Below are 41397 nucleotides of genomic sequence, written 5' to 3'. Positions count from 1 at the left end.
TTTCTTGATCTGAGCCAAATTTGATGCATGAATTATGGTAGCTACTGGTTCTGATGCTGAGGCATATTTTTCAAAATTTTTATCAGGCAACTCAATTAAATTTCTTTCAGGAGCATAAACTTCTTCCGCATATCCGCCCGGCGTATTTTCACCTATCATTGAGTAACTATCGCACAGATTTTCCTTACCTTGCTTGCAAAACTCGCAATTTCCACAAAAAATACCACTATATACTGCTACTGGCTTATCATTATAGAAACCGAAAATTTCGTGGCCTAAAATTGCTGGTAGCTTGAAATTCTTAAAACCGCCCTTCCAAATTACCACATCTCTACCACAAACACCAACTACTTTGACATTGACTTTTACAAAGCCAGGCATGGGATTTGATCTAACATCTTCAATCTTAAAAGGAGATTTAAACTGGTAAAGGACTGCTGCCTTCATGAAAATACGTTTGTTGGCAAAGTATAAATATTTTATTAAATTGTCATAAAAATCATTTAGAATCTGATGAATATGGTATGGTTACAAAGGAACTAGATTAGCACGACAAGTACTATATAAGGTTAATATCCGGGTAATACCCCTATGTAATTCGTGGAAATTTTATTAGTAATTTTTTGCAAAACACGCTAAAGAAGATTCATGGAAAGATACTTTAGCGAGATGACTAAGGGGACAAGATGTTATCCTTAGGGGTTTAGGCTTTAGAGCATTTATAGCCATTCCTTAAAGACCTTGGGCCTCATCACGCTCTGAGTCAGTACTCGTCATTAAGATCGTCTCATTGCCGGGATAACCACATCCTTCTGAAAATCTTGTAAAGGCCACAGCATGTGGGGGGACCCTCACACTTTAGTTCCTATGTCTTTTGTCCCTTCTTAAGTCTACTGATCACGCATGGGACAAATTAATATTGTTTTTTAAACACAAGTCCTTTGAGAGGGAAAAATCATGAAATGTGTAAAAATGCCCCGATCAAACCCAAACTGTTGGCAACGGCATTAACAAACTAGGTTAGGATCCGTCTAAGTTCAAGTCGATGCTAAAAGTGGAGTTTAAAAATTTTATTATAAAGTCTCGCATTAATAAAAATTTTTAATTTATTTAGACAAAGATCCTTTCGAAAGCTTTAAAATTTTTCTGTTAAATAATTTGTTGACTCACCTTGCCTTCAGGGCTTCATATACCGGAAAGCATTCTAAAGGATTACAAAGATTTGTTTGGTGAAAAAATTGTTAATGGTAAAAGGGTGATCGTGGAGGGACTAATTGAGGATCTTGCAACGCAGTTTACCGAGGAGATAAAAAGGGTTGTAAACAGTAGGAGGAAATGGTTGGACTTAAAAGAACCAGTATCAGTAAAGGGGGCTTTTCCTTCATGGGATGAACAGTTTTTAGATGCCGATGGAAATAAGTTAACATTTAAAGAAATAGTCCAAGGGATGATCGATAACTTCCTCGGTAGAAATAGCGGTTTAAGGTGGAGATTAAACGAGAAAGTAAGAATACCAGATGATGCCCACCCCATTAAAAATGCGGGACTAGAAATTACTGGCCCATGGTACCCGTTAAGTAGGGCATTCAATCAAGTAAATGCAGACGTGGTTTCTGCAATGGAAGATGAGGAAGATGCCTCAGCAGCGTGGTATATTCCCTTTAAGTCTGGTAAGAGATACGCTGATGTATGGGAGGCTAGGAAGGGTGTTAAACACTTTTTATCCGGAGATCTCCCTGACCCCTATTACGAAAAGGGTAAGGAATATAGGATAGGGAAGCCTAGAAATAAATGGCCCGCAATATTTCATAGACTCCCAGGGTTACATATCTTCGACCAAGAAATAACGTTAAATGACAAACCAGTCCCCGCAATTATAGTATCCGCAATCATTTATACGCTTAACAATTACGAGAACCTAAAAAATGCTGGATCCGGAGTATATTTTTACGTTCCAAAAACTGAATTCCCGGAGGAAGCGCTCGTTATAGAAAAAATATTGAGGAAAATTGAAGAAAAATTAGGATTGCAAATCGGAACCATAAAGATAGCGATGCTTTACGAAGAAGTTAATGCGGGGAGATATCTACCAGTCATTCTATGGATATGGAGAGAGAGGTTGATAAAATCTAATAATGGAAGATGGGACTACCTAGGTAGTTTAATTGAAATGTGGCTTCACGAAAAAGTCCTTCCAGACCCTCAAAACATAACTATGACTTCGCCGAATATGATGGCGTATCAAAAGTACAATGCTCTAATGATGCTATTGGCAGGGTCAAAGGACGGTGAAGCTGACGCTGCACCAGTAGGAGGTATGGCAGCGGTAATGCTCTATTCCCAGACAGACCCCTTTGGAAGATTTAAGTATAACCAGAGAGCTTTAAGAGGAATAAAAATAGATAAGCTTAGGGAAAGGTTAATAGGCTTAATCTTCTTTGCAGATCAAAAGGTTGAAAGGAAAGTAACGCTTGATGATATATTGAACGGGAAAGTTAAGGGTAAACTTTACGACTTATTCAGGCAAAGCTGGGTTGCAACTAAAGAGAGAGAGTACGTAAGTTCTGGAAATGAGCCTTTAAGGGTGAGTTTAGAGGAATTACAAAAAACGATTAGTAGACCAGTTGAGTATGAGACAGTAGGGAGCGAACAGATACCCAAGGTAAATAGTGGATTAACCCCTCAAGAAAGGTCGTTATTCCAGAGATTAGGGCTATTAGACGAAAACGGGAAAATTACCCCTTGGATAATTACAAGGGAAATGATCGATACCCCAGAAAAATTGTTTACGAGTAAAGAACTATGGGGAGGGAAGGATTTATGGCACGCGCTTTACGATGTCCCAGATGGGGAAATAACCCCAGAACATGTGCAACACGCGTTCTATATGGCAGCTAACTATGGCTTTCAATTGCTCAACGGAAATTTGGCTGCGGCCATCGACGACTATGAATTAAAACAGAGGTTTATGAACGATTTGGCAACCTATAGGATATTTACATCGTGGTTATGGAGTTTAATCAATAAAAATGGCGTAGTGACTAAGGACGGATATCTAAAGGGATCCTCACTAACTAAAGATGGAGTAATTCCCGCAGAAAATCTCATAAAAGTTAGTAAAGGAGAAAATGTGAGGGATTTATTCGAGGACTTATGGAAATTACATTATAGGTGGACAAATGAGTTCTACAAGGATTTTGATGTGAGAGAGTCCACCAGGTTGATTGAAATGTTTAGCAAATCGCAAAATAAAAAGGTTTTAGATGAAGTTTACACAATAATCGCTAAGGCATACGGATCCGGTCCCTTCAGAGAGATGTCTCCTAGAGAAGCATCTGAAAAAATAGCTAAAATTATTAATGCCGACCCAAAGCAAGTTGAAGATGAAATTGTTAGACAAGCCCCAAGATTTGACAGGGAAATGGCCCCAGTTATTATGGAAATCCTCATGAGGTTACTAACGTTCCCAAGGTATATACAGCATAATGGAAAAATATTATTCTTACTTTCACCCCTAGATCCCGAAACTAGATCGAAAGTAATGGATGCTATATTCTCGTTTAGAGAGACGGTAGAGGATAAAGTGAGAAGGGGAGAATTGGACAATAATGTGTTACAACTCTACGACTATATATACGATAACTACGAATGAAAATCCCTCAAGTGTTTTTTTAATATGAAACTGTTCAGCTGGGTCGTAATTAACGTGGTTATTAGGATATTATCAGTAGTTAATAGTACCGTCTGTATACAGGTCTACGCAAATGTTTCACATAACATTATCTGCTGGATTAATTAAGACCGTTTTACCGTTTATTACGCTTACTTTTACACTAAAGATCTAAAGATGAAAAGCTGGAAAGAAGTAGTTGAACATATAGGTGAAGTAAAATAGACACCGTTTAAGAACTTCATCCAATAAAAATGTAGAGGCTGATATCTCTAGTTTAGTTAATGGGATACAAGGTAAGTAGAATACAGACTTCCACGATGTTAGCAAAGCTTTAAATCTAGGGGGAGAACTTTCGAATTGTGCAATTTTATCTCTTTTCTCTGTAAATTATGATCAAGGGGAAACAATCACATTCAGAGATAAAGTCCTAATGAATTTCATATACTTGATAGCTGGGGAAGAGATAGGTTAATGAGATAAGAACTATAACTATGAAGTAAAGGTACTAACGACACAATGAATAGTCGAAGCGAAAAACGGTTTTAAAATATAAGGAGAGTTTATATCTATTTAAAAATAATTACTTCTTCTTTTAGTTTGTGAAAGGCCAGATCTTGACGTCCTAACTGAACCTTGGGCTCAATATATAAAAATGTGAGCGGAGATTCGTATACTATGTCTTGTTCATCTGATAAAATCCTTAAGGGTTTGGGTTACGCTTATACCGTTTATAAAGAGCCTGGCATATATCCTAACACTCTGAGTATAACCTTTAAGGATCTGCTAGGAGCTGAATGCGATTGCGATGGTCTCTTAAACAAGAAGCTCTACAACCACCAGTATCAAGTGATCAATTTCCTTTCTCAAGGTAAGAGCGTTATAATCAATGCCTCTATGGGTAGCGGTAAGACTGAGGCTTGGCTAACTCATGTCTTGAAGGAAAGGGAAATAAGAGCGCTAGCAATATATCCAACTAAGGCCTTGGCTAACGACCAGGCTCACAGGATAGCCAAGTACCTAAAATGCCTTGGTTATGATGTTAATGAAGAGGGTGAAATAGTGTATGGCGATGTTGTAAGGTATGATGGCGATACAAACTCTAATAAAAACGTCTTAGGTTCATTAGATAGGGCTAAGGTAATATTGACCAATCCTGAAATGCTCCTAACTGAGATAAAGAAGGGTAAGCGCTTCCTAGGAGTTAGCCTAATAGTCCTTGACGAAGTAGACTTCTATGAAAGCCATAGCATTACCCTCCTCATCTCCACGCTTAAACTTCTCTTCCCGAAGGTGCAGTTTGTGATAATCAGCGGTACCTTATCTAACCCTGAAGACCTCAAAGAATTTCTGCAGAATGCTGAGATTGTAGGGGGTGCTGGGTTTAAGCCTGAGACTAGGATTTATATCGTTATTGGGAAAGAAGATAAGCTTAGGGAGGTCTACAATGAATTTAGGAATATCATAGAGAGTAAGTACGGCATTGGAAGTTATGACGAATTTAAGGATAAAGTAATTGGACTATATTATAACCTTTTAGCCTCTAATTCATCCAAACTTAGGGCTGAACTTGGGGATATCTTTGATTTAAAGAAGCCTGATATTGAGGAGATATTAAAGGCCTATAAGGGATGCAAGGGGGAAGTAACTATAGTTTTTTCTAGGGGAATAAACGAGTGCGATAGCTACGCCAGGCCTTTGGGTATTCCTTCACACCACTCTAAGGTTAAGAAAAAGGAGAGGTTTTGGATTGAGAAGAATTTAAGGGAAGGTAAGACAAACATAGTCTTCACAGTTAGAACCCTTCAGCAGGGTATTGATATCGGTATCGCGAAGAGGGTTATCCATTTAGGGATCCCCAAGCTCGTAAAGGACTTCTTACAGAGGGAGGGAAGAAAGGGAAGGAGCCTTGACATTGACTTCGTCGAGAGCGTTATACTGCCTATGGGGCTTGACCCTAGGTTAATTCAGGGTATAGAGTCGTTGAGGGTTTGGAGCAATATTAAGCCTGAGGCTGTGATCTTTAACGTTGATAGTTTATACGTTAAGGTGTACTTAAGCCTTATAAAGAAGGTTTACCTGAAGGAGGGACTTAAGGAGGATGAAGAGTCCCTATTGAGGAGAGTTGGCATTATAGACGATACGGGGAGGATAAAGGATGAGAAAGTATTGGATAAGCTGAAGTTCTACAGTATTACAACTTCAAAAGTTGATGTAAAATATTACGATAAAGACAATAAACTGATCAGCTCTGATAAGATCGGTCTAAAGGATATGATAGAGAATTATCAACCTGGTTCAATTGATAAGGGAAATAATGCTGTTGTTAAAAGTATCTTTAGGTATAGGTATGGCACGAGAACGGTATATGAGGTTGTTGAAAAGGATCCGGATAACATATACAGTAGATGCTTTTACGACGCCTTAGAGAAGTATGAGAGTAAGATAAAGGAATGGAATAGGGAGAATTTTAGCGAGGAATGTAATTTTCCGCCAAACTTTGAGCTTGATTTAGAGCTAGGCAAGGTTTGGTCTAAGGTATACACTAATATGATATTTGAGGGCGAGGGTTATGTTGAGTTTAATGAACTCCCCAGTGGCGTCGTTTGGTTTGTTGAATCGAGGAAGAGGATTTGCCCAAATAAAGACTATGACGATTACGCTTATTCTAAGATTGAACTAAACTGTGATGTGTTTCCCAAAGACTACGGTTATAGGGGATATACTTACGCCTATGCCTACGAGGTTGGGGACCCTGAGTATATCGATGAGGGTATGGCATTCCTCATAACTGCGCTCAGACTAAAGTATGGGATCAGGACTGATCTAGTAAACTACAGTTACTTTAAGAACATCTTAAAGATCTGGGAGTCTTTTCCCGTTGGCGTTTTAGAGAAGATGAGGGTAGGAGGTTTTAAGATGTTTAATGAACCACTTGAGTTTGAGAAGCTAAGGGAATACTTAGAAGGGGTTAAAGTCGACGAGGTCTTCAAGACTGTCTATCTTAACATCTCTCCAATATTTCATGGTGTAAATTACAAGAAGGCTAGGGAAAAGGCTATCGATCTAGCTTTTAAGCTCTTCAACTACGCTACCATATTGCTCAAGGATGTAAGGGTAACGTTAAGTAAGGATACAGTTGTATTAGATAAGATAACTACTGCATCAGAGGAACGCAACTTCAGGGCTGATGTTAACGGAAATGAGTATTTTGGGCTAACGTACTACGACATACCGAAGGCAATGGAAGAGACTGAAGTGGTAAATGATGTTAAGTCCTTAAGGGATAAACTTATAGATATCATTTTAGACCAAGACGTCAAAAAGGTGTTTGGTTACAACGTAGACAGTAAGGTTAAGAAGCTTTTAGGAAAGGTGAAGGATGTTGAGGTGGTGGATGTAGTATTGGAGGTAAAGAAAAGGGTTGGCTATGATGTTAGTCCTAATGATTTCTCTCAGAAGCTCAGGGTTATGATGAATAAGTTTACAAATCCTAACTACAAAGTAGGTAAGGGGGAGCTAAAGGAGTACTTTGGGGAGAGGGCCAGGATCATTCAGGGATTAATGAATGTGATATCATCTACTTCTTGAAAGACGATAATTCAAGCCAAAGCAATCTCAAACGTTGAGAACCAATGTCGGAAGTAGATCGTTGCTATTTCGAGAGATTTATTAAAGGGCTTGACAGATCTCTATTTGAGGAATTGCCTGAACAAGGAACATAGTGTATTATTATGGCTCTTAAATCCACATAAATATCCAATTTTAGTTTTTCTTCTTGAAAAACTAAGGTAGAAGATATAAAGAGGAGTTATGCGAGGTTATATGGGAAAAGGATGAAGTAGAATTAAAAAGGCGGAAAAATAAGCTCTCATAGATTGACTAGTTACTCCACTGAGACATGTTAAAAGATGTCCTGAAAAAGGAGTCGCGATTTCTACAAGTGCGAGTTCGAGAAATAGCTTTTTCAGAGAACCTCAACTCCAAGACCCATAAGGATTATCATAAAATAACTTATGTTTACATTAACGATGAAATATATTAGATTCTTGAGAGAATTACATAAGGAGGTTAGATTCCCTGTTCTACCATGATATCAGGTAGATGTGCTTACATAATTGGAGATAGAGTTGAAGATTTATATATTCGCTCACATTCTCTTAAATGTGAGCCAGAAAAATAAGTATTGTATAAGGCTCGACCCATTAACTTTATCGTTCAAGCGTACAGAACAAGGAAGCAATGTATCAAATCAGATTGAAAGTTTCTTAAAGGAGGTAAAGGAAGAAGCTCTTAAGAAAATTGATGAGAAACTAAAAGCAAGGTGCAACGAGAACGTCGAGTCATGTGGGGAATTGCTTAACACCTTTGCAGATGTTTTAGTGTCTAAAATTAATGAAGCGTGGGAGGAGTACTATAGAAACCTTACGGGATTTGAAGGAAAAATAAACCCCTTTATTACTGTACCTGCTGACACTAGGTTTCCAGGAATTGTAAACTCCTTGGCAGACCACATGGTTACTACGTCTGCATTTGCAGTCTCTGCCATTTTAGCCATTTATGATAAGAAGTACAAGGAAACTGGGTTCACTTGCAGGTTTAAAGACATAGAAGTCAAGTTTAATGATAGGGAGTTCCTGAGAGGATTTGTAAGGGTCGCTGCACTTCTCCATGACATAGGAAAGCCCCCACCGCAAGGACATACTAAAAGGACTTATGACATAGTATACAATTTATTTAAGAACATAAACGAAACTTTGGCCAGAACCTTAGCCAGTGCATCTTCTAGGCACCATTATGGCAAGAGCTATGATAAGGATAGTACCCCATCAAATGATATAGAGTGGGTAATAGCTTATGCAGATAAGGCTAGTGCGTCTTCTAGGGGTTTTACAATTAGGGAAAAAGATATTTACGTAAAACTAATAGGCTTTGTGAAGGAGTTAGATAAGTGGGGTTATGAAATAGGTAATGGTGAAGACTTAGATCTACTGAAACGTATGGTGGAAGGGAAAACAGTTAACCTAAGTGAGGATGAGGACTACCAACAGTTTAGGACTTATGGGGTATTCAGTAGCGACGAGAATAGAGCTATTGAACTAGCATCTGAACTAATCAAAGCAGAGAATAGGCTAATGGCTAAGGACGACAAGCTCCTTGCAGTCTTCCACTTCGAGATCCCAAGTATAAAGTCCTATCTCAATAGGGGAAGGGAGTTAGCGGTCTACGCTGGGTACAGTATGATGATAGACAGTATAGTTCATGAGGTCTCTAAGAGGTTGAGAGATGAGGTGGGGGAGGAAGTAGTTATTTCCGATGAAGGGGGTTCAGTATTAGCTATAGTCCCGTCTACCCTAGATGTCAACAAGATACTAGAAGGTATTGAGGAGATGAGATATTTTGCTATAAAATATGGTCTATTTGCCTTTTACTTTGCTGAGGCCCACCTGGGTCCAAAAGACAACTGGACTGGATGGAATGGATATAGCCCTTATGAGAGGGACACTTATAGGGGTTTTGGCGCTTTAATAATGAAGGCCTTTAGCGAGTTTGATAAGGAGAATATTAAATTACCACCCACATCTAAGGAGGAAGTGGAGATAGATAAGTTATGTAAGGCTTGTAGGGTTAACAAGAGGAAAGATGGAAGCGATTACTGCGAAGCATGTGATTTGGCGAGGGAATACTATAAGGCTTTCCGTAGCCTAGTCATGGGAGAGAAAACTGAAGGGAAAATAGCGAAGAAGTTGAAAAGACTAAGGATATTTAAGTTGACAAGGGAAATCATTAAAGATATTGTCCTCCCTGAAACGCTAGATCACCTAAACAGAAAGTGTATCAATAAGAATAATTATGTTGCGGATGAGACGGATCTAGACGAAAGGAGATATCCGGTCTTAATGGTAGCTGATGGGGATAACTTTGGATCAATAAAGTCATCAGCCTCGACCCTTGTCCAATACCTTGAAATTACGAGATTCTTTACATGGATAATATATACTGGAGTTCTTTATGCCGTAACTAAGTCTGTAGGGGCTATAGGTGACGAAATGTGTGTAGAGTTCTATCCTATACTTTTAGGTGGGGACGATTTCTCTGTCCTTACTACCTCACAAGTACTTCCGATATTCGTATATTACCTTGATGAGGCACTGAGGAACATTGGAGGGTGGTTGAAGAAAAGCGAATTACTGGAAAAGCTATCATATGGCGAGGGAGAAGACATTGCAGAAAAGGTAAGAATACCTAAGCCGTATCAGCTCTTCACTTTCTCCGCAGGGGCTTACATAATGAATAGCACTTCCTTCCCTCTATTCTTGGCAAGGGAAGAGGCTGAGTTATTAGAGGGAGTATCTAAGAAGTACTCAAAGAGTAACCTCTATAACGACTATTACGGTTCTGGAGTTATACTTACTATTGCCGACTCAAAGACTATTGCGCCAGATGATGAAGTACTACTTGACAGGGCGTCAAAAGGGATGAAGCTTAAGGCGATGCCACTGTTGGGGAGTAAGATTAAAGACCTATTATGTGACGTTGTTAAACTGGAGCGTTCCGAGGTAAAATACGGGGAATTAAGGACTTTTGTTAAGATTGGTAACTCAAGGCTTGAAATTACTTATAACCTAGTAAGGAATAAAAGGGATAGCTTCGAGACTGTAGCTAGCATACTCCTCTCCAATAAGGAGTACAATCTACAAGATTATTACCTATTACTTACAATAATGATGGATACATTAGAACAGAAAATTAACAATAAGTATTACTGGGAGGTCTACAACGATAAGGTATTAAAGTGTCCCGACAGTAGAAAAGGTGAGTTAAATGAATAGTAGGACTGTATACACTATTTCCTTAATAGCGGAAAACTTGAGGGGCCATACGGACTCTCAGGAAGCAACTAACTTCGATGTAGATCTTAAGGCGCTATACATTAAAAAACCAGAAATGGAAAGGGTCTTGGTCATCCCTGGATCTAGCCTAAAGGGATTGATAAGGAGAAACTTAAAGACGTTAGGGGTGGATAGGGATATAATAGAGTCACTGCTCGGTTCGGAGTTTAATGACCAAACTGAAAGGTCTATACCGGGAAAGGTATTCATTGGATGGGGATATATAGTCGGCGAAAAACCGAAGAGAACTAGGTATGGGATAAGAGTTAACGATAAGCTAGGAATTGTTAATAAGGGAGCGCTATTCTCTTACGAGCTCTTGCTTGGGGATATAGAGGTTATGTTTGATATATATGAGGTTGTACCCTTAAAGGATGAAAAGAGGGAGCTGGCTAGAGCACTTAAGTTACTTAAGTTTTCTACCATTGGGTGGGGTGGATCTAGAGGCATAGGAATTGTAACTGAGGTGAAGTTGGATGACAGATTGGAAAAGATTTGAAATAATTAATTTATCTCCAATATTAATTAATGCTGGATCAGGAAACTACCTTAGATCAGCCGACTTTATTCCGGCGTCGTCCATACTTGGTGCAGTTATGTCTAGGTTTATAGACTCTGAAAAGTGGGGAAAAGAGAAGGAGGAAGTAAAATTGGATATCCATATGACAGACGCATATCCAACTGCTAAGAACCAATATGAACTTAACCCTGCGTCTCTAGTCACGTTATATACAGAAAATCAGGAGAACAGGTCAGAGATAAGGGACGGTATTCGTAACCTTGTTGAAACCATAAAGGGAAGATACAAGTGGGGGGTAAACAAGGTTAGGTTAAAGAAAGGTCCCAGACACTGGTACATTCACGGTAATAAGGTGTGTGACTTACAGATAGAAAGGGTTAAAACAAACGTGTTAAAACTAGACGATAAGTTAAAGATTGCATGGAAAGCAGAACGCAATGGGGAAGTTAAGGGAGCTATAGCCCACTTAGATTCAATAGCGCCCGGTATATTGTTTGCATTTGAGGCGACTGGGGAGGATTTGGATAAACTTGAAGACGCCCTTAAAGAGGGAATATTTGTAGGTTCTATGAAGAGTAGAGGCTACGGACTAATCAAGCTCAAGCAGTCGGAGTCAGTAAAGCAGAAAAAAGAAGAGGAGTTAGGGAATTACACTGTATTGGATTTTTACGGTTCTGTTAACTATGATTATTATTTAAAGGTAATAGATAGGTATAAGGACAAAATTCTATTCAAAAGCGTAGGAGTAGAGAAAAGAAAGACATTACATTACGATAAGTGGGTATCAGATTATGTTGTAAAGAGTGGATCAGTAGTTGTAATTAATGATTATTATAAAGATATATATACTTTAGAAGAAGAAAGTATTAGAGAGGCGGGGAGTGGAAAGATTGTCGTCAACCACAGAGTCCATAGACTATAAGCAGTTAGGAGTAAAGGATGTGTGCGAAATAAAGAACTATCCATACTATGATAAGGAAAATGGAACATTAGGGAAGACAATTACAAGGAAGATAATGGAGATTTTAGAAAAAGAGAAAAACGAGGTTAGGAGGGCGTTACCAGATTTAGCATATCTAGCAGCAAGGAATGACGGTCTTGACACGGAAAATACCCAACTCGGAGCTTTTATGAGTAAACTGTTAAAGCTAGCTGACGACAACAATGTTACAAGCAATCATATATCAGAGTACATGAAGGGAGTAGTTATGGCCGTATACGTCTTCGAGTCACTACGAGATAAGAAAAGCTTAGCAAACAGATACCTAGGGTGCCATATAAAATGAGTTTACATATGAAGATTAACTACAGAACTATATTGGATATTCAATTTGAAACTAAAGAATATTTACATTTAGGAGAGACAAAAGGTCTCGATATATCAGAGTCAGACTTACCAGTTATAAAGCTTCCTAACGATAAGCCCTTGCCCTTTATTCCCGGTTCATCCATAAAAGGTGTAATAAGGGCTGAGTATGGGAGGCTATTGAGGGGGCTTAGCGGGAATGACTTAGCGAAACTTATAGGATATAAAAAAGTTGACACTGACGATACTACGAAAAAGAATTTTTTGACGTTGGATACAACTAAGGTCAGTGAGTATGTTCTAGAGAATATAAGAAAACAAGGAACTAACGTTGGTATTCTAGATTTACTATTCGGTTCTGAGTTCTTTGCCTCCCCAACAGTATTTTCAGACGCCAAACTTAGTAGCAAAGAAGAAAGAGAGTTTATAAGGAATAGGACGCACGTTAGCATTGACGTTAATACTGATTCTTCTAAACCCGGCGCAAAAATAGATCTTGAGGCTGTAGAACCTGAGACCACCTTTACCGGGAAAATCATTTATAGTTCCTTAGATTATGGTGTAGAGTCGCCATCACCGGTGGATAAGGCGTTTGATATAATGAAAGGGTGGCTTAGCGATTTAGAGCTATTGCTCGGAGGGTGGAAGAGTAGGGGGTATGGCCTTGTAGAGGTAAAGGTGATAAAAGAGAGTAAATTAACTCCTCAAGAGATAGTTGGAGGAGGGAAAACATGAGCAGTCAACAGGTTGAGTATTTTAAGGCATACCATTTACTAGTCAGATTAAACGCGGAGATCGTTACAGTCAGTCCACTTAGAGTAGGTGCTGGAAAAGGGACAGATATAGGAGAACCAGACTTACCCATATTAAGACTTAATGACGGAAGGGCCGTTATACCCGGCTCCTCCTTAAAGGGAATATTTAGAAGTACTGTAGCTAGAATATTAAATAAGAACTCTGAAGATATTTACTACTTATTTGGTGGAAAGGTGAGCAATGGGGGAAACCAAGAGGTAAGTATTGGTTCTCCCCTCATATTTGACGATTTTATTTCAGACCACGTTATACCTTCCCTAGAGAGAAGTCATATAAAGATTAACCCAAAATCTGGTGGTGTCCAGCACTTATTTCAAGTTGAGTACGTACCAAATAACGTTAAGTTTTATGGCAATATTTTGGCGAGGAACCTTGCTCCCCTAACTTTAGGTTATATTGTTAGCGCAGTAAAAGCGCTGATGGATCAAAGGATCGTAAAGGTAGGGGGGTTTAAGAGTAGGGGCTATGGTGCAGTATCGTTTAGCCTTAAGGAAGTCTCATTCCTAGTCCCCAGCAAGAGCTCGAGCTTTAAGACCAGGTTCACAAGGAATGGTAATGAGACGGAGGTAAAAATAGAAATAGTAGACGGGAATAAGCTAAAGGTGACTGAAGGTTCTACAACTAAGGAGATTCCAGTTAAAGCCGTAGACGAAAAACCATTATTCGTCAACATTAAGGTAGACCCAGAGAGTTTCATAAACTTGAATTTTGGTGACTAGTTTATGTCAACCTGGATTAAAGTAAGCCCATTTAGGACAATTCCACAAAATTATAAACAGAGAGATACTCTTAACAATCTGTACAAAATCCATGTCACCTTTAATACAGTTACCCCAGCTTGTACATGTACCGGTGAAGTAAAAGTCGATCTCGCGGAAAAGAAAACAACATATCTGGGCTATAGAGTTAATGAGAAGCCCTCAATTATGGGATCGTCTATTAAGGGAGTACTCTCCACTTATGCCTTGATTGTATCAAATAAGCCTTCGCTTGTAGGAGACCTTTTTGGTTATGAGAAGTTAGAGAGTAGAGTCTACGTAGAGGACGGCATAGTAATTAACGGTAACTATAAAGTTATGAAGTTGGGCAGACAATGGAGACCGCGGAAACAGAACAACGGTATTAAAGTATATACTATGGCCAAGACCTCTCCTACTGGTGAACCTGTCCTCTTTGAAGCTTTACTCCCTGAAACTAAATTCTCTACAGAGATAACAATATTTAACTCCGATACTGATGAAATATGTTTACTTTTAGCTTCGATGGGTATTAGTTCTGGAAGAAACTATGGGATAAAGATTGGTAGAGGGAAAGATAAGGGTTTTGGAATAATTAGAGTAGAGTCTTTTACCGTAAGGGAATTAGATCCTAAAACCTTTACCTTAAAGGACGTTAATAAAGACCCATTTGTGGAGTGTGCGTCGAAACTCCTCAAGAATAGGTGGGATAATGTCAAACAATCCTTTTTTAGTTAAAATATTAAACCTTCTAGATAGAGACACTTACGGTAAACTACTCAATACTATAAAAAGGGATATACAAATTAGCCAACAAGGGAGACAAGGTGCGTCTTGGAAAGGAATAAACCTTGATGAAATAAGTTCAAAAGTGTTAGAAGATGTGCTAAGAGAGTATTTAAAGCGGTCCAAGTATTCTAAGGATACAGATAAGAGCTTCGAGGATATCGTCAATGTAGCATTGAGTAAGAACAGAGTCCTTGAAAAGCAGAACGTACAAGTTAAGAAAGAGATCTATGGGGATTTACATAAAGAGCTTGGTAGATATGACTACAATACGCTAAAAAACGCTCTAATATATACCATCTTAAAAAATAAGGGAAATAGGGAGAGATAGTAATGATAGAGGGTTCAGATGAAAGCTCAGACTAACCTATTATCCGAGACATATTACAAATCGATTCGGATAGTGAAGACAAGGAAGAAAATATTAAGGAATACCTAAACAGCTTAAGAGTAATTCTCAGAAGTGAAGTAAAGAATGTCATAGACGAGTTAAAATGTGAAAATAACATCCAAAATGCTAAGTATTATAATGAACTCGACGACTTGTTTGACAAAATCGAGGAGCTAGTAAATTCACATGAGTTTGTAAAGTGTTTCATTGCAGATATGACTAGGAGGAAGATCGCAATTGATTACTCTAGTGACAAAAAAGATGAAAAGGAGAGGTGTTGCGATACCAGATTTCTAATTACGTTTCCGTTCTTCATAAGACTTTTTTATGGCATCCAATTTCCTCTCATTAAACTTACTATTAATGTATCTCTCTGAATGGAAGGACTGCTACACGTCAGACAATAATAGTTCTGACAGGGACTATCTACAAGAAAAAAATGTAAAGATATTTATGACATGTTACATCATGCAATTGGGTTTGATGATGTTGATGAGATAAAAAACTGTTGGAAACGTATGAGGAATAACTCATTTTTAGCCCATGGTGGTTTTGTCCTTTACAGAAAGTTAAGTCAAGAGGAAAAGGAAATGATTATAAACAAGTTGACAAATTGCTGGAGTAGTGTAAAAAAGGAAGTAATGAAACATATTGACGAGAAAAAAGCAGAAGGAAGGTTAAAAGAGGAAAACTACAATACATAAATTAAGTATCATTTTAATTGCCATTTCTCAGGAAGCTCCATAAAGCCTATTGGTGGAGGCATGTCAAGCTCGTGATCCTGCGACACTGCTTTAAATAAAGGCGTGGCTATCGTGTTCCTCTACCAGTTTAATTATGACTATGGAGAAACAACGGAACTACTCCTTTCTTAAAAACATATTTTCTTTCAGATTTTTACTTATAAATGGCATCACTTTAGAGACTCATATAGCTTCCTCCCAAACTCAGTAGGCTTTACAACCCGGTCATCCCCTAGCTTAGCTACCCCAGAGTCCAGTAACTTATCGTGCTTATCTGGTGAGTATCTCGCTGGTAGACTTTCTAACTCCTTTAAGACAGCCGGAGAGATTTCAACTGCAATTAAAGGTAACTCCACTAAGCTCCTCATGCTCTCATGCATGTATATTGCCTTATCAGCTCCAGCTAACATTGCAGCTATCGTGGCATATGCTGTCTCTGGTTTGAAACCTGCAGTTGCTGCCATAACTACAACCCTATTATTCTTCTTCTCTTCAGCAACCCTCTTATAGACCTTCTGGACAAGGTCTAAGACCCCACTATAGAAGTCTTCCTTGAATCTTACCTCAATTACGTCTACGTAACATCCCAGCTTTTTCACAATGTAGTCCTTTATCACCTCTGTTACTAACTCTACATTGTTGCTGTCAGTCCTATAAAGGAATACCTTTACGTCTTTAGGTTTCTCTTCCTCTAAATATGAAATTATTGTATTCAGCTCTGCACTGTAGCGCTTTGGATTCTTCGTAACGAAGTCAGATAACTTATCAAATAGTTCTCCCTTATAGGTTAGGACAAGCTGTTGCTTTGGGTCCTTAAGATCAAGAGTGGATATCCCCCTAAGATTTCTTGAGTTCAAGTAGTCAGCGTTATCGCGCTCGAAGTTACCCAATAGAGAAGTACCGACAAGGCTTAGTATTGTTGTACCCTTTTCCATAGTTAGATATATATTAAAGATGTTTTTATAAACTTTGTCTTACGTATGTTGTGTGGAATAAGTAACCTTAAGTACTGGACATACGATGACATATGGTATTACCAAAATATCCTATGTCAAGAAGGGAGTGTGTTGATAAGAGGGATTGGAGGAAGCATAACGAGTTGTTATTGAGAAGGTGAGATTTTACTTGGAGAGTAGATGAGAGATAGATAATTGGGAGGGAGTTAAGGAAGAGGAATGATAGGAGGTACAAGTACCCTAATTCCTTCATCTCAGCGTATATAAACCTCTTCATTCATTTACCGTTTCATCAGCTGGTTTGTGAGGAAGTTGGCATTTAGAAGAAGTGTATACTCAGAGAGGAGTTTTTGATGGTAGTCAGCTTATTCCTCTTGTTATGGAGAGGGTTGTTTATGTATGCTGATAGTGGTTATAAGGAGATTCTTAGTTTTCTAGACAAACGTATTGTTGATCCTGTTAAGGTTAGTAGAAATTCTTCTACCCTTTCCGAGGGTTGTTGGGAGATAGAATACAAGAGAGATAGAATACGAGAGTGCTTTCTCTTCGCTTATGCATTTGTTTAGCGGGTCTCCTCGAGGAATTTTGTGAATATGTTTAGGGATCTTGTCCTCAAAACTTTTCTCCCATACTTAAGGGGCAAGAGCCCCTAAGGAAAATGGCTAGAGTAACAGCTCCCATAGCAATGCTTTCTCTCATGGGGATATTTGTGGTGGAAGGAATAAAGAGTGGATGGGATTTCTCAGAGGTAAGCAGCTTTAATGTAAATAAAGCCAGCGTACTAGTTGAACTAGCATTTTTAGCTGGTAACATGTCATCATGGTTGACTATGGCAATATCGATACCCGATCTTACTAGGTTTGCGGTTAGTCAGAAGTCTCAGATGATAGGTCAATTAGTATTGCCGTTTGTTCATAGTACTTTTAATATATCTTTATATTCTGGGGGGAGTTTAAGTATCTTAACAAGCTTCTCAGCTTCCTCTTCAGTAGCTTGTCCATATCCGTATAATAACATCGCCACATATACTGGTGAGCGGTTCAGAGCTTTTCCTAGTTCTTCCCAAGTTAGTTTTTAGACCTTTTCCTTTCTAACATTATATCTCTTACTTTTGATTTATCTAACATAATTTACCCTCTTCAATTCATATTTCAGGTCTTACTAAGTTGTAACTTAAATACTTTACACTAGATTCTTTAACTGACGAAAGTTTAATACATAAAACAACATGATATTTAAAAATTTAATGTTTGCACACAAGCTTAACTGAATAAAGTATACCACATTCCTCGTAATTTAAAGAATTAGATTTACTTTAACTTTAAGCGTGAAAACCAAGGTTAACTTAGGTGTGTCAAAATTGCTCCTCTATACAGAATTTTAACTGGGAGTTTAAGCTTTCTCGTAACATAGTGCAGTAACTTTAGTAGGGTGTGGATAGTACCTCTTTATACAATGGGTCTATTAAGGAATAAGTATTGTCTCCTACTTTCTTATTCACCACCCTAGCATTAACAAGTTGATTTAGTGCATGGGTAAAAGAGGAGTCATTTATCTCCCTCTTTAGTAAAGCCTCAGTTACTTTCTTTAAGTCTCCCCATCTTGCTCTTTCTACTAGAGTTAAAGCTCTTATTATGGTTTTCTCGATCTCCCCAAACTCCTCGATTTCGTCTTTAATTATATTTCTCGCTATGTTTAAGACTAGCTGTTTAGCCCTATCATGGGGATAACCTAAACTTCTGAAGTTCCCATAATATGTTAACCAGCCTGGAATACCTCTATAAGTTCTCACAGCGTCCTCAATCTCTCCTTCTGCGATATTGATACTACACCTTTTAGCTCCTTCTTTAAGGAATTGTATACTAGTGTTGTCGTCCCAAGGGTTTATATTAACTTCAACTATCGGTCTTCCCTTAAATTTCGCTTTTTTGCTTTTCCCACTAATAATTTTTGATAAACCTATCATGGAACCAGAAAATGCAAACTTGACTTGAGAAGTATTATATGCGACTGAAAGTATTGAAATAAACCAAGGCGAAGCCACATTCTGGGCTTCATCGATAAATATCACCTTACTGTCTAAATTACTCAAGAGCTCTTGAATAGCTGTAACTGGTCTCTTAGTCAATTCTATACTGATAACCTTAAGGTCTACCTTCAACTTTAGGTTTAAAGAGTTTTTTAATAGCATATTACCTAATCCTCTTAGAGTTTTAACTCCAGATGCGTCAACGTAAATACCCTCAAGCTCTTTGCTTAATATTTTAAGAATAGATGTCTTACCAGTCCTTTTAGGACCGACAAGTAAAGGCCAGAATTTTCCCTCTATTAGCTTGATTATTTCATCTAATACCTCATCGTTATCAAAGAAGTCCTCCTTGTTCTCCTTTGGATAAGGGTCAAATATTTTGCATATACCCATATAAGTTAATTATATAGATAACTCTTTATAAGCTTTTTACGTGATAAAGCTAGATTAAAAACATAAACTATCGTAAAAAATTACCCATATAAGTTACTTATATGGGTATAATCAACGGTTTCTTACCACGTTATTAAATCTCAATATCGATATTAGTAGATTTTTACTCGGACGTTTATCACAATATTAGAGATTCTTTATTTTATCTTTTCCATAACAGAAGACTGGAATGGAAGTCCTTTTATGATTTGAGATATTATTTGAATATAGTAGTAATCTACAGAAGACTAAAGAATATGTTAGAACTAGCGGGGAAATGTCAGTGGGATTAGTAGAGATTAAAGAAGAGAAATTAGATTATGGACAAGACTCTAATTATGGAATACTGCTTGAGCCACTATTGTTTCTACCAGAGTCTGATAAAAAAAAAGAAGCTGAAGTAGGAGTAAGTAAAGGACTTGAAGACATTGAAGAAATTTTAGGCTTAGGCATTATAAGTCAGGAGAAAAATAATGCTTTGAGTTATCATATCGAAAAATTCAAATCAGTAGTTGAGAAACTAGGAGTCGGATATAATGAAGGCTCAAAGGCTAGAAGACCTTTACTATACTCAATACCCCCAGGCATAGTTATTAAAGTTAAGAATAGGAGGAAAGCTTACGGCTTATTATCCGATTTAGGTTTCGGCTCAGCACTATTAGTAAAAATATAGGTAAAATCAGTTAAGACATACATAACTAGATCATATAGTACTTTTATTTCCACTTAATAAAATGGAGATTTTCTGAAAGTCGCTATATACTAAAGTAAGAACATTACTGTTTCTCTAGATTCTAAAATAAGATAGTGAAGTTTACCTAACAATTTCAAGTTATAAAAGCAAATAATAAAACAAGAGCCTTATAACGCTAAAGCGTATTTATCCTATTGAAGATAACATATGCTATTTAACCTCGACTTCAGAAAGTTTAGATGAACTATAACCTAAAGCCCAAATGAGGTTTGGATAAACTATCATCCTTTCAATTCCACCTTCTCCTATCCCCGCATAATTATGTGTTATGAAGAGAAATAACGATAAAAGGCCCATTGTACCTAGGATAGGGAAAAAGTACTTCAATGGTGTTTTTATTGTCGGTAGAGCAGTATAGGAAGAGATACCACTGAATAGGAAAGCAACTAGCGCTGATAAAAGGTGAGGATCCCCAGTAGTTTCTGGGAAGAGTCCAACTCCTAGGGCACCTAATCCCGTCAATGTAAGAGTAGTCCTAAAAGGTAATTTAGTAGTATATACTATTCCTGCAATTATTAAGGTTATTCCTAATATAGAGATTGAAGTGTTGAATATTAGCGCGGTTTTCCCGACACCGAGATCGCTTATGTAGTTATTAGAAATAGAGTATCCCGGGTATAACGCCTCTGCTACGATAAGGAGGAGTATAAATTGAGTTACTCCGATGAAGACTAGCCAAGAAGCAACATTATTTCTCATACTAAAACTATTAAGTTCTATAACAATATAAATCTTTGTTTGATAACTTTTATTCTTCTAAAAGAGATTGTATAATAAGGTAATTGCACATACTCGAATTATTCTACTACAGTAACGAATGGGCTTAGGAATGTGTAGTAAGATAATCCAAGACATGACCTTTAATTCTGTTAGTTATGGCAGGACAGATCCGCTCCTTATTGTAATTAATGGCCTATCAAAAGAGGTAAGGGGAGCATCAAAGTGCTCCGGCAGTGTAGCTATCAGCTCGACTCAGATAATGGGAAGCGTAATAGTGTTGAGTTTTATTCAGAAACCTCTAGTGCAGATGCATCCATATATCCTTAACGGTGACTATAATTCTTGGAAAAGTATCGCACAAGGTTACCTTGATGCAATCCAAGCAGTCCTATCAGGGAATATAAACCTGGGGGGTATTCGAACTACCTAGATATACAATCGTGTTCGTACAAATTGCAAAAATATCTTCAATAATGAATAGCAAATTTCTTTTCTAAGGGTTTGGGCTTTACGGACATCCATTGTCGATAAAACCCTTGGGCTTCACCACGTTCTGAGCCTATCATCACGATCCGCCCCATTAGTTGGATAACCCCACCCACAACTCTGAAGCGGGATGTGGAGAAACAGCACACATTAGTTCCTTCAGTTTTTTACAGCTCCTTCTTCGGGTCTACCTTACCCACATTGTAAAAAACGTATTAGGGGTTAAGTAATAAGTAATACTTGACCCTAGTGGAGAGTAGACAGACCCACATATGGGCTTATAAGCCCATCCTCAGAGCTTGACCCGACCCCCCAAAAACTGAAGATGGGCCTAGAGCCCCAATTAAAACAAAAATGATGAAAGTAGGGTAATGAGAGTAGACGTATCAAAAAGATAAACTCACAATCTATTATGTGGGGAGTATTAAAGAAATACCTAACAATGAGAAGGGTTTTGAAGAACTACTAAAACTAGTTAATGAAAACACTATTGTTACACTAGAGTCTAAAAGTACATATACTCTAAGACATCGCCTAGAGTAAAAACGAGAAGGCGTGTTTCCTTTTGCCAGTTTATATGAATTTAATTTATAGTTTGTATTATCTAAGTTAGTATTAAAAGATGTTAAGCAGAAACGTCACACTATCTTGCTTAATGATCAATTAGCTTTAGGGTTTAATTACTTTTTTCCATGATCCAGGTTCGTAATGCTTCGAGGAAGGATTTCAAAGTTGCATAAGAAATAATATTCTTGAATAATATTCAACAAACTTATAGAAATTAAAGAAAACTGTGTTTTTAAATGTGCATTTCTTTATTAATAAATATGATAGGTTATGTCCAAAAATATGTCCAAAACAATGACTAAGACGGATCTAAAGGAGTGTAGTCATATAGACCCACGAAACATCGTTAAGGTTATGAAATGTTTTAAGTGCTTGATATCCATGCTTAGATTTTTTTTTATCCCAATAAAGATGACAACTTATAAACGCATGGTGGTTAAAAAAGAACAGTTGAACAGTTTATTAGGTAGGTCCCTTTCTTGAATTAGATTTCAACAATAGCGTCTAGTTTTCAAAATATTTTACAAAACAGATATAAAGAAATACTTAAATATAACTACCACTATTTTTCTTTATGAAGTTATGCCCTAATTGTGGGAACTTAGCTCCGGAAGATGCAAACTTTTGCCCTATATGTGGTTACCCTCTACAAGGAAATGAACAGCAGAGCCCTTCAGCAAATCCTATAAGTCCACAACAGCCTCCATTTCAACCTCCCTATAATCAGTATCAATCTTCACCACAACAACCAAAGAAGAAGAATTTCCCACTTATCCCAGTTTTAGGTGCAGTAGTTGCTACAATAGCAATCTTAATAGTTGTTGTTGTAGTATTTCCATCGTTTAGTTCTAACATCTATGTAGTCCAACCATCATTTTTAAATTCTGAAGTAGGAGGGAACTGGCACGTTGACAAGAACATGACTTTTGTCATTACTATATCTGACTTTAAAGCTGTGGTTAGTTTTGCTAACGGTACAACACTCACGTTTACAAGTAAAACTGCGTTTGTCCAATACATTGAGTCTCATAGGAGTGTGCGTGAAAGCGAACTTTCTTTTTCGAATTATGAGACTTATTCCTTATCGCAGGCGGAAGGATTAATATCTAATGTGAGCTTAATAAGGCTGGAAGTTTTAAACTCAACTGGAGGTCAGTATGCTGAAGCTGGATTTTTGAAAGTTGTCCCAGATTCATATTATGCAAACGAATTAGAAGCGATTTCCTCATTTCTTGCACTTGCTGCCTCTTTTAACCAAGCCCAAAACATATCCACTTATTATAACCAAAAGTTAGATGCGATAGGGGACATAAAACCTACTTTTAACGGGTATAACGTTACTGTGCTTGTAATTAATACTAAATCCTTTGAAGTGGGGGCGCTATTCCTATTTATTGATCATCCTATAAAATATACACAGTTAGCAAATCTAGTAAACTCCTTCGCTAGTTCAATGAAAGGTTAAGGGAAGATAACTTTTTTATTTATTTTCTCAGATTTTTTTAAAGTAAATAAATAATCTAAGATTTCAAATAACATTCAAAGAGTAAATGCCATCCTATCGTCCTTGATAATATCTGAATGGAAGACGGAAGTCAACAAAGACAAATCACTCCTTTTTCCTGATGCTTTACCACCATTAAATCAGTAAGTCCTCCTTAACTAGAACTTCTATGATCGCAACCTTTAAGTTTATCAGGAGGTAAGCTTAATGATGTTTTCTAACCTACCAATCTTCTCCACTTCAGCTACCATCAGTGCGTTATCCTTTGGGAGTAGTGAATACTCTGAGACTTCCTCTGCCTCCTTATACCCTATACTCCCGGAACTGACTAGGCTAAACTCCGGAACAGTAACCACTCTAGAGATCTCAACAAGTATTTCCTCCAAAGAGAAAATGAAGTCTGAGGATTTACCCTCCTGTATTACTTCACCTTCATAAAAGCTATACATACCTAAGGAGTTTACGTCTCCCACCTCCTCTGGTGTGACCAGCCAAGGTCCCATTGGAGCGAATGTATCTCTTACCTTATTCCTAAAATGTGAACCTCTCACGTACATCTTCTTTACCTTTCCGTCTGAGGGATCTCTCCTCATAGCGTAATAGGAGTCCTCTTTAATGCCTGGCGGATACGTTATATCGTTGAAGACAGTGTAACCAAGTATCGCTTCCCTAACCTGATTTATTGAGGCGTTCTTCAACTTCTCCTTAAGTATTATCCCTATCTCTACCTCTGGTCTTATTGCCTTCTCAGGTGACTCCACAATACCTAAGTGTGGAATTGCGTTTGTGGGTAGTTTTAGGAAGAACTTAGGCGATCCAACCATTTTCCTAGCTTCTTCCTTACTTTCCACCCCGACCATCTTAGGAGTGTTCACCAATGTGCAGATTATGGCTTTGGGTTCTATCGGCAGTTCTATCTTTACCTCGCTCAATTTGTAAGCTTCCCCTTTAGGCTCCACCTCTCTGTAACTCTCAGTGATATATACGTAATTATTCTCCACTACTCCTACTGATGTCTTACCTTGGTGTGTAAACCTTAAGAACTTTGTCATCTAGGACACCTTCAAACGTGATATATTATGATGTTGTAGGCTAACTATTTAATAAATACAGAATGAAACTAGTTTTATCTCTATGGATTTGAGGGATAAATAGTCGACATGACTCTCTTAAGGATATAAAATCTCCTTGTTTATTATGACGTTTAACTAACGTTTTACTTTAGTCCATACATTGTCCTTTAAGTTGTGGGACATCATCTTATAAGAGATACGTTATACCAGGAACTTGCAGTTTTATGTCCAAGCTATCCCTGAAGGATGTATAGGAAATTTTCACGGATCTTAAATACACTTTAAAAACCAGTTTTCTGCCATTTTGTATTAAAACTACATTATATATTCTACCTTACATTCCAAGTTAATCAACTTTAGATCTTTCTGATGGACGCCCAATGCTTCCAGGATCCTTTCCCTCTATTACTAAATTCAGGGATCACTTGATTGAGCTCAAGAGACTTTTAACTGTTAATATGGGCTTCACGTGTTATCCAGTTCCATTAAAACGCTCGAGAAGGATTAGTACAGAGTTTACAATTGATGGCGCTGAATCGTTACACTAACTTGGCTTATGCCAGAATTAAGTTGATTAATGTTTTTGATTAAATCCCTTTTCGTATTCAAACGCTTTTTTACAACATTATACCCTTTATATCAGTTATTTAGTAGTTCCAATAAGAGATACAAGATAGATTTTGTAAGGTCTTCACTAAGTTTTTTACCCCTTTCCTGTAGTTTATCTCATGTTATCCGATGATTTATGGGAATCAATTTCAGATATATATTCCTCAATCTTATCCCACCCCTTTATAAAAGGTCTAACAGATGGAACCCTTGAAGAGGAAAAGTTCAGGTATTACATTCTCCAGGACTTTTTATACCTTAGGGAATTCGGTAAAGCTTTAGCTCTACTTTCGGCTAAAGCTGACACTCAGGAAGCCTCATTACTCCTTGCCACTCACGTTACACATGCTATAGAGGTGGAGAAAAGCCTTCACCAGTACTTTATCTCCTTATGGAAAGTAAACCCTTCCTCCGTTAACCCCTCACCTACTAACCTCCTCTATACTTCCTACATCTCATCCATAGCTTACTCTAGGCCTTTTTATGAAGGCTTAGCGTCTGTACTCCCATGTTACTGGATATATATGGAGGTAGGTAAAGAACTACTAAAAAGAGGTTCGCCTAACCCTTTATATAAAAGGTGGATAGAGACATATGGGGGAGAGGAATACGAGAAAGGAGTAAGGGCAGTACTCGAGATAGTGAACTCCTTTAAATTGACTGAGGAACAGAAGAGCGCTGTAAAAAGACACTTCAGGATTACTTCAATGTTTGAGTACATGTTCTGGGACTCTGCTTATAAACTAGAGAAGTTTCCATTTGTCTTGTGATGTACTCATCTGAAAGAAGTTGAATACATCAGTTCGCAGTTAGGTTACGAGTAGCGGTGTTACTACCCACCTTCTGCTCAACATTGTAATCTAAGACCCTCTTGAGAACACTGACTAGGTTCTCGTTCTAGATAGTCATTTTGGTACTAGAGTTGTCCATTCTACCGTTCTAATCACCGTTTGTCCCTAGAGTGTTTGTTGTTCAGTATATTTTACTCCTCTAGCAACTTTCTCCTCTCACTCACCTTTCTTGATAGCACAGCTACCTCCAATGTTGGATCAAGAAATTGGGATCAACGTCAAGGATCCCTGCGAATATCACACCTTTATGCAATACACCTCATTGATGTGGGGTTCATCGTGAAAATTTCCTAAATCATGTCTAAAAACCTTTAGCTACCCTGGAATAAAAACTGTTTCACGATCCCTAAAATTGCATTACCTAGGGTTATGGACTTTTCTGCTTATAAGCATTATCAATGACCTCCTTTTCTATGCCAATTAAGAAAATCTTAGTTTGTCTAAACAAGTATTTTGTATCTCTTAGAAAAATAGATTCAGAACGTTGCATCAATTCATCCCTCTTCTGAAGAGGCTCATTGACGCTTTACCTTAACCTCACTAGTATTTTGTCGAATGTCTCTTCGAAGACCTTATATGCCTCTGTAGTGTAAAGACATACAGTTACCTTTTTTACGGTCTTCGGTCTGTACACCTTTATAGTGTTACCCATAATTCTTGCACATACGTCATATGGATAACCGTAAATTCCAGTAGATATTGCAGGAAATGATATAGATGTTAAATTTAGCTCGTCAGCTTTTTCTAAAGATCTTCTAATCGCCGATTCAAGTTTGTCATCTCCCTCCATACCGTACCTAGGACCTACTGCGTGGATAATGAATTTTGCCTTTAATCTGCCTGCCCTTGTTACAGCTACTTCTCCTACAGGGACTGGGCCAAACCTCTTTACGTAATCGTCACTTTCCTTTTGTATTTCATATCCGCCTTTTCTCACAATGGAATACGCTACACCACCACCGTGCTTTAGATAGGAGTTAGCTGCATTTACTAGCGCATCTGCCTCAACTTCCGTCAAATCACCTTGGATTAGTTCTACTAAGAGACTAGGTGTTTTGTAGACCTTCATATTATATCCCTCCTTTTTATATTTTTAAGTGTTCAAGCGAGGAGAATTAAATCGACAATGGGCCTCTCCTAAGGTATACATTAATGTAGACTAAAATGTTTAATGTACTAGTTAGTTTGGAAGGATTTGAAAGGTGATCTTATGAGATAAGCTACTTCCCTCTAGGGTAATGTGCTACTTATTATAACTTGACCAAAATGTTTTATGCAACGTTTTCCTGGGGAAATACGCTTAAACCTAAAGAGATAAAAAACTTAAAAATCTTATATCGAATAAGTTTCTGGCCTTAAGAAGGGTAATTCACATAGGTCGTTACGTCTATCATGTTTCCTCTTGCATTAACTGTGAGTATGACTTTGTACTGTTCCCCTGGAGTAAGCGATGAAACGTTACCAAAGTTTATTATAACATCGTTTTTCCCCGTTTGCAATATAGGAGGTTTTACGTTGATTGCGGTTATGTTAGTTCCGTCAATCCTTGCAGAAACTATGTTTGCCGGTACTGATGAATTTAAAGTTACTTTAGCGTAGCCGTTACTTCCTATTACTCCTTGTTCAGTTTGGTATATTTGAGGGCTTTGAGGAGTCTGTTGAGGTAATGCCTGTTGAGGTAATGGTTGATAACTGGGTTGAGGTTGTTGATAGGGTTGCTGATAAGCGGGTGGATAGAAGGATTGGTACGTTACTGGCGGGGCTAACTTTTTCTTCATTTGATTTAATCCCATAAAAATTATAATATTACCTATGACGTTAGAGTTTGGAATAACGAAAAGTATACTTCCCATCTTTATAATGGTTTCATTATAAGTCTCTCCTAATTTATAGAATATTATTCCTAAAAATACTGTAGCTATTATTCCAAAAATATTGCCCACAATTAATACCATTACTCCTCCCACTTCAGTTGAAGTGTTTATCAAAAGAGGACCTCCAATAATTATCATAATGAAGGAAAAGAGATAAGTGTAAATTCCAAAATTTTTAGTCCCCACATCTTTATCGGTACTCTTTAAACTACTAAAACCAGAATATATCTTAAGTAAACCAAAAATCCCTAAAGCCACTGCTGCCGCAATGAGCCCTAAAAACGTTGCTTCTGCAGGAGTTTCAGAAACTGGAAGTTCAATCACACCTGATGGAATGAATAAAATAAATGTTAACAAGGATAGACCTCCAATAATCACTGATAGGAAGGAAGGCCCGCTGATCCCGCCGAAAGAGCTAGAATAATATGGGTTATAGAGGGAAAAAACAACGAACCCTACAATTTCAAGGATCGGAGCTAACATCAAAAATAACATTCCGAACCACAACTTACTAATTCCTTCAAAATCTGAATTTTGTGCCATTACTATCCCTAAAGTAAAAAGCAAAATACAAGTATTAAAATTTTGTTACACCTCAAAGATTTTTACTTTCCTTCTTTATTTGTTTCTCATTTAAAAATAAGAATCGATCAGATTTTCTTGGTAGTTTTTAGAAACCTCTTAAATGTTTCTGTAATGCCGACAAATTATAAAAAGTAAAATTAGGGCGTAATTAACGTGATTCATTAACTTTTGTCAACATTTGACTGCACTATGAATGTTTCTCTCAATTTTAATCGCACCTAGAATACTTGAGATGGCATTAATGTCTACTTTAACGTGAAAGGAGAGTAAAGGTGACTGAGCGTTTAGAGTTAACTGTAGTGTGGGAAAATAGAGAGTATGCTTAGAAGCTGAAGCTGTTAGAATATCCTCGATACACATTAAAGTACTGAAACCCTAGGCCTTATAGTAATAAATAGGTACACGATAATCATGTTACCTTAACTTACCGAAGGTTACTGTAAAAAAGTAAGGCGAATGGGTAGTGGATGTAAATCATTCTACCATAAAAGAAAGGGAATAGGAGAACTTAAGTTTCTGAAGTTAACCAAATTGCATGACTCAACAACTGTAGGGAGACTTTTATAGAGGTGATTTAGAGGGAGATGGTTTAGGCTGTTTTGAAGTTATAATTTCTCCATGTTGTATTAACTACACCAGAGTAACTTTTATGCGACTAAAGAAAAATGATCAACCATCAAGAAAAAAACTAAAACCCGTTATTTAAGTTAACAAAATCTTCAATTACTTTATTAAACCCTGTCGCGCTACCTCTCTCCTTTGCTGAGTTATAGTCCGAGGCTACGAGCCCTTGGAGTAGGAGGAGGAAGACTTTCTTCTCCTTCTTACCGCTTGACATCCATATCTTCTTCCAACCTTCATTGAATATTTGTATAGATTGGTTTATTACTTCCGTTACTTTCTCTCCGGCCTTAATGACTTGTTCACGAGGCAACTCCACGTTGTTATCAATCACTCCCTCGATCTCATTAAAGAAGTCGTTAAAATTGTTTTGCGTTACTTGCTTTTGCCCAAAATTATTTCGCACTATCTTAACCCTCTTTTCAATATCCATAGGGTGGTGGTGTAACATTATGCCTAATGTTACTTGATATCTATCAATGTCCTTATATCCCCGCAATGTCATATACCTATATACTCCCCAGCCAGACACTATTTCATGTCCAGGAAAAGTACAGTTGCCGTCTCTAACGCTTCTAATTATTATTTTACCGAAGTCGTGAAATATTATTGCTATTTCCAACTTTTCAAAAAACTTAGGTTCTAGAGAATTCCCATACTTCACTATCCTCGAGTTAACGTTAAAGGTGTCCAGCGCCCTCTTGATGTGGTCTCTCATCCTCTCCTTTACATTTTTATTACAAAAGCTATAGATCATTTCACTCTCCTTCAAAGCCTAGTTCATGCGAGTAATTGCCCGTTAGTATGAACTTACATCCTTTCAGCCCCATTATAATTGCTTCTTCCTCAGATCTGGGACAATATTCCTCCTTTCCTTCTTGGCATTGTACCTTACCACAGTATTTCTCCATTAAGTTAAAGTTAGCTGGGAACTCAACGCCGTCTACTACCACATTAAATATGTTGCCATCCCTAATTAAGCTTCCTTCGTTTTTCAATAAAAACTTCATAGCTGACTCCGTGGGTCTGGTCAAGTCAGTTATAATACTTATTATTTTGTCCACAAACTTTGTGTCTATTTCAGGTTGTTCGGTGTAAACGTAGTCCAATAATTCCTTATACCCCACATGTAAGTTCAGTGAGGAATGATTTTGAAGGAAACTCCACGTCCTCTCCATTAATTCATAATCATATACGCCAGTATTCAACGTATCCTCTGTCTTAAATATAAATACTTCCCCTTTCATCTCTTCAAACCTTAAAAACCTCCCAGCCCTCTGTATAATGGAATTTGCAGGTGCCAGTTCTGTTATGAGGACTTCGGAGGAAATGTCTACTCCAGCTTCTAGAGCTTGGGTAGTTATTATTACCCTTTTCTTAAATATTTCTTCAATTTTCTTCTCTCTGTCCTCCTTAGAAAACCTTGAATGTACAAGGACTTTACTCTCTTCACCCAACATTTTATAGAAGTGAACAGCGTCTGACACCGTATTAAAATAGACTAATATCTTCTTTCCCTTCCTTTCCTCCACTATTTTGGCCAGTTGTTGTAGAACCTCAGCCCGGTCAAACTCCAACATGGTTATAGGATATTCCTTCTTCGCTCTCTTTTTAAAAAAATCTTCATCGTCCTCTTGTCTAAAACTCAACTGCTTTACACCAGGGATCGTGAATGAGGACGGTAAAGTAGCTGATAACATTATTACTCTCATACCGAAGTTTTGCGATATTTTTTGTAAAGCGTATAAGTAGCTTAAGGACTTTACAGAGTCGTATAGGAGATGGACCTCATCTAGGACTACTGAGGAGGTGAAAATAGATGACCATGAGAACATGTAATGACCTAAACTCCCGTAGTTTGTCCCATAAAGGCCTTGATAGACGTTTTTAGTATCTTCCGGTGATAGCCCTATGGATACTAATGACAATGTATCAACAGTAGTTAGACTAATGGGGTGTATTAGATAGGGTGAATCCTCCCTACCCATATACCTTACCCCTACGGCATTACCAAAGAACTTCTTAAACTTCCTTTCTTGGTCTTCTATTAGGCTCCTAAGGGGATATGCTACAACAAGTTTATACCCGCCTTCCAACTCGCTCTTTGCCAACGAGAGCGTTATGGCGGTCTTACCGTAACCTGTAGGGGCTTCTACAAGAAAATTATCTTCACTTTTGTCTAGTTCCTCTAGTACTTTGTCTATGAAAGGTCTTGACTCTGAAAATTTTGGCTTTAGATCTTGATAAGAATCATATATCAGTCCCATTTCAGAGTATACCCCATCAAGACCTTATATCCCTTGCCGTTGTTGTTAGTGGATATTTTATCAGCCTCAGCAAATTCCCTCATGAAGTTAGCTAAGTGTTCAGTCTGCCATGTAATAAGGTATTTGTAAAGCCATGATATAGCCTTATAGGCGTGATATCCCTCGTTTGTCTTATCCTCCCCGTTAAGGAACCTACCGGCAGAAGGTAACAATGCTTTAAACGATGTCTCTAAAGAGGAGATCAACTCCTTGTTCCTGTAAAGGGGCGAGTCGCTAAACAGGGTAATCAGCAATTCTTCATAGATTTTATAAGCCCTTCCCTCATTTGTCATCTTTAAAAGTCTTAACTCCACACTCTGGAACTTACTTAAGGCGTTAGCTATAACAGAGTTTAACATTATACTTGTTATGACAACCTCATCGTTTAATGCCCTGATAGTCCTCAATACTTCATTTATGTTGTCGCTCACAGTTCTCTTCAAGCTTAACCATGAAGTGGGATTCTGCAAAGCGTCATTAAGGCTCCCAGCATCGAAATACAGGAAATAATAGTCACTTCCTAAAGATGTTATATAAGCTGATTGTAGGCCTAAAAAGAACAAGTATGCGCTAAAGATATCTGTATAGACGGTAACTTGTTCATTGATCAACCCTGACTCCATTACGGCATACCCTTGGTATCTATCTGCCTTCATAAGCTGGAACGTGAAGTCTTCTCCACCTATTATTAGTTTCTTACCCTTTAGAAATATATCTTCCTTCTTTACAGTTACGTTTACTGACTTCAAGCAATTGATTAGGTCTGTAACCTTATACTTCTTATCTGAGTTACATAGCTTGAATATTTCGTCTAGCGAGTCGTGGGAGTTAAGTATTATGTTAACATCTTTGTTCAAGAATGGGTTCTGACAAGGTGGTTTTCCAACCTCTAAGTTTTGGCATTTATCAAGGAGTGCTAGGACTCCCTCATACAGGTTGCTCATAAGGAAGGTGGTATTTGGCGGGCTAGAGATCAGGCTAGACATTTCTCCCAACCACTACCTCATTATTTAGCTTGTAACCTACCCAGCCATTAAGTCTTAGCTTAACGGAAAGATCACGGAAGGGAAGGCCTATGTTGTATTGCACTCCGAGGCCTTTAGAATAGAGGACAGCAGGGGAGTCAGATAAGTCAAAGGGGCTTACAAAGTGTTCGCTTATCCACGTACCGTCAGTGTCTATTACCTGAATGGCATTGCTTATCGGATAACTGTAATCGGTCTCTATATCCCCCCTAATAACTGTGGGTTCCCCAGATACTACGTCTATTACTGAGACTAAACTTTCCTTACTCCCTATCCTTTTTATTTTCCAAATGTCCTCTACCTTGACTATATCGTCCTTAAAGACCATGAAAACTCTTAAGGTGGGTGGTCTTCCATCAATTGATGAGGTAGAGGTCTTCCCTCTTGCTGGTGCGTCAAAGCTAGCGTATACTTCTCCTGGGTTAGGAGATGGATAACGAACGTTATCAGAAGTCCTCAGTGCAAGGACTCTATTTAAGTCTTGGTACTTAAGCGGTATAAAGTTCAGAGATTTTATACCTAAAGCTAAAAGGGACTTAGAAAGTTTCGCTATAGTATTTACGTAGTTACCCTCTCCCGCTTTTAACCTCCTAGCTACCGGTTCAGCTAATGCCCCTAAAATTACCGTTGGAGGAGGGAAAGAAAAGGAGGGAGAACTCTTAGACATCCCTGCAACTCTAGCTTGAAAACCCCACATGAACTCTACGTCAAAAATGAGACCTATCATACCCTTTTCTTCGCCTCTTCTATGGCGTTAATTACAGCTTCCTCAAATGTATCGTAGGATTGTATCCCGCTGTTCTTTGGGTATGTGAAGACCGTAGTGTTGTTGGAGACCTTTGAAATTTTTGCCTTTGCCCTTTCTATGTAATCGCTGCTGAAGGGCGACGGTAATGTCCACACATCATCGGACGTTGCAATAGCTATGGACTCCCATGTCTTGTCAACTGGATCGAACCTAGTCCTCTTTGCACCAATGGGGAACTCCAATAGTAGTTCCTTCAGCGCATCTAAAGATGCTTTCGACCTCTCCTTTATATCCTGGTCTTCGATAACTGGACTACCATAACTGGACACATTAAATGTCCTCTTTCCTATAAGCGAAGTATCTAGGTCAAACGCAAAAGTGAAGAGAGCTGAGGACACTTCAACGTAATAGATCATCTGACCTGACGCATTACTCTCCCCTACACCTACAAACTTCGTACCAAGAGCGTATCTACTCTGCAGTTGTGGGTCAATTGATACGCTTGAAAGCACTTCCTTTACTGGTACCATATAACCAGTATAGAAGTTTGAGGTCCTCTTCACGTTAGGTTTATCAGCGTATAAGAAGCCACCTACGTCCTCCACTGTACATCCTTTAATCACTGCCTCTTCGATCTGGTCAGCTATAGAGATTGTGTCAGCTTTCTTTCCCTGAGGCTTAGGTGGTTCAAAGCTAATAGCATCTTTTATAACATCCTTGTTAGTGCTCTTTAGGAATATACCCCTCTTACAAAGCGAACAAACTGGCTCTTTTGCCCCTTCTGCCTTCTTTGCAAGGATCGTCTGATATACGTGAGCTACGCTCTCTCCAGAGATGGTGGGTACAAAGTAAGTTACATAGTCACCTTCTTCTGACTTCACTATTATGGGAGCTCTTCTATGTTTTACGTAATTCCCTACAGATTCAACCATGTTAGCTGCTTCAGCTTGTAACCATACCCTACCTCTTACTGAAACGTAGACCATTTCACTCACCTTGAAATACGTAATTTAGTAAACGCTTATTCTTACCAATAGAGTTTACCTTGTCTTCATCTAGATCTAGATCCTTTGCAATTTTAGATACATTAGATTCAATAAACTTTTCTAGGTCTTCAACCGTCTTGACACCATTTGCTTTAGCGTACTTAGCTATTTGGTCAGCTATTTTGTAGTCATAATTGGACGCGAGCCTTGCTGAAAGAGACAACGCTTCTGCAGAAATTAAGGAGAGTTCCTCCCTTAACTTAGTGGTGTTGTCTATTTGGCTTATACTGTCTATTTCTTTGGTGACTTGATCGAAGTTAATGGATGAGGCAAAGTCCTTAACAACGTTGTTCGAGAATGTACCCCTAGAAGCTAAGGAGTGGTAATCCCTAAGGGCATCCCTTATTGACATTAGAGCCAGGGCTTTGGACGGAGCTTGGGATATTTTATCTACGTATGTATAGCTTCCGTTTTCAGCTATCAAGACAGCTATGACTTTAGAGACTTCTCGTGTAGGCATAATTATTTATAAAGAACAGACATTATAAAAGATTACGGCTCCTTATATTACTCTAAATAGATTTAATTGTTAACTTGAATTCTAAGTTAAATTGCCCATTTTAGTTAGTGATCCAGCGAGGAGATGTACTTCTAATATTATTCATAATTTATTTGAAGAGTACATAATTTTCTTAGATTAAGGTACTATATATACTAAATCGAAAATGAAAAGGTAACGTTGAATGTAAGGCGTATCTTTAGAAACGTTTGTAAGCCTTCACTTCCTTGTTTAGGAGGCTTAATAGAAATGGTTGGACGAGTTATTACCTTAAAGATATAATCGACTATATTTACTTCATCTTAATTGATTTTCAACATTGTCTAAACAATCGCGATAAGACACGTAAATCTCATCATTGCTTTTCCATAGGTAAGTTACATTCCTTTCAAAACTGCCGTGAGCGAACAAGTTCCTCTTATCCGCGTTACATTTTTTCAATCCGTCACCTCCCATTATTATGTCTAATAACTTAGGATCTTCTGGTATGCTGTCCTCCACGCGCTTAATTAAATTAATCTCATTGCGTATTAGGATTTCAATTGTCTCATTAAGAGAATATTTTTTTGCGAGATCTTCAAGATCTTTTAGAGCTATTCCATTCCCCCTGTAGAATACGTCGTTCGCCACTTTACATAGAGCGTGAACGTTAACCAACTGTCTTTTATGGGACGGGTAATACTCTATTAAATTATTACTCATTTTCAGATTAATGGTGGATATGCTGTTCTCTACACATTCAAGTGCGTCGCGTATGTCCTTTGTTGCCAAATAGATAAAATTTCCAGACGCTAGCGCGGTAGCTACTCTCATTATTAATTTTGGCTTATACCAACACTGACCTCCATCAATTACCTTGCTAGGACTTATTAGATTTTCTATATTCTGGTTGAAAAAGGGTGAGACTATATTGCTAATTGATCTTCTCACGTCAAGCGTATATCTCTCAATTACATTAATATTTAGAACGGCGTCCTTGACGTAAGGATCAGAATTATAGACAGAAAAATTTACCTCCTTATTTTTAAGAATGGAATATACGCTTAAGGCTAAAGTTATTGCGTCCTTACCCAAGACTGGCATATAGTTTATCCCATGGGTTACATCTAAGTGCACTTCGCTTACGTTATCCAACGATAGTAAGTAATCTAAAACTTGCTTATATACATAGTTAAAGTATAAGTCTAGCCCGGGCTTACTTTGAGTATACTTGTTACCAAAGACGTTTGGAGTTACAATAATTTTAGATGCAGTTCTCGCGAAAGGACCCACGTTATGATCCACGTTACTATTTTCCTTTAAGTAGTCTTTAACTAAATTGGAACATGTCTCGTAATCTTTACAGTTAAAGTTCTTAACATCGTCCAGTAGGCTCATCCCGGCTATTAATATCCTATAATTAGGATTAATTTCTTGGTCTAGCATTTGAGAGGATAAGTAGTAAGTGCCTTGATTACCTTGAAATTTATATGAAGTTTGTTTATATTGAGAAGGTTTTCCAATTATGGATATTAACGCCTTTTCTTGTGTCATGATTAATATACTAAGTTTTATTTTATTAATTTTTCTTGTAGCGATCCTTAGATTGAGAAATGCGCTAGCGTAATACAGTTGAATTCATGCTTTGAAGAATTTGATTGACACTTGATAGATCTTTTTAATTAATATCGTATATAATTAATTTATATAAAAATGTTCTAATAATGAAAATTAAGCATTCATCAAATTACTATCTGAAAAAGCCCATACACGATGTAAAGATCTTAAGCGTAGGCTAATTTACCCCTAATGGTCGGTTTACAGACATGCCTAAATCCACAGTTTTCACATTTACTTACAGGCTGCCTAACTTTTGGCCTTTTTCCTTGAATTATATTCTTTATTCTAGCCAAGAACTCAATAACTTCCTTCCTTTCGTCGGCAGTGTACGCGTACATTACCAACTTTTTTAATGAAGTGTAATACAAGAAACCAGCCTTTGGTACCTTCCCGTTTTCCTCTAGGATTAGACAGTAAAAGAAAACCTGTAACTTGTGATCCCTGTTCACCTTATCTGTGTCCTTTACGTCTAAGGGAACGACGTATCCAGGAAATATTAGTAGAAAATCTGGAACGCCAGAGATCCTCCATTTTCTAGAGAAAAGGAAAGGCTTTCTCTCCACTTCCTTAGGCTTTAAAGTAGGATAGACGAATTGAAGGGCAACATCTTTGTCCACCTCCTCCCCTTTTTTCATTGCCTCAGTAACCCTTTCCCTGAAGTGCATCACTCTCTCGTAGTAGGTAATTAAAGGGCAATAAGTGAAGTGCTTTACATCGATCCCAGTAATATACCCTTCTTCCATAAGATCACCACAGAATTTCCTCCCCCTCTCCACCATTTTCCTTTCCTAGTCCAATGAAAATCCTCTGATCAAACTGATTATTAGTCAAGGGGAAGATAAGAATGCTTAACCTCTCTCCTAGATCTAGCTTTTTCTTCCTCCTAGTTATCATCCAAAGACCAGATTCAACGTCCTTAAGTTGAGATGACGAGAGTTCTCCGGAAAATACGCTATATTGAATCCTCTTTAAACCTTTACTCCTCAAAAAGTCTGCAACTCTTCCCCTCACCAAGTTATCAGTAATGTCATATACCACAACGTAAATCAACATATCACCTCTAAGAAATAACCCTTTTTCTGTTGGAGGTAATTGTCACTAGCATAGGTCCTAGACCAAAATGCTACAGTGAACATCATAATAATATGTGAAAAAGATATTATATACTCATCTATAGGGCTATTAGATCTCGCATCGGATTTTGGACGGATTCAATCTTTTTTTTAAAACATTTGATTACTTCAGTCTAAAGACCAAAAAGCTGAAGGATATCAAACAGAACACCTAACAGGGTACTAGGCCTTCATAATTCGACGCGATAAAAAATGGAGAATTTAATATCTTGAACCTTAGGAAAAGTAGATAAAAGGCGGCAAAGGATCTAATATCTAACATAGAAGGCTGGAAGTCTTTGATCACGCTTAGATTATGAAGAAAATGTTAGATAACAAGGATAGCAATGAGGAAAGGGAAGAAACCTAGATACCTAAACATGGGAGAAGGTGGAGAAGTTATGAAAAAGCCTAAAAAGATGAAACATTTCGAACAAATTAGCTTCATTTTACTAAAAAATGTTAAGAAAGAGGGAAATAGAAAAAAGAGTAGAAAGACGTTATAACTGAAAACTTCTCTTTATCTTCACCAAAAATCGTAATAGTAAAAAACTCTCTACTCAGGCATTTTCTAACTCTTGTACCTCAACGTAGTTCCCAACTATTTGTGATGATACGTTATGCTTTGGCATACTTTCAACTAACGTTTTTGCTAAGATCGCTTTTACAGGAGTTTTGCCTACTTCTTTTCCTTTCCTTGGACTACAAGATGGAAAATAATTTACTCTTTGTTTTTCTTATTATACGTGAGTTGGGAGATTTTCGTTTCTACTCATGTCAATCCCGTTAGTAATACCAAACACCCTAGCCCTTTAAGTTTTCTTTAATTGTATAATTAGAATCTAATTTTTTAAATTAAATTTTATTGTTTAGATCTTTTTTCCTATTATGATCTTGGATCTAAGTTCAGTACAGAGTAGATCGTACTTAGTCATAGATAAACTTCATGTCTTTTTACCTCATGTCTTAAAGCAGGCCCCTTTATTTCTTCCCTATCTAGACAAATAAGGCCTGTACTCTCCATCTACCATTGCCTCTGCAAGCTTTCTAGCTTGACTGTAGATCTCCTCCTCTAAAATGGAGGAGGACAAAAGGGAATAAATCTCCTTAACATCCTTTACCTTCTCCGCATCTTCTCTAGCTTTGGATATTAGCGGTTTATCCACAAAGGGAGATCTAAACTCCTCCATTAGGTCAAAGACCAAGCTAACCCTACCAGACCTTAAGGAGTGAAGGAACCCAACATAAGGATTTAAACCCGCTGATATGACAGCTCCCCATACTCTTGATCTTAGCATACCATAACCAATGTTTAACGCAATGTTGAACGTATCCTTTGCCCCTCTTTTTAGTCTAGCCTTAAAATGCAGACTACTTGGAAGGATCTTTCTTACGCCTTCCCAGTACCACTTCGCTCCTTCAGCCTCTCTTCCCATTATATCTTTTACGTCATTCAAGCCTAGGACTTCTCCTCTTAGCCTGTCTAGTTCTCCAATTTCCTTGACTAGATCCTTGTCGTACTTTCTCCTGTAGTAGTTTAACACAACCATCTGGTTGTGCAATTTTCCTCTTACGAACTCCCTAGCTATTTCCGATCTCCTCTTTTTCCAAGTCTTTAACTGGTTTAACCAAACCCTCATAGAACCTCCATATTTTGCATTAATCACCTTAGCTACTGGTTACCCCCTTTCAAAAAATATCATCTCTACTCCGAACTCATTTGCCAATTTTATTGCATTCGTCGAGATGATCGCATCAGATAGGAGTATTATTGACCTAACCTCTGCTGGGGAAATCCTCCATATTTCTCTCCCTTTAACCTTACAGTAAAACATTCCTTTCTCTGCCCCTAGAAAAGCTCCCCAGTCCTTAACAAATACAAACTTCACTTGACCCTCCCCCCACAAGTAGTTAAAAAAGGACAGTCCGCCTCACAGTACTTTGGAAGACCTGGATCAACTCCCCTTTCCTTAATTTCAAGTCTTCTATCCCTTTCCTCTAAAAAGTCTTGTCTTAGTCTATCGTTTATTACCTTAAAGTCGCACTTCGGTTGAACAATCGAACTTTGTTCATCAACCCTTACGTAACATAGAAGCCCAAAATCTATTGGCACCTCATAAACGCTTTCGTAAGCTAACGCATAACCAGCTAAAGTTAGGGAATATACTTCCTTCGGCTTCCTCGTTTTCATCTCAGCTATAATTGGTATTTGAGGTATGAAAGCGTCTGCCCTTAAGTTTGATGATAAACCTAGAAGCGATCCGTCTATCGGAAACTCAACGTAAAATGGCACAACTAGGGAGACTAAAGAATCCCTAGAAAGGAACGGACTCTTACCTCTAACCTTATCTACCTCTACAGAGTAGACGTCAGATACGTGATTCCAAATCAACTTTGCTACTTCCTGATAGTTCGGTACATTGGAGAACCTACTTATTTCCTTTAACAAGATCGGAAGATCATCCGCCATTGCTGTTCTAATCCTATCTCCTCTGGTCTCTCCATCTAGAATTAACTTTTTCACGTTTTCTATGCCTTTGCTATACGCGCTATGGATGATCGACCCTCTGCCCAATTCAGGTGATGACGGTTCCCTTACTCCTTCAACATATCGCAAGTATATTATCCTCCCATTTGGACAGAGCCCGCCCGTTATATCAGAAACTCCAATAAAGCTAGAGGAAGGAGGTAAGACAGGGGGATCAGACCACTTCCAGCCTCTAAGTTCTTCACTTATAGCCCTAGGAGTGTTCTTAGCCCTTTTTGCGTAAATTATAATGTCGGAGAGAGTAAAAAACATATAAAAAAGGGGTAATACTAACTTTTAAACTTAGTTGAAAGAGCAGAAGACTAAATAAGACATGGAACTAACGCAAGCCATAGACGTTAATTCCATATTGGAAAGAGCAACAGACTAAATAAATCATTAAATGGTAAACTCCATACTAAATCCTTTCTCATACACTTTAATGGAATTGGAGAACACGTAAACTACACTATCAATACTCTTTCTAAGCATCTCAAGTCTAACCAAATTTTTTAATGGAGAGCGAAAAGGTTTCATTAAGTTTATTTAATGAAAAAATGATACTAAGTAAAAATAATCGTTACACTCTCAATAACCCTACGCTTAATCCTAGCAACCTCTCCTTTCCTTGAAGACATAACTCTATCACCAACCTCATTAACACCGTCCTCCTTAAAACGAAAGCAGTGCAAATCAAAGTAAAAAGAGTGATTCCTCCTAAGGTCCACATTAATAAAAAAGCCTTAACTTCAACAACATCCTAGTCTTAAGCCACAACCCTCAACAGACCTATCCCTCATCTTAATCCAAGATAAAACTTAACCCAAATGTCTAAAACACGTTTCATGGCCTAATAGAAGATTAATGTATAGTACAATTACCTCATCTATAGCACGATTAAAGTCTTGTTTAACACGCCTGACAAAACTAGTCTCGTAATTTCTATACGAAATTGTTGCTTACCGTATCATGCTTCGTAGTTAAATGGAAGGGGAGGTGCTGCAGAGAAAAAGGATGACCGACCAGAGTATCATGCCTTGTCTTTCCTAATAACGTGAAATTATAAGATGAACAAGATTGAGATGAGTTAAATTTTGAAGGTCTATCAACCATTTCGCAGTGATTCCTTATCCTTAGCAAGTTAGAAAGTTTACTACTATTTAACGATATTATTGATACATATCATTTTTATATATAATTAATATTATTTAGATAACATTTTTTTTGATTATAACTTAACTTTTTATAGACTGCTGTCTATAATTTTGTCTTGTTTTAGACACAATAAATGGAAGTAAGCAGGAAAAGTAGGGAGAAAAGTAAGTGCGTTAAACACTTTTCGGTATTATGAACGTGGATCGTATCGTAAATTGCTATGGTTAATATAGGGGTTATAAGCTTTTGAAGAAGGGAAAATTAAAAGTGTTAGTTAGATCAGTTAATCTGACTAAAAAGTTTTGTCGATCCCTTTTCTATTTATGATAAGGGATGGTTCTAGATTAGAAGCGTAAATTTCCAATTTTTTCTATGAGATAATAAACGTAAAAATGCGAGTCTCAATGCGACTAGTGCGTATTACAAAGAGGGGGGTTAACGATTTATAAACGTAAAG

At 37.8% G+C, this 41397-nt stretch carries 34 protein-coding genes and 1 pseudogene; 17 read left to right on the top strand and 18 right to left on the bottom strand.

All coding sequences use genetic code 11. The annotated features are described in order from the left end of the window. Nucleotides 1-447 (bottom strand): alcohol dehydrogenase catalytic domain-containing protein (locus CM19_RS12400; RefSeq protein ID WP_048100768.1); only part of this gene is annotated, 447 nt, incomplete at its 3' end. Between the two features lie 724 nt (nt 448-1171). On the opposite strand from CM19_RS12400, the gene CM19_RS12395 reads away from it, so the two are divergent. The 11 genes from CM19_RS12395 to CM19_RS12345 all read left to right on the top strand — a co-directional run bounded on the left by CM19_RS12395 (nt 1172) and on the right by CM19_RS12345 (nt 15823). Next, nucleotides 1172-3652, top strand: coding sequence for an aldolase/citrate lyase/malate synthase family protein (locus tag CM19_RS12395; protein ID WP_048100767.1), 2481 nt, complete (start codon nt 1172-1174; stop codon nt 3650-3652). A gap of 696 nt (nt 3653-4348) precedes the next feature. Next, the gene (locus CM19_RS12390) at nt 4349-7261 is read left to right on the top strand and encodes a DEAD/DEAH box helicase (protein ID WP_048100766.1); all 2913 of its coding nucleotides are present in this window, start codon (nt 4349-4351) and stop codon (nt 7259-7261) included. 575 nt (nt 7262-7836) lie between these two features. Beyond that, nucleotides 7837-10503: an HD domain-containing protein gene (locus tag CM19_RS12385; protein WP_150111458.1), complete on the top strand. Its 2667-nt coding sequence runs from the start codon at nt 7837-7839 to the stop codon at nt 10501-10503. Further along, the gene (locus tag CM19_RS12380; protein WP_048100764.1) at nt 10496-11062 is read left to right on the top strand and encodes an RAMP superfamily CRISPR-associated protein; all 567 of its coding nucleotides are present in this window, start codon (nt 10496-10498) and stop codon (nt 11060-11062) included. The genes CM19_RS12385 and CM19_RS12380 overlap by 8 nt, the downstream gene beginning before the upstream one ends. Then, nucleotides 11040-12005: an RAMP superfamily CRISPR-associated protein gene (locus CM19_RS12375; RefSeq protein ID WP_048100763.1), complete on the top strand. Its 966-nt coding sequence runs from the start codon at nt 11040-11042 to the stop codon at nt 12003-12005. Before CM19_RS12380 ends, CM19_RS12375 begins: the two co-directional genes overlap by 23 nt. Continuing rightward, entirely contained in the window at nt 11974-12369 is a 396-nt protein-coding gene (locus CM19_RS12370; protein ID WP_150111457.1) for a hypothetical protein, read from the top strand. Before CM19_RS12375 ends, CM19_RS12370 begins: the two co-directional genes overlap by 32 nt. 8 nt (nt 12370-12377) lie before the next feature. Further along, nucleotides 12378-13124 (top strand): RAMP superfamily CRISPR-associated protein, encoded by a 747-nt coding sequence (locus CM19_RS12365; protein WP_160164891.1) that lies wholly within the window; start codon nt 12378-12380, stop codon nt 13122-13124. Beyond that, nucleotides 13121-13924: an RAMP superfamily CRISPR-associated protein gene (locus CM19_RS12360; RefSeq protein WP_048100760.1), complete on the top strand. Its 804-nt coding sequence runs from the start codon at nt 13121-13123 to the stop codon at nt 13922-13924. The genes CM19_RS12365 and CM19_RS12360 overlap by 4 nt, the downstream gene beginning before the upstream one ends. Before the next feature lie 3 nt (nt 13925-13927). After that, nucleotides 13928-14680: an RAMP superfamily CRISPR-associated protein gene (locus CM19_RS12355; RefSeq protein ID WP_048100759.1), complete on the top strand. Its 753-nt coding sequence runs from the start codon at nt 13928-13930 to the stop codon at nt 14678-14680. Beyond that, a complete protein-coding gene (locus CM19_RS12350) occupies nt 14655-15059 on the top strand; it encodes a hypothetical protein (RefSeq protein ID WP_048100758.1) in 405 nt (134 codons plus the stop codon). The genes CM19_RS12355 and CM19_RS12350 overlap by 26 nt, the downstream gene beginning before the upstream one ends. A 518-nt stretch (nt 15060-15577) precedes the next feature. Beyond that, nucleotides 15578-15823 (top strand): hypothetical protein, encoded by a 246-nt coding sequence (locus CM19_RS12345; protein ID WP_048100757.1) that lies wholly within the window; start codon nt 15578-15580, stop codon nt 15821-15823. Nucleotides 15824-16032: 209 nt separating this feature from the next. On the opposite strand, the gene CM19_RS12340 is transcribed toward CM19_RS12345, so the two are convergent. Then, nucleotides 16033-16797, bottom strand: a complete 765-nt coding sequence (locus tag CM19_RS12340) for a putative CRISPR-associated protein (RefSeq protein ID WP_048100756.1) — start codon at nt 16795-16797, stop codon at nt 16033-16035. A gap of 374 nt (nt 16798-17171) precedes the next feature. Here CM19_RS12340 and CM19_RS12335 point away from each other — a divergent pair, with 374 nt between their 5' ends. Both CM19_RS12335 and CM19_RS13600 read left to right on the top strand, forming a co-directional pair. Then, nucleotides 17172-17384: a hypothetical protein gene (locus CM19_RS12335; RefSeq protein ID WP_048100755.1), complete on the top strand. Its 213-nt coding sequence runs from the start codon at nt 17172-17174 to the stop codon at nt 17382-17384. Between the two features lie 62 nt (nt 17385-17446). Continuing rightward, entirely contained in the window at nt 17447-17896 is a 450-nt protein-coding gene (locus CM19_RS13600; RefSeq protein ID WP_476695737.1) for a cytosine permease, read from the top strand. A 345-nt stretch (nt 17897-18241) separates the two neighbouring features. Here CM19_RS13600 and CM19_RS12325 read toward each other — a convergent pair whose 3' ends face one another. Further along, entirely contained in the window at nt 18242-19240 is a 999-nt protein-coding gene (locus CM19_RS12325; protein WP_048100753.1) for an AAA family ATPase, read from the bottom strand. A 316-nt stretch (nt 19241-19556) separates the two neighbouring features. On the opposite strand from CM19_RS12325, the gene CM19_RS12320 reads away from it, so the two are divergent. Then, a complete protein-coding gene (locus CM19_RS12320) occupies nt 19557-19952 on the top strand; it encodes a hypothetical protein (protein WP_052349565.1) in 396 nt (131 codons plus the stop codon). 231 nt (nt 19953-20183) lie between these two features. On the opposite strand, the gene CM19_RS12315 is transcribed toward CM19_RS12320, so the two are convergent. Beyond that, entirely contained in the window at nt 20184-20732 is a 549-nt protein-coding gene (locus tag CM19_RS12315; protein ID WP_048100752.1) for a DUF998 domain-containing protein, read from the bottom strand. A gap of 130 nt (nt 20733-20862) precedes the next feature. Between CM19_RS12315 and CM19_RS12310 the strand changes: the two genes are divergently transcribed. Together CM19_RS12310 and CM19_RS12305 are read left to right on the top strand one after the other, a co-directional pair. Further along, nucleotides 20863-21183 carry a hypothetical protein gene (locus tag CM19_RS12310; RefSeq protein WP_150111456.1) on the top strand — a complete coding sequence of 107 codons (321 nt, stop codon included), beginning with the start codon at nt 20863-20865 and terminating at the stop codon, nt 21181-21183. A 1197-nt stretch (nt 21184-22380) separates the two neighbouring features. Then, a complete protein-coding gene (locus CM19_RS12305; protein WP_048100750.1) occupies nt 22381-23271 on the top strand; it encodes a zinc-ribbon domain-containing protein in 891 nt (296 codons plus the stop codon). A 230-nt stretch (nt 23272-23501) separates the two neighbouring features. Here CM19_RS12305 and CM19_RS12300 read toward each other — a convergent pair whose 3' ends face one another. Next, nucleotides 23502-24362, bottom strand: a complete 861-nt coding sequence (locus tag CM19_RS12300) for a fumarylacetoacetate hydrolase family protein (protein ID WP_048100749.1) — start codon at nt 24360-24362, stop codon at nt 23502-23504. 749 nt (nt 24363-25111) lie between these two features. Between CM19_RS12300 and tenA the strand changes: the two genes are divergently transcribed. Then, nucleotides 25112-25762, top strand: a complete 651-nt coding sequence (gene tenA / locus CM19_RS12295) for a thiaminase II (protein ID WP_048100748.1) — start codon at nt 25112-25114, stop codon at nt 25760-25762. Nucleotides 25763-26369: 607 nt separating this feature from the next. Here the strand turns inward: tenA and CM19_RS12290 are convergent. The 13 genes and pseudogenes from CM19_RS12290 to cas4a all read right to left on the bottom strand — a co-directional run bounded on the left by CM19_RS12290 (nt 26370) and on the right by cas4a (nt 40058). Beyond that, nucleotides 26370-26912 (bottom strand): ADP-ribose-binding protein, encoded by a 543-nt coding sequence (locus CM19_RS12290; protein WP_048100747.1) that lies wholly within the window; start codon nt 26910-26912, stop codon nt 26370-26372. A gap of 286 nt (nt 26913-27198) precedes the next feature. Beyond that, entirely contained in the window at nt 27199-28260 is a 1062-nt protein-coding gene (locus CM19_RS12285) for a DUF973 family protein (RefSeq protein ID WP_150111455.1), read from the bottom strand. A 730-nt stretch (nt 28261-28990) separates the two neighbouring features. Next, the gene (locus CM19_RS12280; RefSeq protein WP_048100745.1) at nt 28991-29680 is read right to left on the bottom strand and encodes an HD domain-containing protein; all 690 of its coding nucleotides are present in this window, start codon (nt 29678-29680) and stop codon (nt 28991-28993) included. Nucleotide 29681: 1 nt separating this feature from the next. After that, complete coding sequence (gene cas3, locus CM19_RS12275; protein WP_052349564.1) at nt 29682-31190, bottom strand: CRISPR-associated helicase Cas3'; 1509 nt, start codon at nt 31188-31190, stop codon at nt 29682-29684. Then, nucleotides 31181-32215: a hypothetical protein gene (locus CM19_RS12270; protein ID WP_048100744.1), complete on the bottom strand. Its 1035-nt coding sequence runs from the start codon at nt 32213-32215 to the stop codon at nt 31181-31183. The genes cas3 and CM19_RS12270 overlap by 10 nt, the downstream gene beginning before the upstream one ends. Next, the gene (gene cas5a, locus CM19_RS12265; protein ID WP_048100743.1) at nt 32208-32981 is read right to left on the bottom strand and encodes a type I-A CRISPR-associated protein Cas5a; all 774 of its coding nucleotides are present in this window, start codon (nt 32979-32981) and stop codon (nt 32208-32210) included. Before cas5a ends, CM19_RS12270 begins: the two co-directional genes overlap by 8 nt. After that, on the bottom strand, nt 32978-33988 hold the full coding sequence (gene cas7a, locus CM19_RS12260) for a type I-A CRISPR-associated protein Cas7/Csa2 (RefSeq protein ID WP_048100742.1): 1011 nt from the start codon (nt 33986-33988) through the stop codon (nt 32978-32980). The genes cas5a and cas7a overlap by 4 nt, the downstream gene beginning before the upstream one ends. A gap of 1 nt (nt 33989) precedes the next feature. Further along, the gene (locus tag CM19_RS12650; protein WP_052349563.1) at nt 33990-34508 is read right to left on the bottom strand and encodes a hypothetical protein; all 519 of its coding nucleotides are present in this window, start codon (nt 34506-34508) and stop codon (nt 33990-33992) included. A gap of 336 nt (nt 34509-34844) precedes the next feature. Continuing rightward, complete coding sequence (gene csx1 / locus CM19_RS12250) at nt 34845-36080, bottom strand: CRISPR-associated CARF protein Csx1 (protein WP_048100741.1); 1236 nt, start codon at nt 36078-36080, stop codon at nt 34845-34847. 230 nt (nt 36081-36310) lie between these two features. Continuing rightward, complete coding sequence (gene cas4, locus CM19_RS12245; RefSeq protein WP_052349562.1) at nt 36311-36889, bottom strand: CRISPR-associated protein Cas4; 579 nt, start codon at nt 36887-36889, stop codon at nt 36311-36313. Nucleotides 36890-36893: 4 nt separating this feature from the next. After that, nucleotides 36894-37199 carry a CRISPR-associated endonuclease Cas2 gene (cas2, locus tag CM19_RS12240; protein WP_052349561.1) on the bottom strand — a complete coding sequence of 102 codons (306 nt, stop codon included), beginning with the start codon at nt 37197-37199 and terminating at the stop codon, nt 36894-36896. A 1051-nt stretch (nt 37200-38250) separates the two neighbouring features. Continuing rightward, nucleotides 38251-39147 (bottom strand): annotated as a pseudogene (gene cas1 / locus CM19_RS12235) (CRISPR-associated endonuclease Cas1). Continuing rightward, on the bottom strand, nt 39144-40058 hold the full coding sequence (gene cas4a, locus CM19_RS12230; RefSeq protein WP_048100739.1) for a type I-A CRISPR-associated protein Cas4/Csa1: 915 nt from the start codon (nt 40056-40058) through the stop codon (nt 39144-39146). Before cas4a ends, cas1 begins: the two are co-directional and overlap by 4 nt. Nucleotides 40059-41397: the final 1339 nt, after the last annotated feature.

It is taken from the genome of Candidatus Acidianus copahuensis, assembly GCF_000632495.1.
Classification (GTDB): Archaea; Thermoproteota; Thermoprotei_A; order Sulfolobales; family Sulfolobaceae; genus Acidianus; species Acidianus copahuensis.
This window is presented reverse-complemented; position numbering and strand designations above follow the sequence as displayed.

Coding starts and splice junctions, on each gene's coding strand:
- CM19_RS12315 (WP_048100752.1), bottom strand. CDS start 20,732: ATGAGAAATAATGTTGCTTCTTGGCTAGTCTTCATCGGAGTAACTCAA.
- cas4 (WP_052349562.1), bottom strand. CDS start 36,889: ATGGAAGAAGGGTATATTACTGGGATCGATGTAAAGCACTTCACTTAT.
- CM19_RS12335 (WP_048100755.1), top strand. CDS start 17,172: ATGGTAGTCAGCTTATTCCTCTTGTTATGGAGAGGGTTGTTTATGTAT.
- CM19_RS12375 (WP_048100763.1), top strand. CDS start 11,040: ATGACAGATTGGAAAAGATTTGAAATAATTAATTTATCTCCAATATTA.
- cas7a (WP_048100742.1), bottom strand. CDS start 33,988: ATGGTCTACGTTTCAGTAAGAGGTAGGGTATGGTTACAAGCTGAAGCA.
- CM19_RS12360 (WP_048100760.1), top strand. CDS start 13,121: ATGAGCAGTCAACAGGTTGAGTATTTTAAGGCATACCATTTACTAGTC.
- CM19_RS12290 (WP_048100747.1), bottom strand. CDS start 26,912: ATGAAGGTCTACAAAACACCTAGTCTCTTAGTAGAACTAATCCAAGGT.
- cas4a (WP_048100739.1), bottom strand. CDS start 40,058: ATGTTTTTTACTCTCTCCGACATTATAATTTACGCAAAAAGGGCTAAG.
- tenA (WP_048100748.1), top strand. CDS start 25,112: ATGTTATCCGATGATTTATGGGAATCAATTTCAGATATATATTCCTCA.
- CM19_RS12300 (WP_048100749.1), bottom strand. CDS start 24,362: ATGACAAAGTTCTTAAGGTTTACACACCAAGGTAAGACATCAGTAGGA.
- CM19_RS12310 (WP_150111456.1), top strand. CDS start 20,863: ATGTGTAGTAAGATAATCCAAGACATGACCTTTAATTCTGTTAGTTAT.
- cas5a (WP_048100743.1), bottom strand. CDS start 32,981: ATGATAGGTCTCATTTTTGACGTAGAGTTCATGTGGGGTTTTCAAGCT.
- cas3 (WP_052349564.1), bottom strand. CDS start 31,190: ATGGGACTGATATATGATTCTTATCAAGATCTAAAGCCAAAATTTTCA.
- cas2 (WP_052349561.1), bottom strand. CDS start 37,199: ATGTTGATTTACGTTGTGGTATATGACATTACTGATAACTTGGTGAGG.
- CM19_RS12270 (WP_048100744.1), bottom strand. CDS start 32,215: ATGTCTAGCCTGATCTCTAGCCCGCCAAATACCACCTTCCTTATGAGC.
- CM19_RS12650 (WP_052349563.1), bottom strand. CDS start 34,508: ATGCCTACACGAGAAGTCTCTAAAGTCATAGCTGTCTTGATAGCTGAA.
- CM19_RS12390 (WP_048100766.1), top strand. CDS start 4,349: ATGTCTTGTTCATCTGATAAAATCCTTAAGGGTTTGGGTTACGCTTAT.
- CM19_RS12365 (WP_160164891.1), top strand. CDS start 12,378: ATGAAGATTAACTACAGAACTATATTGGATATTCAATTTGAAACTAAA.
- CM19_RS12285 (WP_150111455.1), bottom strand. CDS start 28,260: ATGGCACAAAATTCAGATTTTGAAGGAATTAGTAAGTTGTGGTTCGGA.
- CM19_RS12320 (WP_052349565.1), top strand. CDS start 19,557: ATGTCAGTGGGATTAGTAGAGATTAAAGAAGAGAAATTAGATTATGGA.
- CM19_RS12280 (WP_048100745.1), bottom strand. CDS start 29,680: ATGATCTATAGCTTTTGTAATAAAAATGTAAAGGAGAGGATGAGAGAC.
- CM19_RS12380 (WP_048100764.1), top strand. CDS start 10,496: ATGAATAGTAGGACTGTATACACTATTTCCTTAATAGCGGAAAACTTG.
- CM19_RS12325 (WP_048100753.1), bottom strand. CDS start 19,240: ATGGGTATATGCAAAATATTTGACCCTTATCCAAAGGAGAACAAGGAG.
- CM19_RS12350 (WP_048100758.1), top strand. CDS start 14,655: ATGTCAAACAATCCTTTTTTAGTTAAAATATTAAACCTTCTAGATAGA.
- CM19_RS12340 (WP_048100756.1), bottom strand. CDS start 16,797: ATGGAAAAGGGTACAACAATACTAAGCCTTGTCGGTACTTCTCTATTG.
- CM19_RS12355 (WP_048100759.1), top strand. CDS start 13,928: ATGTCAACCTGGATTAAAGTAAGCCCATTTAGGACAATTCCACAAAAT.
- csx1 (WP_048100741.1), bottom strand. CDS start 36,080: ATGACACAAGAAAAGGCGTTAATATCCATAATTGGAAAACCTTCTCAA.
- CM19_RS12345 (WP_048100757.1), top strand. CDS start 15,578: ATGTTACATCATGCAATTGGGTTTGATGATGTTGATGAGATAAAAAAC.
- CM19_RS12305 (WP_048100750.1), top strand. CDS start 22,381: ATGAAGTTATGCCCTAATTGTGGGAACTTAGCTCCGGAAGATGCAAAC.